This is a genomic window from Ruegeria spongiae (assembly GCF_023502395.1).
In the GTDB taxonomy this organism is placed as follows: domain Bacteria; phylum Pseudomonadota; class Alphaproteobacteria; order Rhodobacterales; family Rhodobacteraceae; genus Ruegeria_C; species Ruegeria_C spongiae.
Genome location: NZ_JAMFMB010000009.1, coordinates 57,373 through 114,287, shown reverse-complemented (window position 1 = coordinate 114,287; position 56,915 = coordinate 57,373). Strand labels below are relative to the sequence as shown.

Annotated in this window: 52 protein-coding genes and 1 other RNA gene (2 of these 53 only partly in view); 13 read left to right on the top strand and 40 right to left on the bottom strand. The window is 61.3% G+C overall.

All coding sequences use genetic code 11. The features are described from left to right. Window positions 1-517: the end of a flavin-containing monooxygenase gene (locus M3P21_RS09240; protein ID WP_308445937.1), read on the top strand. The gene continues 707 nt to the left of window position 1, outside the view; 517 of the gene's 1,224 nt are visible here — the last part of the coding sequence; its start codon lies beyond the left edge, outside the window; the stop codon is at window positions 515-517. A gap of 219 nt (window positions 518-736) precedes the next feature. Here M3P21_RS09240 and M3P21_RS09235 read toward each other — a convergent pair whose 3' ends face one another. The 7 genes from M3P21_RS09235 to M3P21_RS09205 form a co-directional block, all read right to left on the bottom strand. Further along, window positions 737-1,099 (bottom strand): diacylglycerol kinase, encoded by a 363-nt coding sequence (locus tag M3P21_RS09235; RefSeq protein ID WP_249709257.1) that lies wholly within the window; start codon window positions 1,097-1,099, stop codon window positions 737-739. A 154-nt stretch (window positions 1,100-1,253) separates the two neighbouring features. Continuing rightward, a complete protein-coding gene (gene rpoC / locus M3P21_RS09230; protein ID WP_249709255.1) occupies window positions 1,254-5,495 on the bottom strand; it encodes a DNA-directed RNA polymerase subunit beta' in 4,242 nt (1,413 codons plus the stop codon). Between the two features lie 49 nt (window positions 5,496-5,544). Next, entirely contained in the window at window positions 5,545-9,678 is a 4,134-nt protein-coding gene (gene rpoB / locus M3P21_RS09225; RefSeq protein WP_249709253.1) for a DNA-directed RNA polymerase subunit beta, read from the bottom strand. Between the two features lie 249 nt (window positions 9,679-9,927). Beyond that, on the bottom strand, window positions 9,928-10,302 hold the full coding sequence (gene rplL, locus M3P21_RS09220) for a 50S ribosomal protein L7/L12 (protein ID WP_249709250.1): 375 nt from the start codon (window positions 10,300-10,302) through the stop codon (window positions 9,928-9,930). Window positions 10,303-10,382: 80 nt separating this feature from the next. Further along, on the bottom strand, window positions 10,383-10,901 hold the full coding sequence (gene rplJ / locus M3P21_RS09215) for a 50S ribosomal protein L10 (protein WP_249709248.1): 519 nt from the start codon (window positions 10,899-10,901) through the stop codon (window positions 10,383-10,385). A 312-nt stretch (window positions 10,902-11,213) separates the two neighbouring features. Continuing rightward, complete coding sequence (locus M3P21_RS09210; protein WP_249709238.1) at window positions 11,214-12,911, bottom strand: AMP-binding protein; 1,698 nt, start codon at window positions 12,909-12,911, stop codon at window positions 11,214-11,216. A 148-nt stretch (window positions 12,912-13,059) separates the two neighbouring features. Further along, entirely contained in the window at window positions 13,060-13,902 is an 843-nt protein-coding gene (locus tag M3P21_RS09205; RefSeq protein ID WP_249709236.1) for a class I SAM-dependent methyltransferase, read from the bottom strand. Window positions 13,903-14,113: 211 nt separating this feature from the next. Here M3P21_RS09205 and M3P21_RS09200 point away from each other — a divergent pair, with 211 nt between their 5' ends. Beyond that, on the top strand, window positions 14,114-15,091 hold the full coding sequence (locus M3P21_RS09200) for a phosphotransferase (protein WP_249709226.1): 978 nt from the start codon (window positions 14,114-14,116) through the stop codon (window positions 15,089-15,091). Window positions 15,092-15,185: 94 nt separating this feature from the next. On the opposite strand, the gene rplA is transcribed toward M3P21_RS09200, so the two are convergent. The 10 genes from rplA to M3P21_RS09150 all read right to left on the bottom strand — a co-directional run bounded on the left by rplA (window position 15,186) and on the right by M3P21_RS09150 (window position 23,267). Next, entirely contained in the window at window positions 15,186-15,884 is a 699-nt protein-coding gene (gene rplA / locus M3P21_RS09195; RefSeq protein ID WP_249709224.1) for a 50S ribosomal protein L1, read from the bottom strand. Window position 15,885: 1 nt separating this feature from the next. Beyond that, window positions 15,886-16,311 (bottom strand): 50S ribosomal protein L11, encoded by a 426-nt coding sequence (gene rplK / locus M3P21_RS09190; protein WP_249709222.1) that lies wholly within the window; start codon window positions 16,309-16,311, stop codon window positions 15,886-15,888. Window positions 16,312-16,536: 225 nt separating this feature from the next. Next, window positions 16,537-16,830: a hypothetical protein gene (locus tag M3P21_RS09185; RefSeq protein ID WP_249709220.1), complete on the bottom strand. Its 294-nt coding sequence runs from the start codon at window positions 16,828-16,830 to the stop codon at window positions 16,537-16,539. Between the two features lie 194 nt (window positions 16,831-17,024). Then, entirely contained in the window at window positions 17,025-17,558 is a 534-nt protein-coding gene (gene nusG / locus M3P21_RS09180; RefSeq protein ID WP_249709209.1) for a transcription termination/antitermination protein NusG, read from the bottom strand. A 206-nt stretch (window positions 17,559-17,764) separates the two neighbouring features. After that, window positions 17,765-17,962, bottom strand: coding sequence for a preprotein translocase subunit SecE (secE, locus tag M3P21_RS09175; RefSeq protein WP_249709207.1), 198 nt, complete (start codon window positions 17,960-17,962; stop codon window positions 17,765-17,767). Window positions 17,963-18,054: 92 nt separating this feature from the next. Then, the gene (gene ccoS, locus M3P21_RS09170; RefSeq protein ID WP_249709205.1) at window positions 18,055-18,213 is read right to left on the bottom strand and encodes a cbb3-type cytochrome oxidase assembly protein CcoS; all 159 of its coding nucleotides are present in this window, start codon (window positions 18,211-18,213) and stop codon (window positions 18,055-18,057) included. Window positions 18,214-18,216: 3 nt separating this feature from the next. Further along, window positions 18,217-20,394: a heavy metal translocating P-type ATPase gene (locus tag M3P21_RS09165; RefSeq protein WP_249709153.1), complete on the bottom strand. Its 2,178-nt coding sequence runs from the start codon at window positions 20,392-20,394 to the stop codon at window positions 18,217-18,219. 3 nt (window positions 20,395-20,397) lie between these two features. Then, the gene (locus M3P21_RS09160; RefSeq protein WP_249709151.1) at window positions 20,398-20,856 is read right to left on the bottom strand and encodes a FixH family protein; all 459 of its coding nucleotides are present in this window, start codon (window positions 20,854-20,856) and stop codon (window positions 20,398-20,400) included. A 2-nt stretch (window positions 20,857-20,858) separates the two neighbouring features. After that, complete coding sequence (gene ccoG / locus M3P21_RS09155) at window positions 20,859-22,286, bottom strand: cytochrome c oxidase accessory protein CcoG (protein ID WP_249709149.1); 1,428 nt, start codon at window positions 22,284-22,286, stop codon at window positions 20,859-20,861. 105 nt (window positions 22,287-22,391) lie between these two features. Then, on the bottom strand, window positions 22,392-23,267 hold the full coding sequence (locus M3P21_RS09150; protein ID WP_249709140.1) for a LysR family transcriptional regulator: 876 nt from the start codon (window positions 23,265-23,267) through the stop codon (window positions 22,392-22,394). A gap of 100 nt (window positions 23,268-23,367) precedes the next feature. Between M3P21_RS09150 and M3P21_RS09145 the strand changes: the two genes are divergently transcribed. Next, window positions 23,368-23,529: a hypothetical protein gene (locus M3P21_RS09145; RefSeq protein ID WP_249709137.1), complete on the top strand. Its 162-nt coding sequence runs from the start codon at window positions 23,368-23,370 to the stop codon at window positions 23,527-23,529. A gap of 142 nt (window positions 23,530-23,671) precedes the next feature. Here M3P21_RS09145 and ccoP read toward each other — a convergent pair whose 3' ends face one another. Genes ccoP through ccoN form a run of 4 tightly spaced genes read right to left on the bottom strand, consistent with a single transcriptional unit; the run spans window position 23,672 to window position 27,144 of the window. After that, window positions 23,672-24,559 (bottom strand): cytochrome-c oxidase, cbb3-type subunit III, encoded by an 888-nt coding sequence (gene ccoP, locus M3P21_RS09140; RefSeq protein ID WP_249709135.1) that lies wholly within the window; start codon window positions 24,557-24,559, stop codon window positions 23,672-23,674. Beyond that, window positions 24,556-24,783 carry a cbb3-type cytochrome c oxidase subunit 3 gene (locus M3P21_RS09135; RefSeq protein ID WP_249709116.1) on the bottom strand — a complete coding sequence of 76 codons (228 nt, stop codon included), beginning with the start codon at window positions 24,781-24,783 and terminating at the stop codon, window positions 24,556-24,558. Before M3P21_RS09135 ends, ccoP begins: the two co-directional genes overlap by 4 nt. Window positions 24,784-24,793: 10 nt before the next feature. Further along, window positions 24,794-25,522, bottom strand: coding sequence for a cytochrome-c oxidase, cbb3-type subunit II (gene ccoO / locus M3P21_RS09130; RefSeq protein ID WP_249709107.1), 729 nt, complete (start codon window positions 25,520-25,522; stop codon window positions 24,794-24,796). A gap of 14 nt (window positions 25,523-25,536) precedes the next feature. Continuing rightward, window positions 25,537-27,144 carry a cytochrome-c oxidase, cbb3-type subunit I gene (gene ccoN, locus M3P21_RS09125; RefSeq protein ID WP_249709097.1) on the bottom strand — a complete coding sequence of 536 codons (1,608 nt, stop codon included), beginning with the start codon at window positions 27,142-27,144 and terminating at the stop codon, window positions 25,537-25,539. A 195-nt stretch (window positions 27,145-27,339) separates the two neighbouring features. Here ccoN and M3P21_RS09120 point away from each other — a divergent pair, with 195 nt between their 5' ends. Beyond that, a complete protein-coding gene (locus M3P21_RS09120; RefSeq protein WP_249709095.1) occupies window positions 27,340-28,179 on the top strand; it encodes a universal stress protein in 840 nt (279 codons plus the stop codon). Window positions 28,180-28,235: 56 nt separating this feature from the next. Here the strand turns inward: M3P21_RS09120 and M3P21_RS09115 are convergent, their stop codons facing one another. After that, window positions 28,236-28,490 carry a GlsB/YeaQ/YmgE family stress response membrane protein gene (locus tag M3P21_RS09115; protein WP_249709093.1) on the bottom strand — a complete coding sequence of 85 codons (255 nt, stop codon included), beginning with the start codon at window positions 28,488-28,490 and terminating at the stop codon, window positions 28,236-28,238. A 97-nt stretch (window positions 28,491-28,587) separates the two neighbouring features. Then, window positions 28,588-29,331, bottom strand: a complete 744-nt coding sequence (gene fnrL / locus M3P21_RS09110) for a transcriptional regulator FnrL (RefSeq protein WP_249709091.1) — start codon at window positions 29,329-29,331, stop codon at window positions 28,588-28,590. Window positions 29,332-29,392: 61 nt separating this feature from the next. Between fnrL and hemN the strand changes: the two genes are divergently transcribed. Both hemN and M3P21_RS09100 read left to right on the top strand, forming a co-directional pair. Beyond that, window positions 29,393-30,748 (top strand): oxygen-independent coproporphyrinogen III oxidase, encoded by a 1,356-nt coding sequence (hemN, locus tag M3P21_RS09105; RefSeq protein ID WP_249709089.1) that lies wholly within the window; start codon window positions 29,393-29,395, stop codon window positions 30,746-30,748. Between the two features lie 226 nt (window positions 30,749-30,974). Next, window positions 30,975-32,903, top strand: a complete 1,929-nt coding sequence (locus M3P21_RS09100; protein WP_249709086.1) for an elongation factor G — start codon at window positions 30,975-30,977, stop codon at window positions 32,901-32,903. A 47-nt stretch (window positions 32,904-32,950) separates the two neighbouring features. On the opposite strand, the gene M3P21_RS09095 is transcribed toward M3P21_RS09100, so the two are convergent. The 5 genes from M3P21_RS09095 to M3P21_RS09075 all read right to left on the bottom strand — a co-directional run bounded on the left by M3P21_RS09095 (window position 32,951) and on the right by M3P21_RS09075 (window position 39,313). After that, complete coding sequence (locus M3P21_RS09095; RefSeq protein ID WP_249709084.1) at window positions 32,951-34,528, bottom strand: ABC transporter ATP-binding protein; 1,578 nt, start codon at window positions 34,526-34,528, stop codon at window positions 32,951-32,953. Continuing rightward, window positions 34,525-35,631 (bottom strand): ABC transporter permease, encoded by a 1,107-nt coding sequence (locus tag M3P21_RS09090; protein WP_249709082.1) that lies wholly within the window; start codon window positions 35,629-35,631, stop codon window positions 34,525-34,527. Before M3P21_RS09090 ends, M3P21_RS09095 begins: the two co-directional genes overlap by 4 nt. Beyond that, complete coding sequence (locus M3P21_RS09085; RefSeq protein ID WP_249709080.1) at window positions 35,632-36,714, bottom strand: microcin C ABC transporter permease YejB; 1,083 nt, start codon at window positions 36,712-36,714, stop codon at window positions 35,632-35,634. Between the two features lies 1 nt (window position 36,715). After that, window positions 36,716-38,632: an extracellular solute-binding protein gene (locus tag M3P21_RS09080; RefSeq protein WP_249709078.1), complete on the bottom strand. Its 1,917-nt coding sequence runs from the start codon at window positions 38,630-38,632 to the stop codon at window positions 36,716-36,718. Window positions 38,633-38,806: 174 nt separating this feature from the next. Then, window positions 38,807-39,313, bottom strand: a complete 507-nt coding sequence (locus M3P21_RS09075; RefSeq protein ID WP_249709069.1) for a c-type cytochrome — start codon at window positions 39,311-39,313, stop codon at window positions 38,807-38,809. Window positions 39,314-39,434: 121 nt separating this feature from the next. Between M3P21_RS09075 and M3P21_RS09070 the strand changes: the two genes are divergently transcribed. Then, window positions 39,435-40,268, top strand: a complete 834-nt coding sequence (locus M3P21_RS09070) for a prephenate dehydratase (RefSeq protein WP_249709062.1) — start codon at window positions 39,435-39,437, stop codon at window positions 40,266-40,268. Window positions 40,269-40,276: 8 nt separating this feature from the next. On the opposite strand, the gene M3P21_RS09065 is transcribed toward M3P21_RS09070, so the two are convergent. Both M3P21_RS09065 and nudC read right to left on the bottom strand, forming a co-directional pair. Next, window positions 40,277-40,744, bottom strand: coding sequence for an SRPBCC family protein (locus tag M3P21_RS09065; protein ID WP_249709061.1), 468 nt, complete (start codon window positions 40,742-40,744; stop codon window positions 40,277-40,279). Between the two features lie 39 nt (window positions 40,745-40,783). Beyond that, the gene (gene nudC, locus M3P21_RS09060; RefSeq protein WP_249709060.1) at window positions 40,784-41,755 is read right to left on the bottom strand and encodes an NAD(+) diphosphatase; all 972 of its coding nucleotides are present in this window, start codon (window positions 41,753-41,755) and stop codon (window positions 40,784-40,786) included. Window positions 41,756-41,904: 149 nt separating this feature from the next. Between nudC and ffs the strand changes: the two genes are divergently transcribed. The 4 genes from ffs (at window position 41,905) to M3P21_RS09040 (ending at window position 44,477) form a co-directional block, all read left to right on the top strand. Next, window positions 41,905-42,003: signal recognition particle sRNA small type (gene ffs, locus M3P21_RS09055), an RNA gene on the top strand. A 129-nt stretch (window positions 42,004-42,132) separates the two neighbouring features. After that, complete coding sequence (locus M3P21_RS09050; protein WP_249709059.1) at window positions 42,133-42,783, top strand: histidine phosphatase family protein; 651 nt, start codon at window positions 42,133-42,135, stop codon at window positions 42,781-42,783. A 12-nt stretch (window positions 42,784-42,795) separates the two neighbouring features. Then, entirely contained in the window at window positions 42,796-43,410 is a 615-nt protein-coding gene (locus tag M3P21_RS09045) for a glutathione S-transferase family protein (RefSeq protein WP_249709058.1), read from the top strand. A gap of 11 nt (window positions 43,411-43,421) precedes the next feature. Further along, entirely contained in the window at window positions 43,422-44,477 is a 1,056-nt protein-coding gene (locus tag M3P21_RS09040; RefSeq protein ID WP_249709057.1) for a saccharopine dehydrogenase, read from the top strand. Between the two features lie 15 nt (window positions 44,478-44,492). Here the strand turns inward: M3P21_RS09040 and M3P21_RS09035 are convergent, their stop codons facing one another. From M3P21_RS09035 to M3P21_RS09010, 6 genes are all read right to left on the bottom strand, one after another. Then, the gene (locus tag M3P21_RS09035) at window positions 44,493-44,810 is read right to left on the bottom strand and encodes a DUF3775 domain-containing protein (protein ID WP_249709056.1); all 318 of its coding nucleotides are present in this window, start codon (window positions 44,808-44,810) and stop codon (window positions 44,493-44,495) included. A 68-nt stretch (window positions 44,811-44,878) separates the two neighbouring features. Further along, window positions 44,879-45,610, bottom strand: coding sequence for an SDR family NAD(P)-dependent oxidoreductase (locus M3P21_RS09030; RefSeq protein WP_249709055.1), 732 nt, complete (start codon window positions 45,608-45,610; stop codon window positions 44,879-44,881). After that, window positions 45,607-46,191 carry a DUF3833 domain-containing protein gene (locus M3P21_RS09025; RefSeq protein WP_249709054.1) on the bottom strand — a complete coding sequence of 195 codons (585 nt, stop codon included), beginning with the start codon at window positions 46,189-46,191 and terminating at the stop codon, window positions 45,607-45,609. Before M3P21_RS09025 ends, M3P21_RS09030 begins: the two co-directional genes overlap by 4 nt. Before the next feature lie 2 nt (window positions 46,192-46,193). Then, the gene (locus M3P21_RS09020) at window positions 46,194-47,435 is read right to left on the bottom strand and encodes an MFS transporter (protein ID WP_249709053.1); all 1,242 of its coding nucleotides are present in this window, start codon (window positions 47,433-47,435) and stop codon (window positions 46,194-46,196) included. Between the two features lie 2 nt (window positions 47,436-47,437). After that, on the bottom strand, window positions 47,438-48,199 hold the full coding sequence (locus tag M3P21_RS09015) for a DUF1365 domain-containing protein (protein ID WP_249709052.1): 762 nt from the start codon (window positions 48,197-48,199) through the stop codon (window positions 47,438-47,440). After that, on the bottom strand, window positions 48,196-49,494 hold the full coding sequence (locus M3P21_RS09010) for an NAD(P)/FAD-dependent oxidoreductase (protein ID WP_249709051.1): 1,299 nt from the start codon (window positions 49,492-49,494) through the stop codon (window positions 48,196-48,198). The genes M3P21_RS09015 and M3P21_RS09010 overlap by 4 nt, the downstream gene beginning before the upstream one ends. 128 nt (window positions 49,495-49,622) lie before the next feature. Between M3P21_RS09010 and M3P21_RS09005 the strand changes: the two genes are divergently transcribed. Together M3P21_RS09005 and M3P21_RS09000 are read left to right on the top strand one after the other, a co-directional pair. Beyond that, window positions 49,623-50,282: a sigma-70 family RNA polymerase sigma factor gene (locus M3P21_RS09005; protein ID WP_249709050.1), complete on the top strand. Its 660-nt coding sequence runs from the start codon at window positions 49,623-49,625 to the stop codon at window positions 50,280-50,282. A 6-nt stretch (window positions 50,283-50,288) separates the two neighbouring features. Continuing rightward, window positions 50,289-50,939 (top strand): ChrR family anti-sigma-E factor, encoded by a 651-nt coding sequence (locus tag M3P21_RS09000; RefSeq protein WP_249709049.1) that lies wholly within the window; start codon window positions 50,289-50,291, stop codon window positions 50,937-50,939. A gap of 30 nt (window positions 50,940-50,969) precedes the next feature. On the opposite strand, the gene M3P21_RS08995 is transcribed toward M3P21_RS09000, so the two are convergent. The 4 genes from M3P21_RS08995 to M3P21_RS08980 all read right to left on the bottom strand — a co-directional run. After that, window positions 50,970-52,208, bottom strand: coding sequence for a DNA recombination protein RmuC (locus M3P21_RS08995; protein ID WP_249709048.1), 1,239 nt, complete (start codon window positions 52,206-52,208; stop codon window positions 50,970-50,972). Beyond that, window positions 52,205-54,064: a DNA mismatch repair endonuclease MutL gene (gene mutL / locus M3P21_RS08990; RefSeq protein ID WP_249709047.1), complete on the bottom strand. Its 1,860-nt coding sequence runs from the start codon at window positions 54,062-54,064 to the stop codon at window positions 52,205-52,207. The genes M3P21_RS08995 and mutL overlap by 4 nt, the downstream gene beginning before the upstream one ends. A gap of 387 nt (window positions 54,065-54,451) precedes the next feature. Further along, window positions 54,452-55,756 (bottom strand): M16 family metallopeptidase, encoded by a 1,305-nt coding sequence (locus M3P21_RS08985; protein WP_249709046.1) that lies wholly within the window; start codon window positions 55,754-55,756, stop codon window positions 54,452-54,454. Then, window positions 55,753-56,915, bottom strand: partial view of a M16 family metallopeptidase gene (locus M3P21_RS08980; RefSeq protein ID WP_373319987.1) — the 3' portion only. 148 nt of this gene lie beyond the right edge of the window; the window shows 1,163 of its 1,311 coding nt (coding positions 149-1,311); the start codon falls outside the window, past its right edge; it ends in the stop codon at window positions 55,753-55,755. The genes M3P21_RS08985 and M3P21_RS08980 overlap by 4 nt, the downstream gene beginning before the upstream one ends.

Sequence of the window (56,915 nt, the reverse complement as noted above, 5' to 3'; positions counted from 1 at the left end):
GATGGCCTTGCCCGCCATACGTGAGGCTGACAAGACTTTGCATGCCGACCTTTCCCGGGCAGGGCTGATGTTGGACGACGGCGTCGACGGTACAGGCGTCTTCGGCCAGTATCATCTTAGCGGCACAGGATTCGTCATCGATCAGGGTGCAGGAGACTGGATCGCTGACGGGCGCATTGCGGTCAGAACCGGAGCGGTCCAGTCGTTTGAATCTGGTGGCCTGCGACTTGAAAATGGCGCGATGATCCCCGCCGACGCAGTGATCTGCGCCACCGGGTTCCAGCCTTTCAACTCGGTACTGCAGGAACTTCTGGGCACTGATGTCACGGAGCAGATCGGTCCGGTCTGGGGCATCGGCCACGGCAGCGCCGGTGATCCAGGCCCGTGGACGGGCGAACAGCGCAACGTCTGGGCACCCACCAACTTGCCGGGCCTGTGGTTTCACGGCGGGTCGCTGGGGCCCAGCCGCTTTTACTCGCATTTGCTGGCCCTGCAGATTGCGGTTGGACCGCGCTGAACGGCCATCACGGGAAGTGTGCTACTCCGATCATTCGAACTTGATATTTTCAGGTGACCTTTGTGGGCAGTGGTCAAGGTTACGAACCCGCAAGACGCTTCGAAAATATGCCTGCCATACAATTCCACTCACATGACGGCTCGTAGTTTCTTTGGGTATCGGCCACAATTTGCATCAGAACGTGATACACACGCCGCTGCCACAATGGCGCAGGTTGCGTCACCTTCCGATCAGCCCCAGCAGAACCACCAGCCAGACCACCCCGGCCGCCAACGCGGTCAGGGCGACGGCGGCGCTGGCGGCGTCCTTGGCTTGACCTGCCAGTTCGTGCCGCTCGGTTGAAGTGAAATCCACCGCCCGCTCGATTGCAGTGTTGAAAAGCTCGGCCACCAGCACCAACAGACCAAGCGCCAGGATCAGGGCGCGTTCCCCGGCACTCAGCGGTAGCCAGAGAGCCAGCGCCACCGAGGCAAGGTTGGCCCAGACCCAGCAGCGGAACGAGTATTCCTCACGCCAGGTTGCAGCCAGCCCGGCCCAACTCCAGATCGTTCTGTCTTTCAGGCGAGCAAAGAAGTTGCGCATGGGTCCTCCGCAGCGGTTTTCCGGGCGTCATCACAAGGATGCAACCGGGCCGGGACGCGAAAATCAAGCGCCCATCCCGGTGCCGCACCAGATTTGACAAAAGAAAAGGGCCCCGCCTTGCGGCGGAGCCCCCTATCTGTCAGACGCGCACGTCTTATTCGCGGCTTTCCGGAGTGTCGACCAGCGTGTCAAAATCATCGCTGATAAAATCGTCCTCCATCACCGGCGCAGCAAGTGCTGCAGCGGCTTCGGCCTCTTCCCGGCGCGCTTCGATCACGACATTGTCGCGGTCCTGCGCCACGCGGCGCACGCGCTGGGTGGCCCCACCGGTCCCGGCCGGGATCAGGCGGCCAACGATGACGTTTTCCTTCAGACCGACCAGCTTGTCCTTCTTGCCCTGCACCGAAGCCTCGGTCAGCACGCGGGTGGTCTCCTGGAAGGAGGCCGCCGAGATGAAGGAGCGGGTCTGCAGCGAGGCCTTGGTGATGCCCAGCAGGATCGGTTCGCCCTGTGCCGGACGGCCGCCTTTGGCGATCGCCTTCTCACAGGCCGCATCAAACTCCTGCTTGTCGACATGTTCGCCCTTGAGAAGCGTGGTATCCCCGGATTCCTGGATCTCCCACTTCTGCAGCATCTGGCGCACGATGACTTCGATGTGCTTGTCGTTGATCTTCACACCTTGCAGGCGATAGACGTCCTGAACCTCGTCGATCATATAATCGGCCAGCGCCTCGACACCCATGATGGACAGGATGTCATGCGGGGCCGGGTTGCCGTCCATCAGGTATTCGCCCTTCTGGATGAAGTCGCCTTCGGCAACCGGGATGTGCTTGCCCTTGGGCACCATGTATTCGACGGCTTCCATCGACTCGTCTGCCGGTTCGATCGAGATGCGGCGCTTGTTCTTGTAGTCGCGGCCAAAGCGCACGTAACCATCGATTTCGGCGATGATTGCGTGATCCTTGGGACGACGCGCTTCGAACAGTTCCGCAACCCGCGGCAGACCACCGGTGATGTCCTTGGTCTTGGCGCCTTCACGCGGGATACGCGCAACAACGTCACCGGCATTGATCTTGTCACCGTCTTCGATCGACAGAACAGCGTCCACCGACATCGGATAGTGAACCGGGTTACCAGCGTCGTTGCGCACCGGTTCGCCATCTTCGCCCACGAGAATGATCTCGGGTTTCAGATCGTTGCCTTTCGGTGCCGCGCGCCAGTCGATCACGATCTTCTGGGTCATACCGGTCGCATCATCGGTCTCGTCGCGGACAGCAATGCCCGAAACCAGATCGACATATTTCACGGTACCGGCCTTTTCGGCGATGATCGGCAGGGTATAGGGATCCCATTCGAACAGCTTGTCGCCGCGCCCGATCTTGTCACCATCCTTGACGAACAGCTTGGAGCCGTAGCCCAGCTTGAAGCTGGCACGCTCTTCGCCATGCTCGTCGTTGATGATCAGCTTCATGTTCCGGCCCATCACCAGGTTCTCACCTGCTGAGTTTTTCAAAATCTGCGGGTTTTCGAAGACGATGACACCGTCCTGACCTGCCTCCTGGAAGGATTGCTGGCCACCCTGGGCAACGCCGCCGATGTGGAAGGTCCGCATCGTCAGCTGAGTGCCGGGTTCACCGATCGACTGCGCCGCGATGATGCCGACGGCCTCACCGGTGTTGACCATGGTACCGCGCGCAAGGTCGCGGCCATAGCACATGGCGCAGACGCCCTCTTCGGCCTCACAGGTCAGCGGCGAGCGGATGCGCGCGCTGACAACACCGGCCTCATCAACCGAATCCGCCATGCGTTCGTCGATCAACTGACCCGCAGCGATCAGCACCTCAGTGGTGCCGGGCTTGAGGATGTCATCGGCAGCCACACGGCCCAGAATACGGTCCGCCAGCGAGGACACAACTTCACCGTCATTGACCGCAGCTTCGGCCGTGATGGCACGGTCGGTGCCGCATTCATGCGCCCGCACGATGCAGTCCTGCGCCACGTCCACCAGACGACGGGTCAGATAGCCCGAGTTCGCCGTCTTCAGAGCGGTATCGGACAGACCTTTCCGCGCACCGTGGGTCGAGTTGAAGTATTCAAGAACGGTCAGACCTTCCTTGAAGTTCGAGATGATCGGCGTTTCGATGATGTCGCCATTCGGCTTCGCCATCAGCCCGCGCATCCCGCCCAGCTGCTTCATCTGCGTGACCGAGCCACGGGCACCGGAGTGGGCCATCATGTAGACCGAGTTCGGTTCCTGCTCGGCGCCGTTCTCGTCACGATCCGAGGACGAGATCGTGCCCATCATCGCATCGGTGACACGGTCGTTACACTTGGACCAGGCATCGACAACCTTGTTGTACTTTTCGCCCTGAGTGATCAGGCCGTCCATGTACTGTTGTTCGAAGTCCTTCACCTGGGTGCGGGTGTCTTCGACAATAGGCCATTTGTCATCGGGGATCACCATGTCGTCCTTGCCGAACGAGATGCCCGCCTTGAACGCCTCACGGAAGCCCATAGTCATGATCTGGTCGCAGAAGATGACCGACTCCTTCTGACCGCAATAGCGGTAGACGGTGTCGATGACCTGCTGCACTTCTTTCTTGCGCAGCAAACGGTTGACCAGCTCAAAGGGTGCCTTGGCGTTCAGCGGCAGCAGCGCGCCCAGACGGACCCGGCCCGGCGTGGTTTCAAAGCGCTGTTGCACTTCCAGGCCATTTTCGTCGATCTGGGTGATCCGCGCGGTGATCTTGGTGTGCAGATGCACTTCACCTGCGTCCAGCGCGTGCTGAACCTCGTCGATCGAGCCGAACACCTTGCCTTCGCCCGGCATGCCTTCGCGTTCCAGGGTCACATAATAAAGGCCCAGAATCATGTCCTGCGACGGAACGATGATCGGCGCGCCGTTTGCAGGCGACAGAACGTTGTTGGTCGACATCATCAGAACGCGCGCTTCCAGCTGGGCCTCAAGGCTCAGCGGGACGTGCACGGCCATCTGGTCACCGTCGAAGTCGGCGTTGAAAGCGGAACAAACCAGCGGGTGCAGCTGGATCGCCTTGCCTTCGATCAGAACCGGCTCAAATGCCTGAATGCCAAGACGGTGCAGCGTCGGCGCACGGTTCAGCATCACGGGGTGTTCGCGGATCACCTCGTCGAGGATATCCCACACTTCGGGACGCTCTTTCTCGACCAGTTTCTTCGCCTGTTTCACGGTCGAAGACAGCCCCTTGGCCTCGAGCCGCGAGTAGATGAACGGCTTGAACAGTTCCAGCGCCATCTTCTTGGGCAGGCCACATTGATGCAGCCTCAGTTCTGGACCGGTCACAATGACCGAACGACCCGAGAAGTCGACCCGCTTACCCAGAAGGTTCTGACGGAAGCGACCCTGCTTGCCTTTCAGCATGTCGCTGAGCGATTTCAGCGGACGCTTGTTGGCGCCGGTGATCACGCGGCCACGGCGGCCGTTGTCGAACAGAGCATCCACCGATTCCTGCAGCATCCGCTTTTCGTTGCGGACGATGATGTCCGGTGCGCGCAGTTCGATCAGACGCTTCAGACGGTTGTTCCGGTTGATCACACGACGATAGAGATCGTTCAGATCGGACGTCGCAAAGCGGCCCCCATCCAGCGGCACCAGCGGGCGCAGTTCCGGCGGAATGACCGGGATCACGGTCAAAACCATCCACTCCGGGCGGTTGCCCGATTCAAGGAAGCTTTCGACCACTTTCAGACGCTTGATGATCTTCTTGGGCTTCAGCTCACCGGTGGCTTCGGCCAGATCAGCGCGCAGCTGCTCGGCTTCGGCTTCCAGATCGATCTGAGCCAGCATCTCGCGGATGGCTTCGGCGCCGATATTGGCTGTGAACGCGTCCATGCCAAAGGCATCCTGCGCGTCCATAAACTCTTCTTCGGTCAGCATCTGGCCGTAGGACAGGTCGGTCAGACCAGGTTCGATCACAACGTAGTTCTCGAAGTACAGAACCCGCTCCAGATCGCGCAGCGTCATGTCCAGCATCAGACCGATGCGCGAGGGCAGCGACTTCAGGAACCAGATATGCGCAACAGGTGCGGCCAGTTCGATATGGCCCATCCGCTCGCGGCGGACCTTTTGCAGGGTGACTTCCACACCGCATTTCTCGCAGACAACGCCGCGATATTTCATGCGCTTATATTTGCCGCAGAGGCATTCGTAGTCTTTGATCGGGCCAAAGATACGCGCGCAGAACAGACCGTCACGCTCGGGCTTGAACGTACGGTAGTTGATGGTTTCGGGTTTCTTGATCTCACCGAAAGACCAAGAGAGGACCCGCTCGGGGCTGGCCAGAGAGACTTTGATTTCATCAAAGACCTTTTGCGGCGTCAGCGGGTTGAACGGGTTGTTCGTCAGTTCCTGGTTCATTTTGCGTCCTTACAAATTGGGATGGGATGAGTGTGGGGCGATGCCGCCCCTACTCTTCCTCCGCATCCAGGAGTTCCATGTTCAGGCCGAGGCCACGGACTTCTTTCACCAGAACGTTAAAGCTCTCGGGAACGCCCGCTTCGAAGTTGTCCTCGCCCTTGACGATCGACTCATAGACCTTGGTCCGGCCTGCCACGTCGTCCGACTTGACTGTCAGCATCTCCTGCAGGGTATAGGCGGCGCCGTAAGCTTCCAGAGCCCAGACCTCCATTTCCCCGAAACGCTGACCACCGAACTGCGCCTTACCGCCCAGCGGCTGCTGGGTGACGAGGCTGTAGGGCCCGGTCGAGCGCGCGTGGATCTTGTCATCCACCAGGTGGTGCAGTTTCAGCAGGTACTTGATGCCGACGGTCACCGGGCGTGCGAATTGCTCGCCTGTGCGACCATCAAACAGAACCGACTGACCGGATGTGTCAAAGCCTGAACGCGTCAGCGCGTCGTTGACGTCTGCCTCTTTGGCGCCGTCAAAGACCGGCGTTGCAATCGGCACACCGTTGGTGACATTGCCTGCCGCCTCGATCAGATCAACCTCGTCCATGACGGTGATGCCTTCTTCGTAGACATCCTCGCCATAGGCCAGCTTCATCGCCTCGCGCACCGGGGTCAGATCGCCAGAGCGGCGGTACTCGCCCAGAGCCTCGTCAATGTTCACACCCAGACCGCGCGCGGCCCAACCCATGTGGGTTTCAAGGATCTGACCAACGTTCATCCGCGACGGAACCCCCAGCGGGTTCAGACAGAAGTCAACCGGCGTACCATCCGCGAGGAACGGCATGTCTTCCATCGGAACAACCTTGGAGATCACACCCTTGTTCCCGTGACGACCGGCCATCTTGTCGCCCGGCTGCAGCTTGCGCTTCACGGCGATGAAGACCTTGACCATCTTCATCACACCCGGTGGCAGGTCGTCGCCACGGCGGACTTTCTCGACCTTGTCCTCGAACCGGGCGTCCAGAGCGCGCTTTTGCACTTCGTACTGCTCGTTCAGAGCCTCGACGACCTGCGCGTCCTTCTCGTCTTCCAGCGCCAGCTGCCACCACTGACCACGGGTCAGAGTATCCAGCAGGTCCTCGTTGATCTCGGAGCCTGCCTTGACGCCTTTCGGGCCTTTGACGGCTTTCTTGCCAAGGATCATCGACTTCAGACGCGCATAGATGTTGCGGTCGAGGATGGCGAGTTCGTCGTCCCGGTCACGGGCCAGACGTTCGACTTCCTCACGCTCGATCTGCAGCGCGCGTTCGTCTTTTTCGACGCCGTGACGGTTGAAGACACGCACTTCGACCACGGTTCCGAAATCGCCCGGCTTCACGCGCAAGCTTGTGTCGCGCACGTCAGATGCCTTTTCGCCGAAGATGGCGCGCAGCAGCTTTTCTTCCGGGGTCATCGGGCTTTCGCCCTTGGGGGTGATCTTGCCGACCAGAATATCGCCCGGTTCCACATCCGCGCCGATGTACACGATGCCCGCCTCGTCGAGGTTGCGCAGCGCTTCTTCGCCCACGTTGGGGATGTCGCGAGTGATCTCTTCCGGGCCCAGCTTGGTGTCGCGGGCGGCAACTTCGAATTCCTCGATATGGACCGAGGTAAAGACGTCATCACGCGCGATACGCTCGGAAATCAGGATCGAGTCTTCGTAGTTGTAGCCATTCCACGGCATGAAGGCGACGACGACGTTCTTGCCGAGCGCCAGTTCCCCCATATCGGTGGACGGGCCATCGGCCAGCACTTCGCCCTTCTGAACCGTCTGACCGACCTTCACCAGCGGACGCTGGTTGATGCAGGTGTTCTGGTTGGAACGCTGGAACTTGCGCATGCGGTAGATATCCACGCCCGCGTCGCCCAGTTCCAGATCCTCGGTGGCCCGGATCACGATCCGCTGGGCGTCGACCTGGTCGATGATGCCCGCGCGTTTCGCCATGATCGCAGCGCCGGAATCGCGGGCCACAACCTCTTCGATGCCGGTGCCGACCAGCGGCGCCTCGGCCCGCAAAAGCGGAACCGCCTGACGCTGCATGTTCGAGCCCATCAGAGCGCGGTTGGCGTCGTCGTTTTCAAGGAACGGGATCAGCGAGGCCGCGACCGAGACCAGCTGTTTCGGGCTGACGTCGATCAGATCAACCGCATCGACCGGGGCCAGCGTATAGTCGCCAGCCTGGCGGGTGTTGACCATCTCGTTGATGAACCGGCCCTCGCCATCCAGCGTCGCGTTGGCCTGGGCTACGGTGTGACGCATTTCCTCGGTCGCCGACAAATAGTGAACCTCGTCGGTCACCTTGCCTTCGTTCACGACGCGATAGGGCGTTTCGATGAAGCCGTATTTGTTCACGCGGGCAAAGGTGGCCAGCGAGTTGATCAGACCAATGTTCGGCCCTTCCGGCGTTTCAATCGGGCACATCCGGCCATAGTGGGTCGGGTGCACGTCGCGCACCTCAAAGCCCGCACGCTCGCGGGTCAGACCGCCCGGCCCAAGCGCCGAGAGTCGGCGTTTGTGGGTCACTTCCGACAACGGGTTGGTCTGGTCCATGAATTGGCTCAGCTGCGAGGAGCCGAAGAATTCGCGCACTGCAGCAGCAGCCGGTTTGGCATTGATCAGATCCTGCGGCATGACCGTGTCGATCTCGACGCTGGACATGCGTTCCTTGATGGCGCGCTCCATGCGCAGCAGACCAACGCGGTACTGGTTCTCCATCAGTTCGCCGACCGAACGCACCCGACGGTTGCCGAGGTGGTCGATGTCGTCCACGTCGCCCTTGCCATCGCGCAGTTCCACCAGCGCCTTGATACAGGCAACGATGTCTTCCTTGCGCAGGGTCCGCTGGGTGTCTTCGGCGTCAAGTGCCAGACGCATGTTCATCTTGACCCGGCCAACAGCCGACAGGTCATAGCGCTCGCTGTCGAAGAACAGCGTGTCGAACAGCGCCGAGGCGGCCTCGACGGTGGGCGGCTCGCCCGGGCGCATGACGCGGTAGATGTCCATGAGTGCGGTGTCGCGGCCCATGTTCTTGTCCGCTGCCATGGTGTTGCGCATGTAGGGACCGACATTGATGTTGTCGATGTCCAGCACCGGAATCTCGGTGATATCCGCGTCGATCAGGTCTTTGACGGTGCCGCCGATCAGCTCGCCATCCTTGTCGTATTCCAGCGTCAGCTCATCCCCGGCCTCGACATAGATCGCGCCGGTTTCTTCGTTGATGATGTCCTTGGCGACAAACTTGCCGACGATATGTTCGAAAGGCACCAGCAGGTTGGTGACCTCGCCCTCTTCGATCAGCTTCTTGACCGCACGCGGGGTGACTTTCTTGCCCGCTTCGGCAATCACCTCACCGGATTTTGCGTCGACCAGATCATAGGTCGGACGAGTGCCGCGCACACGCTCGGGGAAGAACGGCGTGGCCCAGCCCTTCTTCTTCTCCAGCTTGAACGGAACGGTGTTGTAATAGGCATCCATGATGCCTTCCTGATCGAGACCCAGCGCATAGAGCAGGGTTGTCACCGGCAATTTGCGGCGACGGTCGATCCGGGCGAACACGATGTCCTTGGCGTCGAACTCGAAGTCCAGCCAGCTGCCGCGATACGGGATGATGCGGCAGGCAAACAGCAGCTTGCCCGAGGAATGGGTCTTGCCCTTGTCATGGTCAAAGAACACACCGGGCGAGCGGTGCATCTGGGACACGATCACGCGTTCGGTGCCATTCACGATGAAGGTACCGTTCGGGGTCATCAGGGGCATGTCGCCCATGAAGACATCCTGTTCCTTGATGTCCTTGACCGATTTGGCGCCGGTATCCTCGTCGACATCAAACACGATCAGACGCAGGGTGACCTTGAGCGGGGCGCTGTAGGTCATGTCGCGCTGCATGCACTCTTCGACGTCGTACTTGGGACGTTCCAGATCGTATTTCACGAATTCCAGAACGGAGGTTTCGTTGAAATCCTTGATCGGGAAGACCGACTGGAACACGCCCTTGATACCCTCGCCGTCAAGCGGCACATCGCTATCGCCGGAGCGCAGGAAAAGATCATAAGAAGATTTCTGGACCTCGATGAGGTTCGGCATATCCAGAACTTCGCGGATTTTGCCGTAATATTTACGAAGACGTTTCTGGCCAAGGAACGTTTGAGCCATGTCAGATGTCACCTTTCAGGTTCTCAGCGGTCAAGACTGCCGTCGGGCCCCGGCAGCTTGCCCCTACGAGACAGCAGGTCCGGATCAATTCATGGCCACCGTCCCGAGTGGCGGCCTCCCGATCCGAAACCCTGCCTTAGAAAACGCTTTGGCGGCCAAAGCCCTTTCTAAGACAGGTTCGGCTGGACCCGGATTTCTCCGGGCCCAGCCAAATTTTGCGGCACATCAGCGATGTACCTGCCGAGGGGCTTAGGCCACTTCGACTTCGGCGCCAGCTGCTTCCAACTTGCCTTTGACTTCTTCCGCTTCGTCTTTCGACACAGCTTCTTTGATCTTGCCACCGGCTTCGACCAGTTCCTTGGCTTCTTTCAGGCCAAGACCGGTCAGGGCGCGGACTTCTTTGATCACGTTGATTTTCGAAGCGCCGGCGTTCTTCAGAACGACGTCGAATTCGGTCTTCTCTTCCTCGGCTGCGCCACCGGCGTCAGCAGGGCCAGCCATGACAACTGCGCCGCCTGCTGCGGGCTCGATGCCGTACTCGTCCTTGAGGATGGTTTTCAGTTCTTGTGCTTCCAGCAGGGTCAGGCCCACGATGCTTTCTGCGAGTGCTTTCAGATCAGCCATTGTATCAGCTCTTTCCGTTTTACAGTGTGTGTTCCAACGTCAGGGTGTTCACCCTACGCGGGTCATTCAGTGCCAACCGCTTACGCAGCTTCCGCCTTCTCTTCGATGGTCGAAAGGATGCTTGCGATGTTGCTTGCAGGTGCGCCAATTGCGCCAGCGATGTTCGAAGCAGGTGCGCCGATCATGCCCGCGATGGTAGCAATAAGCTCCTCGCGCGAAGGCATTTTCGACACGGCTTCGACGCCGGCACGGTCCAGAGCATTCTCACCCATCGAACCGCCAAGGATTGCGAACTTCTTGTTCTCCTTGGCGAAGTCCTCGGCCACCTTGGCTGCTGCCACGGGGTCCTCGGAATAGGTCAGAACGGTCATCCCTGTCAGCAGGTCAGCGATGCTTTCACACGGCTTACCCTCAAGGGCGATTTTGGCGAGCCTGTTTTTGGCAACACGCACAGATCCACCCGCTTCGCGTGCACGCGCGCGCAGATCCTGCATTTCAGCAACTGTCAGACCGACGTAGTGGGCAACCACAACGACGCCAGAGCTTTCGAAGATCTGGCCGAGTTCCTCGACCACTTTCTCTTTCTGGGCTCTATCCACAGTTCTCTCCAAGTTAGGGATGTCAGACATCCCGGCTCATATTTGCCGCGGCCAAGACCCCGGCGTTCAGGTCCGTTGTTACGGGGTTGAGCCAAAATTCGCCCGAAGGTCACGCCCTCGATCTCATTTGTCTTTACCCGTCTCAGGCAGGAAATTAAGACCCCATGCGGGGCCACCCACCGTCTTGGACGAAACAAAATAAAGCGCACGACGAATCGCACGCTTTATTCCGCAGCTCTACTTAGCCCCCAGCGACGGGGTTTCCAAGAGGTAAAGTGACCGATCCGCGGGTTTTGGCGCAGGGTGCGCGGGCTAGTTCAGATAGTCCTCTCGCAGTTGCCGTCGCAGCACCTTGCCGGTCAGCGTGACCGGAACCGCATCGACAAAACGAACCTGTCTGGGGATCTTGTAATTGGTCAGTACCTCGCGGCAGGCCCCCAGTATCGCATCCTCGGTCGGGCCCTCATCCACACATACGACAAAAGCGACCGGTGTTTCGCCGGTTTTGTCGTCCGGGATGCCGATCACACCCACCTGAATTACGCCGGGCACCGTCGAGATCACATCTTCGATCTCACCGGGTGACACGTTGAACCCGGATACAAGGATCATGTCCTTTTTGCGGTCAACAATTTCAAGGAACCCATCTGCGTCCATCACGCCGATGTCACCGGTATAGAGCCACCCGTCACGGAGTGCCTCCTCGGTTGCGTCAGGCCGGTTCACATAGCCTTTCATCAAGGTCGGACTGCGCGCAATGACCTCGCCGGGCGCGCCAAGCGGAACTTCATAGCCATCATCATCCACAATGCGGATTTCGGCCCCAGGCACCGGAATACCGACCTTGCCAAAGCGATTGTCCGAGGGCGGGTTCAGCGTAAGCACCCCTGAGATCTCGGTCATTCCATACCCCTGATTGATTCCGATGCCGGTCCTTTCCTGCCACTTGAGTGCCACGCCGGTTTGCTGCGCCGCCCCGCCAGAGCCACAGAACCGGAGATTTTCAAACATTCTCCGGTCAAACCACGGTTCCGCCAGCAATGCAGCAAACAGCGTGTTGACGCCGGTGAACCAGGTTATGGTGTATTTCTCAAACGCGGCTTTCAGGTTCGAGGGCGGGCGCGGGCTGGGTGCCAGAACGGCATGACTTCCAAGCTTCATTCCCAGGATGAAGATCAGCACATAAGCTGTGATGTGGTAAAGCGGCAATGCGATCAATGCGGTTTCGGCACCGTCTTTCACTTCGTCTTCAACCATCAGATAACCCTGATGCGCATTCAGCAATACGCCGCTATGCGACAACTCGGCCCCCTTGCTGCGCCCGGTTGTTCCGCTGGTGTATTGCAGCAGGGCCGTATCGCTCGGCTTGACCTGCTTCGCATAGGCCGCGACATCCTTGCCCGCGATGGATTTCCGGCCCCGGGCCAGCGCATCGGACATCCTGACATGCGGCGTCGAAATGTCCGGGACCACCTTGCGCACCCGCTTGAGGACAAAGCCCAGAAACGCCTTTTTGAGCATCGGAAAGAAATCGACCAGCGACAGCGTGACGACATGTTTGACATTGGTGTGGCCAACCACCTGATCAACCTTGTCGCCGAACAGATCAACGATCACCAGCGCCTTGGCATTGCCGTCGGTCAACTGGTGCTCAAGCTCCTGCGCGGTATAGAGCGGATTGACATTGGTGTTGATGCAGCCGGCTTTTGCGATACCCATCGAGGCCACGCAAAAGCCGATGCAGTTGGGGGACATGAGCGCAACGGTTTCACCAGCCGCAAGACCAATGTCTTCGCGCAGATACCCGGCGAACTGATCCGAAAGCGCGTCCAATTCGGCATAGGTGATTGTCGTCTGCGCTCCGGTCGGAAGCATCGTCGTCAACGCCGGGCGATCGCCATAGGTTCGGCTGGCCTCCCTGCACATCTGCGCAAGGGTCTGGTTGCCAATATTGGTCTTATCGAAGGTCAGCGCCTCTGGTGAATGGTATTTTTCCCAAGGTTTCTGCATCTGTAACCCCTCTCAAAAAATCACTAAAAAAAACGTTTGGGTTTCACTCTACAGACAATGCGCCATCACACCAAGCACCCGGCAGGGCGTCGGCCCTACGCGCCCATAAGACAGGCGAGCCGAAAGCCACCGGCAGAAATCCTGGTGATCAGAGCCGTTCGGCCAGCAGCCGCACGCCGCTCAAACCGCCGGTTTCGTACTGTCCGACAAAGAAAGCATAGGCGCTGTCCCAGCTTTCAAAATGCGCCAGACCGAAACGCTCTACCGTCTGGTCCTTAAGGCTGCGGTACATCGCAAGGCGCTCGATCAGGATATCGCGCCAGATTTCACCCAGATAATCCGCCTGCCGCACCGTGAAACCGGCCCGTTCAAGCCGCTGGCGATAATCGGGGATCGTGCATAGACCCGAAAAGGCCAATTCCCTTTCCAACCGCCTGCGACCCTCGCCTGTGGTCGTGTCGGTGGCGACGATATCGGTGAATGCCAGCCTGCCGCCTGATTTGAGCACACGCGCACTCTCGCGCAGGACCTGATCCTTGTCGGGGATATGGCAGAATGCTTCCTGACTGATGGCCACATCGAATTCGTCATCCGCAAAAGGTGTATTCATCGCGTCGGCGCAATGGAATGCCACGCGATCCGCCTGCCCTGTCATCTGTGTCAGCCGTTTCGCGCCCTCGATCCGGCTGGCGGTCAGATCGACTCCGCTCACCCGGCAGCCATAATTCTGGGCAAGATACCGCGCCGGCCCGCCCAACCCGCAGCAGATATCCAGCACATGATCGCTGTCCGTGATGCCCGCCAGCTCGGCCAGAGCATCATTTGCCGCTACTCCCCCATAGTGGTCCTGATCATAGGCCTGAAGCGTATCTTCGGTCAGCGCGTCCAAATCCGCGCCGTCCCGCTTCAGTTTTTCAAGGATTTGCGGCAGGCTGATCGGGTGGCTGTCGTAAAAGGAACGCACCTCTGCCAGATGGGTATCTTTGCTCATGTGGTCCTCCGATGGTCGGCTCGCGATGCATGTCTGCGCTCACCCTGCACCGCTTCGGAAGTGACCGAAACCCGTCAGGCGCAATTTAGGCAACAACCGCCCCTTGGGATGGCGTTGACATGATGCATGCCGTCCTGTCCATTTGCCCGTGCGCTGGCGGCTCGGTCAGCGGCCCGCCCTTCCTGACCCGCAGCGGCACCACGGATCACAAATGCTGACCCTGTCCCACCATGAAACGCAACTTGCATCGGCCTATGTGGACGAATTCGCACAGGCTTGCCTTGGTGGCGCCGCCCCGGCCTTTGACTGCATCTATCGCTCAAGCAATTTTCCCCAGACGCGTCTCGTCTTGCGGATCAGCACTGCAGAGGGATCCTACGCCCTGAAAGTCGACACCGAGTCACCCCTGACCGGGCGGCTGAAAGCGGAATTTGGTGTCCTGCAGGAACTGCACACATTTTTTCAGGACAATAAGACCTCGCAGGTCGTGCGCCCGGTGTATTACTCGCCAGGGAACGCCTTTTTCGTCACCGTGTTCATCGACCGGCCCACGGCGGTCGATCTGATTTATGACTCCCCCGATGACGGCAAGGTCGCGCAGGTCTATCGCCGGGCCGGTTCCTGGCTGCATGACCTGCACGGGTTTCGCGCCCCCACGCAGATGCCCTTCTGGCCGCAATGGATGATGGAAAGCATCCGGGAACTGGCTAAAACCGCCCGGCCCGAAATCGCGGAGGACTACCGGGTGATGATGAACATCATGCGTGCCGATGCCGGGCGGTTGCGCGGCAAGCCCGTTCTACGCACCTTTTCGCATGGCGATTTTCACGGGTTGAACCTGATCCTTGGTCAGGGCGCGGCCCTGGGTCTGGATTTCACCGAAGTGATCGAGAAACCGGCAATCTATGACATCGTCGATTTCCTGAAGGCGGATGTGTTCCGAGACGATACCGGGCAGGATCTGGACCGCAGCGGTATCCTTAGAAAAAACAAGGAAATGTTCTTTCGCCGATACCGGCATCCGATCGACATGGACATACTGGATTTCTGCATCCGGGGGAGATTGCTGAAAGATTGGCTGGAGGTTTCCGGCGAAGAGTACACTCCGACCGAATTCGAGGTGCAAAAGTCCAGGCATCTCCGGCACAGGCTGCGACGGGCCCTTATCGAGCCCGTCACCCTGGACTGACCCGGACGGGCAAGCGCGCCACGCTGGCGCACAAAAAAATCCCCGGAGCGCGTGCGGCGCTCCGGGGACTGTTTCTTGACCTGAGGGTCTGGGCTTATTCGCCCGAGGCGCTGGCCACGTCGAGGGTCACGCCGGGGCCCATGGTCGAGCTCAGCGCAATCTTCTTCATGTATGTGCCCTTGGCGCCCGCCGGCTTGGCCTTGGCCACAGCCGAGATGAACGCGCGGACGTTTTCGACCAGCTTGCCTTCGTCGAAGGACGCCTTGCCGACACCGGCATGCACAACGCCGCCTTTTTCCGCCTTGAACTGAACTTCACCGCCCTTGGCTGCTTCCACGGCCGCTTTCACGTCCATGGTCACGGTGCCGACCTTGGGGTTCGGCATCAGGTTGCGGGGGCCCAGAACCTTGCCCAGACGACCCACGACGGGCATCATGTCCGGGGTTGCAATGCAGCGATCGAATTCGATGGTGCCGCCCTGGATGGTTTCCATCAGGTCCTCTGCGCCAACGATATCCGCGCCTGCGGCCTGTGCCTCTTCGGCCTTGGGGCCACGGGCGAACACGGCAACGCGCATGGCTTTGCCGGTGCCGTTGGGCAGGCCGACAACGCCGCGCACCATCTGGTCCGCGTGGCGGGTGTCAACGCCCAGGTTCAGAGCGATCTCGACGGTTTCGTCGAACTTCGAGGTTGCGTTGGCCTTGACCAGAGCAACGGCTTCTTCGACCGACAGGTTGGCCTTGCCAGCGACTGCTTCGCGCGCGGCGCGGGTGCGTTTTCCGAGCTTTGCCATCTTACTTCACCTCGATGCCCATGGAGCGGGCGGAGCCCAGGATGATCTGCATTGCGCCTTCGATGTCGTTGGCGTTCAGATCCTTCATTTTCGCTTCGGCAATCTCGCGCACCTGCTTGGAGGTGACAGAGCCCACGATCTCGCGGCTCGGGTTGTTGGCACCCGATTTCAGCTTGGCGGCCTTCTTCAGGTAGTAAGACGCGGGCGGCGTCTTGATGTCCATGGTAAAGGACTTGTCCTGATAGTAGCTGATCACGGTCGGGCACGGCGCACCGGGCTCCATGTCTGCTGTCTTGGCGTTGAACGCCTTGCAGAATTCCATGATGTTGATGCCGCGCTGACCCAGCGCCGGACCAACCGGCGGCGAGGGGTTCGCTTGACCTGCAGGAACCTGCAGCTTCATTGTACCAGCAAGCTTCTTGGCCATTTGGATTTCCTTTCAACTAAGGTGAAACGCGTTTCACCCAGATTATGTTGCGTGGTCCGATCCGGGATCGCGATCCCTGCAATCTCCCACGAGAGAATCTCGCCCGAAGACGATAGAGGCGGCATGTATAGCGGAATGGAAGGGTTGGCAAGTGGCTGGTCCAACCATCTTGGATGAATGCTTCGAGCCCAAAGTTCCAAATGCTGCAGCGCGCGCCAATGGCCGTTATTGCGGAATGAACTCTAGCCAGCCTGCCGATCCAGCTATTAATAAAAACCCTAGAAACAGCGTTAGCGCGATGACCCAATGGATAAATGTTTTCATGCGCTTCCCCTCTTTGGGGAACCAGTTGAACTTACGCAACCAACTCAGAATTAAGTCCACGAACATGAGCACAAACATGAAGTGGCGGAAAAACAGATAGATGAACAATACGCCGAGGATAATTCCTGCTACCGTGTTGGCCGGAACAATTTCCCAACTGTTCCCGTTGGCTGAAGTAGTAACTGTGCTTTCCATCAACTCTCTGCCTACATGTTCATGTTGACGAATAGTTGAAAATAACATGACAGCAAGAACTAATCTCGCTGAATTTTTGAATTGCAGTCATTGGCGCAGCCGCAGCGAAAGGCAGCTTCGTCCCGCTCTGCGGACACAAAAAACGCCGCGTTGCCCGTGGCATCGCGGCGTTGAAAAATTCGACGGAAAGCGTCTCAGCCCTGCTTGGTGACCTGCGTGAAGTCCAGCTCGACCGGGGTTTCGCGGCCAAAGATCGAGACGGTGACCTTGAGCTTCTGGTTGTCGTCGTCGACGCCTTCAACCATGCCGTCGAAATCCTCGAACGGGCCGTCGTTGACCTTGACCTTCTCGCCGATCTCGAAGGAGATCAACAGCTTGGGCGCGTCTTCGCCCTCCTGAACGCGGTTCAGGATCTGGTTGACCTCGGCGTCGCGCATCGGCATCGGGCGGCCCTGCGGCCCTAGAAAGCCGGTAACGCGGTTGATCGAGTTGACCAGGTGATAGCCCTGATCGGACATCTCCATATGCACCAGAACGTAACCGGGCATGAAGCGGCGCTCGGTGGTAACCTTCTTGCCCCGGCGCACTTCGATCACCTCTTCGGTGGGCACCAGAACCTCGTCGATCTCGTCCTCAAGCCCAAGCTCTGCGACCGAGGTGCGGATCTGCTCTGCGATCTTCTTCTCGAAATTCGAGAGAACGCTGACCGAGTACCACCGTTTCGCCATGAACTTGCCGTCCTTGTCTTGCTTGCGATGGGCCCGTCTGCCGAACCGCATCTGTCATTGAAATCTCTTGTGCGGCAATGCCGCTTCCACCGGAACAAAAAGCGGCGCGCAACTCGAATCGCCGCACGCCCATCCCGAAGGGTGGCGCTGACCTAGCCCGAGCGCCCCCGATACGCAAGAGGGATCGGGAAGAAACCGGGGGTGGTTTAGTTGAACGCGCCCAGAACGGCCTGCAGCCCGCTGCGGATGCCAAGATCAACCAGCGCAAAGAAAACTGCCGTCAGGGCCGCCATGATGAACACCATCACCGTGGTCAGCAGAACCTCGCGGCGGGTCGGCCAGACGACCTTGGAAACCTCGGCGCGGACCTGCTGGATGAACTGGATCGGGTTGGTGATAGCCATGTGGCACACGTCTCTCTGCTAGCGGATGGGCGGGACATAGCCGGGCATTGCGGCGATTTCAAGGGCTGCCTGCAGGGGATCACGCAGCGAGGTCACGGTTTCGGCTGATCGTCCCATTCATCGCTCAGAATGCGGCGCGCGTCGCCCTCGGGATCGTCATATTGATTGCTGCGCACCGTATAGATGAACCCCAGCAGCCCGGCACCGCCCAGAAGCAGCGAGATCGGGATCAGATAGGTCAGGATATTCATCACTTACCTCAGGCGCAGCGCGTTGAGAGATACTGTAATCGAAGAGGCCGACATCGCCAATGCGGCAATAAGAGGCGTCGCAAACCCGGCCACCGCCAGCGGCACGGCAATCACGTTATACACCGTCGCGATGCGAAAGTTCTCGCGGATGCGTCGTGTGGCCTTTTGCGCCGTGGCACAGGCATCGGCCAGTGGTGACAGGTCATGACCCAACAGCACGATGTCCGACGCCACCCGCGCCGCATCCAGCGCCGAGGCGGGTGAGATCGACACATGCGCCGCCGCCAAAGCCGCCGTGTCGTTCAACCCGTCGCCCACCATCAGAACCTTGTGGCCCTGATCGGTCAGGTCGCGGACCCGTTGCGCCTTGTCCTCGGGCAGCGCTTCGGCCTGCCATATCTTGATGCCCAGACGGTCGGCCAGCGCCTCAACAGCAGGGCGTGTGTCGCCGGAGATCAGCCGCACATCCTTGCCCGCCCGCTGCAGCGCCGTCACCGCCTCGGCCGCGCCGGGCCGAAGAGCGTCATGGAACAGGAACGCGCGGGGCGTCTCTGACCCGATGGCCAGCCAGGCGGCCGTCTGCGTGCCGGGTTCCGCTCCGACCCAAGCCCCCCGGCCCAGCCGGACTCGCTGCCCCTCAAAAACCCCTTGCGTGCCAAAGCCCGGCACCTCTTCGATGTCGGTGATTTCGACGGGCACGATCCCCGCCTTGGTCGCCGCAGAGGCGATCGACACCGAAAGCGGATGCGACGACGCCTGCGCCAGAGCCAGCGCGATTTGCGCCACACGCAGGGGAATATCGACCAGGTTCACAAGCTCGGGTGTGCCTGCAGTCAACGTGCCTGTCTTGTCGAACACCACCGTGTCGACCTCGGCCAACCGTTCCAGCGCCGTGGCGTGTTTGATCAACATCCCTTTGCGGAACAATCGCCCCGAGGCCGCAGTGGTCACCGCAGGCACGGCAAGACCCAGCGCGCAGGGGCAGGTAATGATCAGGACAGCGGCGGCAATGTTGAGCGCAACACGCAGATCGCCGGAATAGAGGTACCAGCCCAGAAAACTGAGCGCTGACAGGATATGCACGCCGGGCGCGTAAAGCTTGGCGGCGCTATCGGCCAGCGAAGTGTAACGCGAACGCCCCGACTCGGCGATCGCCACCAGATCGGCCATGCGGTGCAGCGAAGTCTCTTGCCCCACGGCGGTCGCACGCACGGTCAGCGGGCCGGTCAGATTGACCTCGCCCGCGCTGACCGAGAGCCCCGGTTCGGCGTAGACCGGCAGGGTTTCCCCGGTCAGCAGCGAGCGGTCCAGTTCCGAGCGCCCTTCGGTGATCTCACCATCCACCGGCATCCGCCCGCCAGGCCGCACCAGCACCAGATCGCCGGGCGCAAGGTCGGCGACGGCAACCTGTTCTTCACCCGCCTCGGTCAGCCGGACCGCGCGATGGACTTCCAGCGCGGCCAGTTCCTCGGCAGCAGAGCGGGCCACAGCCCGGGTCCGATGATCGAGGTATCGGCCCGCCAGCAAAAAGAAGGTCAGCGTCAGCGCAGCGTCGAAATAGGCGTGCTCGCCGCTCAGCGAGGTTTCCCAAAGCGACGTGACCAGCGCCAGCCCGATCGCCAGCACGATGGGCACATCCATGTTCAGCCGCCGCACGCGCAGCGCGCTCCAGGCGTTCACAAAGAAAGGCCGCGCCGAAAAGGCGATCGCGGGCAGCGCAATCGCCGCCGATATCCAGTGGAACATGTCCCGCGTGGCGTCACTGGCCCCGGACCAGACCGAGACCGACAGCAACATCACATTCATCGAGGCGAACCCGGCCACTGCCAGCCGCATCAGCAGATCGCGACCCGCCTTGTCCGTTTGCGTCGCGGACAGCGCGCCGGGGTCAAGCTCATGCGCCTCGTATCCGGCCTGTTCCAGAACCCCGATCAATTGGTCGGCCTGCATGTCCGGTACGGCCTCGATCTGCGCGCGTTTCAGCGTCAGGTTCACCCGCGCGCTATCAACGCCGGGCACCGCGTTCAGCGCGCGTTCGACATTGGCAATACAGGCCTGACAGTGGATGCCGGGCAAAGACAGCGCGATCCGGGCATCCTGCACCGCGGGCTCGGCCACCTGCGCCGGAGCGGCGACACAAGCCGGGCAGGCAGCGGCTGTCTGTCGCAGTTGAGCGGTCACGGGTTACCCTTTCACCCGCAGCACGACGCGCTGGCTGAATGGGGTGCCATCGGCGGATTTGGCCATCATGCGGATGTTCCAGTTGCCTTTGCCCAGCTCAGCTTTCGCGACATAGGCGGACCCGTCAAAACGGAATTCGGGCGCCATATCCTCTTTCACATGGGTGGCACGGCCCAGCACCGCGCTCAGGTCCGACACCTCGACCGGATGGCCGTTGCTGTCGGTGATCGACAGTACAACCATCCCATCCTGCGCCTCAGCGGCGACGGTCCAGCCCAGCGCCTCTTGCGCATCGCGCTTGTCGTCGAATTGCTGCGACTCCACATAGGAGTTTTTGACCTCGAGGCCCGGAAACGTCCGCACCGCGCTGAAGGCCAGCACCAGATTCACCGCGATGATGACGCCAAATGCACCAACAAAGATCGCGGCGACATGTTTGCCGGTGAGTTTGCGCTCCGCCATGCTCAGTTCCCCCGTCCGTTGAACGTGGTGTCCTTGTGAGCGCGCTCGCCATTGGTCAGATCCTCGACCCAGATCCGCGCCGGGGTATTGGCCCGGTCCGACGGAGCCGCACCTTTGGGCGTCACGATATAGACCCGTTGCAGATAGGCGGTATTGGCCGGGACAGTGACCGAATCATAGGGCGTGCCCTCAAGCTGGATGCGCATCGCCGGATCACCCCTGACCGACAGCAGGAACGGACGGTCTTCGCCATGTTTGTTGCGCAGCCGCACGTCATAGGTGTTTCGGATCGACCCATCGGACAGGGTCACGAAAGTCGGATTGCGCACCGGCGCGACCGTCAACTCGATATCCGAGCGAATAAACAGCGCAAAGAGCAGCCCGACCCCGACCAACGACCACATCGAGGTATACATGATCGTACGCGGCCGCAGGATATGCTTCCAGATGTTCCGGGGCGGTTTACCGGCGCGCTCACTGGCCTCGTCCGACAGCGCCATGTAGTCGATCAGCCCGCGCGGCTTGCCGATCTTGGCCATCATGTCGTCACAGGCGTCGATACAGAGCGCGCAGGTGATGCACTCCATCTGCTGGCCATCCCGAATGTCGATGCCCACCGGGCAGACATTCACGCAGGCCATGCAGTCGATGCAATCGCCCAGCTCGCTGTCTGCTGTTCGCTTGCCCTTGCCGCGCGGCTCGCCGCGCCAGTCGCGATACCCGACGACCAGTGTATCCTCATCCATCATCGCGGCCTGGATACGGGGCCAGGGGCAGGCATAGATGCAGATTTGCTCGCGTGCGAAACCGCCAAAAAAGAAAGTGGTGGCGGTCAGGATCGCCATGGTGGTGTAGGCGATGGGATGGGCCTGACCGGTGACCAGATCACGCGCCAATGTCGGCGCGTCGGCAAAATAGAACACCCAGGCCCCGCCGGTCGCCAGACCGATCAGCAGCCAGACCCCCCATTTGGTAAGCCGCAACCGGACCTTTCGCAGATCCATCTTCTTCTGGCGGTGCAGACGCAGCCGCGCGTTCCGGTCGCCTTCAATCCAGCGCTCGACCAGGATGAACAGGTCGGTCCAGACGGTTTGCGGGCAGGCATAGCCGCACCAGACCCTGCCCAGCGCCGAGGTGAACAGGAACAGGCCCAGCCCTGCCATGATCAGCAAACCGGCGACAAAGTAGAACTCATGCGGCCAAATCTCGATCCAGAAGAAATAGAACCGGCGATTGGCCATATCCAGCAGCACCGCCTGATCCGGCAGGCTTGGCCCCCGGTCCCAGCGGATCCAGGGCGTCAGGTAGTAGATGCCCAGCGTCACCGCCAGGATGATCCATTTCAGATTGCGGAACGGGCCGGAGACACGGCGGGGGAAAATCGGCTCCCTGGCAGCGTAGAGGCTGGGGGCGGGCTGGGGGTCGTTCACGCAAATGCTCCGGTTAAGAGAGGATGGGATTCAGCACCTTCTCACAAATCATAACAGATCAGACTTTGATATGGGTCAAAACGCGCATCGTATAATCACCTTTTGTCACAACGCGCCCGCCTGCCGCTTCAGCCACGCAATGAAGGTCTTGACGGTTGGTCGCAGCGGTACCTGCCTTGAAACGATGTAATATCCGCGGGTATCGGGTTCGACATAAAGCTCGACAAGGCGGCCCGACTGGATGTCCTGCCTGACGAAATGCCGCACCGTGATGGTGACACCCTGCCCGGCGCGCACCCCGTCCAGCATCAGGTTCCCAGGGAGGGTGATGCGCCCTGCCGCCGGGTCCAGCGCGGCCCCGCGCCCGGCCAGCCAGGTCGAAGCCTCGGTGGTTCCGATCTCTTCCAGCCAGGGCAGATGCGCCAGTTCCGCAGGCGTCCAGTCACTCTTGCCCCCCAACAGCTCTGGCGCGGCGACGAGAACGATCGGGGTTTGCAGCAGCATCTGCGCCTGAACCCCGGCCCATCCACCCGATCCGTAGCGGATCGCCACATCGACGCCGCCGGGGCGCAGGTCGACCAGCTCCGGCGTGGGCTCCAGGATCAGGCTGACCTCGGGATGATCAAGACGGAAGGCAGGCAGACGGGGCATCAGCCAGGACGCCGCGAAGGTTGATGTGAGCGAGACATGCACCGGGCGATCCGCGCCGGATTTTGTCACATCCGCGATGGCGGTCCCGATGGCCCCGAAGCCAAGCTGCAAGGCTCGCGCCAGATGCTCGCCATCCGGCGTCAGGGTCAGGGATTTTCCGCTGCGATCCAGCAAGGCGACGCCAAGGTGGCTTTCCAACGCGCGCAATTGCTGGCTTATGGCGGCATGGCTTACATTCAGCGCTTCCCCGGCCCGAGTGACATTTCGCCTTTCAGCAAAGGCTGAAAAGGCTCTCAATGACGCAAGCGGCGGAAGTTCCTTCCAATCCATATGTAACTCTTGCTTACAGATACGAATGGTAATTGAGTCGCATTTTTTGCGCCAGATGGCAATCTTGAATCCAGTCAATACGCTCTACAGGAGACAGACCATGCTTACAGTGTTTGCCCGGTCGTTCATGACCGCCACCCGCACAAACGCCCCGCATATTCGGGATATGCCTGGATCCAAGGCCAAGAAACGGCGGCGCTGGCTGCCCGAGGGTCATTGGTGGTTGAAAAATCCGCGCGATGTGGACCTGAACGACCTTTAGGCCGCCCCAAACGGGTGCTGGACCGGCGCGGATCTAAAGTCTATTTTCGCGAAAGGAGGTGTCGGCTACTCAGGAAACGCGCGAACAGATCGAGCAGCCGACACCGGACCTTCGGGCGTTTCACCGCCCGAAGGTATTCTGTTTATTCACCGCCGCCCAGCTGGTGGACATAGGTGGCAACCGCACGGATCTGCGCCTCGGTCAGACGGCTCTGCCAGGACGGCATGACGCCGAAGCGGCTGTTGGTGACAGTCTCTTTCACGGTGTCGTAGTCACCGCCATAGAGCCAGATCGCATCTGCCAGGTTCGGCGCACCCTGCTCGGGATCACCGGTGGCGTCCTCCATATGGCAGGCGGCGCAATTGTCGGCGAATATCACCGATCCGGCCTCGACCTGAGCCGCGTCCTGCGGTGTGCCTGAAAGCGACATCACATAATTTACAGCCTGATCGATCTCTTCTGGCGTCAGCAATTCGTCACGGCCAAAGGCGGGCATCTCGGAGTAGCGGGCATCCGGGTCGTCCTCGTTGCGGATGCCGTGGCTGATGGTCAGGTGGATATTCTCGATATCCCCACCCCAGAGCCAGGCGTCGTCCAGCAGGTTCGGATAGCCCACCGCCCCTGCCGCACCCGACCCATGGCACTGCGCGCACCGGGTCCGGAACACCGCAGCACCCGAGGACACCGCATAGCCATGCAGATCAGCGTCTTCGGCAATGTCTTCCATCTTGATCGCGGCCAGCCGACCGTTGATCTCGGCATTGGCTTCCTCGACCGACACGATCTCCGAGGCGACATCGGCGCGAGTCGACCAACCCAGCACACCGGCGGTCGCCGAATTGACCAGAGGCCATGCCGGATATGCGATCGTATAGATCAAGCCCCAGAGGATGGTGGCATAGAAGGTCCAGAGCCACCAGCGTGGCATCGGGTTATCGAACTCTTCGATCCCGTCCCATTTATGGCCGGTGGTGTTGGGGTCGCCCGGCTGGTGATTGGCCGCCTTGTTCTGTTCCTCGTGCTGGCTCATGTTCTCGCCTCCTCGTCTGTGGCGGCATTGGCTTTGTGCGCATTGGGTCCGGTATCACCGTCATTGGGCGAATCGACATGCCGGAACGGGATGTTCGCGGTGTCCTCGTGGGTCTTGGAACTGCCCGGGCGGAAGGCCCAGATTATGATTCCGACAAACACCACGAAAAGCAGCAACAGCATCCAGCTATCGGCGAACTGCCTGAGCAGGGTGTATTCTTCCATCTCACCCTCCTCAGCGGTTCGCATCAGGCGTGAAGGTCGAGAAATCGACCAACGTGCCCAGCATCTGCAAATAAGCCACCAGCGCGTCGGTTTCCGAAATCCCCGGCTGACCGTCGAAATTGCGCACATTGACCTTGTCGCCATAGCGTTCGAGCAGCCCGTCATAGTCACTGTCGGGATCGGCCTGCGCCTGGAAATCCGCCTGCGCGGCCTCCAGCATCTCGTCGCTATAGGGCACGCCGGTCATCGCATTGGCGGCCATCACGTCTTCGATGTATTTGCCGTCAACCATCCGGTTTTCGAGAAAGGCGTATTTCGGCATCACCGATTCCGGCACCACCGCTTCGGGATTGCGCAGGTGGTCCACATGCCAGTCATCCGAATAGCGCCCGCCGACACGGGCCAGGTCCGGCCCGGTCCGCTTGGAGCCCCACTGGAACGGATGGTCATACATCGATTCCGCCGCCAGCGAGTAGTGGCCATAGCGTTCGACCTCGTCCCGCATGGGCCGGATCATCTGGCTGTGACACACATAACAGCCCTCGCGGACATAGATGTCGCGCCCGGCCAGTTCGAGAGGCGTGTAGGGGCGCATGCCCTCGACCTTCTCGATGGTGTTTTCCAGATAGAACAACGGGGCGATCTGCACGATACCGCCGATGGTCACCACCAGAAAGCTCAGCACCAGCAGGAGGGTCGCGTTGGTCTCGATGATCTTATGTTTGTCGAGAATTGCCATTGCTCCGGCCCTCCTTATTCAGCCGGGACCGCGACGGTCAGGCTGGCCTCTTTGGCCGGTGCCCGACGGACGGTCATCCACAGGTTATAGCACATGATGATTGCACCGCTCAGGAACAGGACCCCGCCCAGCGCGCGCACCACATACATCGGGAACTTGGCGGCGACAGTATCGGCGAAAGAATTCACCAGGAAACCGTTCGCATCCACTTCGCGCCACATCAGGCCTTCCATGATGCCGGTCACCCACATCGACGCGGCGTACAGGATGATCCCGATCGTCGCGAGCCAGAAGTGCCAGCTGACAAGGCTGAGCGAGTAGAGACGCTCGCGCTTCCACAGCACCGGCACCAGATAATAGAGCGCGCCGAAAGTGATCATGCCGTTCCAGCCCAGCGCGCCGGAATGCACGTGGCCGATTGTCCAGTCGGTGTAATGGCTGAGGCTGTTGACCGCGCGGATCGACATCATCGGCCCCTCAAAGGTGGACATGCCGTAAAAGCCCAGTGAGATCACCATCATCCGGATCACCGGATCGGTGCGCAGCTTGTCCCAGGCACCGCTCAGCGTCATCAAACCGTTGATCATGCCACCCCAGGACGGCATCCACAGGATCACCGAGAACACCATGCCAAGCGTCGTCGCCCAGTCGGGCAGCGCGGTATAATGCAGATGGTGCGGACCGGCCCAGATATACAGGAAGATCAGCGCCCAGAAGTGGATGATCGACAGCTTGTAGGAATAGACCGGACGCCCGGCCTGCTTCGGGATGAAATAATACATCATGCCCAGGAACCCGGCGGTCAGGAAGAAGCCCACGGCGTTATGGCCGTACCACCACTGTACCATCGCGTCCTGAACCCCGGACCACAGGATCACCGATTTCGACCCCCAGATGCTGACCGGGACGGTCATGTTATTGACCAGGTGCAGCATCGCCACGGTCACGATGAAGGCCAGATAGAACCAGTTGGCCACATAGATATGCGGCTCTTTCCGTTTGATGATCGTGCCGAGATAGACCACAAGGTACGCCACCCAGACCACGGTCAGCCAGATATCGACATACCATTCCGGCTCGGCATATTCCTTGGATTGGGTGCCGCCCAGCAGATAGCCGGTCGCCGCCAGAACGATGAACAACTGATAGCCCCAGAACACGAACCACGCCAGATTGCCGCCCCAAAGCCGCGCCGCCGAGGTGCGCTGCACCACGTAGAAGGACGTCGCGATCAACGCGTTGCCGCCAAAGGCGAAAATCACCGCGGAGGTGTGCAGCGGACGCAGTCGCCCGAAATTGGCATATCCCTGCGCCCATTCAAAGTTGAGCGCCGGAAAGGCCAGCTGAAACGCGATGAACACACCGGCCAGAAAGCCAACAACGCCCCAGAAGGCGGTGGCGATCACACCATAGCGGATGACCCCGTCCATATACTCGCCTGAATAGTCGATAGGCGTGTCCGGCTCATCGGTCCTGCGCAATATCCACAAGAACATTCCGCCGGACACCAGCAAAATGATGATGGCATGAACAAAATATGCCTCATCACGTGCGTAGTTGATTGCCATCATTGAAAACAAGGCAATCAGACCAAGCACCATGAGCTTGATATAATTCAGCATTTCGCGTCCCTTTATTGAACCCGGTGCGAATCCAATACGCGCCGGGTCTTTCTGTCTGGGCGCCTAAATGCATCTCGCACAGGTTCGTTTCCTTGATCTGTGTCAAGACGATAACCTGAAATCCGTGGCAGTCATATCCTCATCGAAACGCAATCTGCGGTATTGCCAGTGACCTGACGTCACCAAGAGGAGCACATGTCCTACAAATCCCTTTTGACCGTATTGACCGATACCGGGCAGGCGCGCGGTGTCCTGTCACATCTCACCGCACTTGCCCAGGAGTTGGACGCCCATGTCGAGGTGCTGTGCCTGGGCGTCGACCGCACCCAGACCGGCTATTATTATGCTGGCGCCAATGCGCTGATCCTGCAGGAAACGCTGACCCGCGCCACCGCCGAAGCGGCCGAGATCCGGGAATTGGCCGAGGCCGTCCTCGCCCCGTCGGGAATTCGCTGGTCGACCGAGGAGGGCGTCGCGCAGATGGCCGATATCGGGCGCCATGTGGCCCATCGCGCCCGGTTTGCCGATCTGGTCGTGCTGCCGCGCCCCTATGGGCCCGACCACGGGACAGAGGCCGAACCGATTGTCGAGGCCGCCATGTTCGAGGGTCACGCCCCGGTGATCGTGCTGCCCGACGACAATGCCTCACCCGCGCTGCCGAAGCGGGTCCTGATCGGCTGGAATGAAAGCGTCGAGGCGATGCGTGCCATCCGCATGGCCCTGCCCTTTCTGAAAACCGCCGACCTTGCGCGGATCGTGGCGATCGCACCGCCGACCCACGGCCCGGACCGGTCCGATCCGGGCGGGCTGCTGTCGCAGATGCTGGCGCGACATGGGATCAGATGCGAGATTGATGTGCTGAACAAATCCATGACGCGGGTGTCCGATATCCTGAACCGGCACGCGCTGGACAAGAATGCCGACATGATCGTGATGGGGGCCTATGGGCATTCGCGATTCCGCGAGGCTATTCTGGGCGGCGCCACCCGCAACATGCTTGAGGTTGCGAAGGTGCCGATCTTTCTGGCCCATTGATCCACGCGCCAGTGACAACGGAACCCAAGCCGCCCATCAGCGCGGCTTGCCACCTGTCAGCCGCGTCTGATCAGCCCGATCAGGAACAACAGGATCACCGCCCCCACGGTCGCAAAGAAAATCGACGAGAACAGCCCTCCGCCCAAAGAAAACCCGAGGGCAGGAAAAATCGTTCCGGCCAGAAAGGCCCCGACGACGCCAACGATGATGTTGCCGATCAGGCCGAATCCGCGCCCTTCCATGATTTTCCCTGACAGCCAACCCGCGATTGCGCCGATCAACAGCATTGCCAAAAGGCCACTGAATTCCATCCCGAACTCCAAACAAACGTTTCCAAGGTCTGAATAAAACACGGAAACCGCCCGTGGTCACGCCCGAAAGGATGTGCCCTGCGACTTGGCCCAGAAGTCAGATCAGCATCCCGCCATCATTGTCGTCGCCAGCCTCGTCCATCAGCCGGTCCATATCCGGCACGGTCACATGGCGCTTGCCGTCCAGAACAATGACGCCGTCTTTGCGCAGGGCCGAGATCTGGCGGCTCACGGTCTCAAGCGTCAGGCCCAGATAGTCCGCCATCGCCTCGCGGGTCAGCGGCAGATCGAACACCACCCGCCCTGTGGCGACGCCCAGACCCAGCGACGCATCGCGGCGGGCGATGATCGACAGCAGGCTGGCGATTTTTTCACGTGCGGTCTTGCGGCCCAGAACCAGCATCCACTCGCGCGCCGCGTCCAACTCGTCCAGGGTCATCTGCAACAGGCGGTGCGCGATATGCGGCGTTCTGGCCATCATGTCCTCGAACGGGGATTTGCGGAAACAGCACATCACCACGTCGCTGGTCGCAACAACGTTATAGGCCGCCGAATCACGGCCCGGCCGCCCGACGAAATCCGATGGCAGCAGCAGCCCGACCATCTGGGTCCGGCCATCCTCCATCGTCTGGGTCAGCGTCGCAACGCCCGAGACCATCGAGCCGACGAATCCCATCTGGTCGCCCGCCCACAAGATCGTCTGCCCGGCCTCGTAGCTGCGATAATACTTGATGGCTTCAAGCTCGGTCAGCTCATCCGCATCGCATTTAGAGCACACGGCGCGATGCCGGATCGGGCATTCGCCGCAGGCCGACGGCGCCAACTTTGCGTGCTTGGTCATATTTCGTCCTATTTGATCTGGGTCAAGGCCTCGAACTGAGACTTGATAATACAGACGTGGCATGAATACGAAACCGAATTTGGCAGGGCTAGGCCTATTTGACGCAAGGGTGCCTCGATACACGAGCTACCCGACTGCGCCGCATTTCAGCAACGATGTTGGGGCCGACCTGTTCGGCAACTGGATTTCGGAAATCGCGCCCGGAAGCGCGATCTCGCTCTATATCCATGTCCCGTTCTGCCGCCGCCTGTGCTGGTTCTGCGCCTGCCGGACGCAAGGAACAAAGACCGCATCCCCCGTGGCCGCCTATCTGGAAACGCTGAAAGCCGAACTGCGGCTGTTGCAGCAACACCTGCCATCGGGCGTGACTCTGTCGCGGCTGCATTGGGGCGGTGGCACGCCCACATTGCTGGCCCCCGACATGATGCGCGATCTGTCCCGCGCCATCGCCGATGTCGCGCCCTTTGCCGAAGATGCCGAATTCTCGGTCGAGATCGACCCCAACGAGATCGACGCCGCGCGCCTGGACGCGCTGGCCGAGGCGGGCATGAACCGCGCCTCGATCGGAGTGCAGGATTTTGACGAGAACATCCAGAAAACCATCGGCCGGTTGCAAAGCTATGAGATCACCCGCGACGCCGCCGAGATGCTGCGCGCCCGCGGCATCCACAGTCTGAACGCCGATATCCTCTATGGCTTGCCGCACCAGACCACGGCGCGGATCACCGAAAGCGTCCAGAAACTGCTGTCGCTGAGGCCCGACCGCGTGGCGCTTTATGGGTACGCACATGTGCCCTGGATGGCAAAACGCCAGCAAATGATCCCCTCGGATGCGCTGCCCACTCCTGAACAACGGCTGGGCCTGTTCGAGACCGCGCGGCAGCTGTTCCTGTGGGATAATTACAACGAAATCGGGATCGACCATTTCGCCACGCCGGAAGACGGGTTGAGCCACGCCCTGCAAAACGGGCGCCTGCGCCGCAACTTCCAGGGCTATACCGATGACCGGTCTGAAGTACTGATCGGCGTCGGAGCATCCTCGATCTCGCGCTTCCCGCAAGGCTATGCGCAAAACGCCTCGGCCACGGCAAAACATACCACCGCGATCCGCGAGGGGCGGTTTTCCGTCGCGCGCGGGCATGTTTTTGGCGGCGAGGACAATCTGCGCGCTCGGTTGATCGAGGCGTTGATGTGCGATTTCCGAATCGACCGCGACGAGATCGAACGCCGCTATGACCTGCCGCGCGATGCTCTGGAAGATATGTTCCAACGGGCCAACGCTGCCTTTGACGGGCTTTTGCAGATTACCGATGAGGGGCTTTTCATTCCGCAGCCAGCCCGGCCCCTGACCCGCATGATCGCCCGCCATTTCGATGCCTATGACCTGAGCAAGGCGGGCCACAGCTCTGCCGTCTGATCTGCACCTCAACGCCCGGCAATCCGCCCAAGGCGCTGGCCCGGCACGCAAAGGGCTTGACGTCGGACCCCCTGATTTCTCACACTCAGGGCAGAGCGCGCCGGGCTATTGGCCCGCGCACCGAGGCAGAGGCCAGACATACAGCGCAAGCGAACGGACCCGCATTCGTTCGGCCCTTACCGTGCAGCGAACATAAACACTGCAGCACTTTAAGAGGGAACCCACCATGCGCGTTTTTACGGTCCTAGGACCTACCCAATCCGGCAAATCTACGCTCGTCGAGGCGATCAGCCGCCTCGACGACCGGCCCACAAAATTCGATGTATCCGGAACCGTGCACCTGCACGGTTTTTCTTACTTGGGCGAGCCGTGGTGCGCGGTGGACGTGGACGGCGGCGGCGACGCGCTGGCTTATGTCGGCCCGGCGATGGCGCTGTCCGACGCAGCGGTGGTGGTGGTGCCACCCGATCCAGACGCGGCGGTGCTGTGCGCGCCCTACCTGCGGCTGGTGGAAGAGGCTGGCATTCCCTGCTTCCTGTTCATCAACAAGATGGACAACCCCAATGGCCGCATCCGCGACATCGTCGCCGAGTTGCAGACCTATTGCACCCATCACATCGCCCTGCGTCAGGTTCCCATCCGCGACGGCGATCAGATCGTGGGCGCGGTGGACCTGATTTCCGAGCGCGCTTGGAAATATCAGGAGGGGCAGCCCTCGGCCCTGATCGAATTGCCGCAATCCACCGAGGATCGCGAGCAGGAGGCGCGCACGGAGTTGCTGGAAACCCTCTCGGACTTCGACGACGCGCTGTTGGAGCAGTTGATCGAGGATAAGCAGCCCGCAACCGCCGAGGTGTTCGAAATCGCTGCCAAGGTGCTACAGAACCATCAGTTGATCCCGGCCTATCTGGGGGCCGCCGAGCATGGCAACGGATTGACGCGGATGATGAAGGCGCTGCGGCACGAAGCGCCCGAGTTCGACATCGCTGCCGACCGCGACGAGGCGGGCGAGAAAGCGCGCGCGATCGCCGGCTTTGCCGATGTGAAGAAACATATCGGCAAGATCACGGTGCTGCGCGGATTGGGCGATGGCGTCAAGGCGCACGAGCCGCTGGGCGGTGAATCCGTGGGCAGCCTGACCGCGCTGGACGCCAAGACCCAGATCGTCACGCTGGAGGCGGGCCAGATCGGTCTGGCAGTGAAATCGGATCACCTGAGCCCCGGCCTGCTCTATGACAGCTCAGCCAGCAGCCCGTTGCCGGAATGGGCGCAATGCCATGCGCCTGGCCACCGTCAGATGGTCACCCCGACCCATGAGCGCGACGATGTGCGCCTGTCGAACGCGCTGTCGCGGCTGGCCGAAATCGACCCGGGGCTCAGCCTGCAACCGGACCCGACCTCGGGCCACCCGGTTCTGGGTACCCAAGGGCCGCAGCACATGCGCCGCGTCACCGAGAAGCTGGCCGAGGATTTTGGGATCGAGATCACCACCGATCAGGTCGAGACCGCCTATCGCGAGACGATCCAAAAACCGGTCGAACACCGCTATCGCCACCGCAAGCAATCAGGTGGTGCGGGGCAATTTGCCGATGTGGTGATCTCGCTCACACCGCTCCCGCGCGGGTCGGGGTTTGTGTTCGACGAGGTGGTAAAAGGCGGTACTGTGCCGCGCAACCACATCCCCTCCGTCGAACACGGGGCCGAGGACGCGCTGGCCGAAGGGCCGCAGGGCCATCCGGTGGTCGATGTGAAAGTGACGCTGAAAGACGGCAAGCACCATTCGGTGGACAGCTCGGACTATGCCTTCCGGATGGCTGGCAAATCCGCCGTGCGCGAGGCCCTGCCAATGGCGAAACCGGTTGTGTTGCAACCCATCCTGCGGGCCGAGATTCACCTGCCGTCGCAATTCGTCGGCGATCTGGTGCCCACGATCAGTTCGCTTCAGGGGCAGGTGCTGGGCTTTGAGGGCAATCCCAACGCCTCGGGTTGGGAGATTTTCAACGCGCTGCTGCCCGCCGTGGCACAGGACGAACTGCACCGGTCGATCGCCAGCGCCACAAGGGGCACCGGCTGGGCGCAGCTGGATTTCGATCACTACGAGGAATTGCGCGGGCCCGCCCCCAAGGGTGCCGCGAAAGAAAAAGCCAGCGCCTGAGCCGTTGCGAAAGGACTGCACCAAGGCGTGTCACGCGCCCTGGTGCCCTACCCTGCGGCCGCGATCAACTCGCGCGTGTAGTCGGTCTGTGCGTTTTCAAACAGCGCCTCGGCAGTGCCCGTTTCAATCACGTCGCCCTGCTTCATCACCACAACCTGATGCGACATTGCCCGCACCACCTTGAGGTCATGGCTGATGAACAGATAAGCCAGCCCGTATTTCTGTTGCAGGTTGCGCAGCAGGTCCACGATCTGCACCTGCACCGTCATGTCCAGCGCCGAGGTCGGCTCGTCCAGCACCAGCAGCTTGGGCCGCAGCACCATCGCTCGCGCGATAGCGATCCTTTGCCGCTGACCGCCCGAGAACTCATGCGGGTAACGGTCCATCGCCGCCGGGTCGAGACCCACCTCCTCCATCACCTCCGCCACCAGTTCACGGGGCTTGCGGTGTGGGTCAACCTGATGGATGGCCAACCCTTCGGAAATGATCTGCATGCAGGTCATGCGCGGGCTGAGCGAGCCAAACGGGTCCTGAAATACAATCTGCATATCCTTGCGCAACCGGCGCAGTTCACGCGTGGACCATTTGCGCACATCCTGGTCGCGGAAGGTGATGCCGCCCTCAGAGGCGATCAGCCGCATGATCGCCAGCGCCAGCGTGGTCTTGCCCGAACCGCTCTCGCCCACGATGCCCAGCGTCTCACCCGCGCGCACCGAGATGGTGGCGTCATTGACCGCTTTCACATGGCCCACCGTGCGCTTGAGAAACCCGCGCTGGATCGGGAACCAGACCTTGAGGTGATCGGTGCGCGCGATCTCTTCGGCGCCTGCATCCACCGGCTGCGGTGAGCCGGAAGGTTCAGCGGCCAGCAGTTTCTGGGTGTAGGGATGTTGCGGGTTGTCGAAGATTTCGACCGTCGCACCGGTTTCGACGATCTCGCCATCCTTCATCACGCAGACCCGGTCGGCGATACGCCGCACGATGCCAAGGTCATGGGTGATAAACAGCATCCCCATATTCTCGGCCTTCTGCAGGTCCGCCAGCAGTTCCAGAATCTGCGCCTGAATGGTCACGTCCAGCGCCGTGGTCGGCTCATCCGCGATCAGGATGTCGGGCTTGTTGGCCAGCGCCATGGCGATCATCACCCGCTGCCGCTGCCCGCCCGAAAGCTGGTGCGGATAGGCATCCAGCCGCTCCTCGGGGTCGCGGATGCCGACCTTGTTCAACAATTCCACGATGCGCGCGCGCGCCGCGTCTCCGGTGACACCCTGATGCAGGGCGAGGCTTTCGGCCATCTGCTTCTGGATCGTATGCAGCGGATTGAGCGAGGTCATCGGCTCCTGAAAGATGAAGCTGATATCGTTGCCGCGCACGTCTTGCAGGCGCTGCTTCGAGGCCCCGATCATCTCTTGCCCGTCATAGCTGACCGAGCCCTCGACGATGGCGCTGTCGCCCAGCAGCGACACGGTGCTGAGCGCGGTGACCGATTTACCCGAGCCGGATTCGCCCACCAGCGCCACGGTCTCGCCGCGATCCACGGTGAAGGACACACCCTTGACCGCCGCCGAGACCCGCCCGTCCTGCTGGAACGAGACCTTGAGATTGTTCACATCCAGCAGGCTCATGAAAAGGTCTTTCTGGGGTCAAACGCGTCACGCACGCCCTCAAAGATGAAGACCAGAAGCGAGAGCATGATGGCAAAAGTGAAAAACGCGGTGAAGCCCAGCCACGGCGCCTGAAGGTTCTGTTTCGCCTGCAGCGTCAACTCGCCCAGCGAAGGGGAGGAAGACGGCAGGCCGAAGCCAAGGAAATCAAGCGAGGCCAGCCCGCCAATGGTGCCGGTCACGATGAAGGGCAGAAAGGTCAGCGTCGCCACCATCGCATTGGGCAACATGTGGCGGAACATGATGGTCATGTTGCTCACCCCCAGCGCCTTGGCCGCGCGCACATATTCCAGGTTCCGCGCCCGCAGGAACTCGGCCCGCACAACGCCCACCAGCCCGGTCCATGAGAACAGGATCATCAGCGCCACGAGCAGCCAGAAACTGCGACCAAGAATGGCGAACATGATAATGATGACGTAAAGCGAGGGGGTCGCGGACCAGATCTCGATGATGCGTTGAAAGACCAGATCGAGCCAGCCGCCAAAGAAGCCCTGGAGGGCCCCGGCGAATATCCCGATAAGGCTGGCCACACCAGTGACCAATAGCGTGAACAGGATCGACAGGCGGAAGCCATAGATCACCCGTGCCAGCACGTCGCGTTTGGTGTCATCGGTGCCCAGCAGGTTCTGCCCGTTGGGCGGCAGCGGGGCCGCGCCGGGGCGATCCACGGAGGTGTTGAAGGAATAGGGGATAGGCGGCCAGATGGCCCAGCCGCGCTCGAAACCCTCGGCCTCAAATGTACCCGCTTTGATTTCGTCGATGATGCCTTCGGGATCGTCGAAACAAACCTCCAGCCCGCCGCTGTCGATCAGGCATTTGACCTCGGGATCGCTATAGATCGCCTCGGTCCGGAAATCACCGCCAAAGGCGGTCTCGGGATAAAATTTGAAGATCGGCGTGTAGTAGTCGCCGCGATAGTTCACCAGGATCGGCTTGTCGTTGGCGATGAACTCGGCAAAGAGCGAAAAACCAAAGATCACCGAAAAGAGGATCAGCGACCAGTAGGCGCGCCCATTGCGGCGAAAGTTGCGCCAGCGGCGCTGATTGAGCGGAGAGAGCGCCATTTACCCCTCCCGCTTTTCGAAATCGATGCGCGGATCGACCAGCACATACATCAGGTCACTGATGATGCCGACAACCAGCCCCATCAGGCCAAAGATGAAGAGCGTACCAAAAATCACCGGATAATCGCGCGCCACGGCGGCCTCAAACCCCAGACGGCCCAGCCCGTCGAGCGAAAAGATCGTCTCGATGATGATTGAGCCACCAAAGAACACGCCGATGAACACCGCAGGAAAGCCTGCGATCACGATCAGCATGGCGTTGCGAAACACATGGCCATAGAGCACCTTGTGCTCGCTCAGCCCTTTGGCGCGGGCGGTCATGACATAGTGCTTCTTGATCTCGTCCAGAAACGAGTTCTTGGTCAGCAGCGTCAGCGTCGCAAAGGCAGCGATCGTCGAGGCCAGCACCGGCAAGGTGATGTGCCAGAAATAGTCCAGAACCTTGCCCGTCAGGCTGAGGCTGTCCCAATTGTCCGATGTCAGACCCCGCAGCGGGAAGATCTGCCAATAGGACCCCCCAGCAAACACCACCAGCAGCAGAATCGCAAACAGGAAGCCGGGGATCGCATAGGCGACGATGATCGCGCCGCTGGTCCAGGTATCGAAACTGCTGCCGTCCCGTACCGCCTTGCGGATACCCAGCGGGATCGAGATCAGATAGGCGATCAGCGTCGACCAGAGCCCCAGCGAGATCGACACCGGCATCTTCTCCAGCACCAGATCGATAACGCTGATCGAGCGGAAATAGCTTTGGCCGAAATCCAGCGTCAGGTAGTTGCCCATCATGCCCAGAAACCGCTCCAGCGGCGGTTTGTCAAAACCGAATTCCTTTTCCAGTTCCGCGATGAATTCCGGCGGCAACCCGCGCGCGCCGATGTACTGCTCATCTCCACCCTGCGGTTCGGGGCTGGACCCCTCCCCGCCTGCAAACCCGGCAAAGACATCGCCCTGCCCTTCGATCTGCGCGATGATCTGTTCGATCGGGCCACCCGGCACAAATTGCACCAGGGTGAAGTTCATGATCATGATGCCCAGCAGGGTCGGGATGACCAGCAGCAGGCGTCTTAGGATATAGGCTCCCATGTTATCGTAGCGCGCCTTCCGACTTCAGTTTCTCGGCCTTTTCCTGATTGACCCACCACAGGTCCAGATGGCCCAGCGAGAAGGGCGGCAACGCCTCGGGGTATTCATACATGTTGTAGTAAGCCACCCAATAGTTCGCCACATAGCCGTCGGGGATCACAAAGAACTCATAGCGCAGCGACCGATCCAGCGCCATCAGGGCGGCGTCCTGCTGGTCTTGATCGGTGGTGTCGAAAGAAGCTTCGATGATCGCATCCACCAGCGGGCTTGCCAGCCCGGCCGGGTTGAACAGGCTGAACTCGGCCTCTTTCGAACCATACATCTGGCTCAGCCCGCCACCCGTAGACAGGAACGCACCGTAGCGGTTCGAATAGACCATGTCATAGTCGCGCTCGCGGCTGCGCAGCGTGTATTGCGCCGGGTCGATCTTGTCGGCCTTGGCATCCACGCCCAGCGCCTGCAGGTTCTGCACATAGGTTTCGATCATCGTCGTGATCGAGGTCGGAAGACTGGAGGGATAGGGGATTTCGACCTTCAGTGTTTGCCCGTCAGCATTGCGGCGCAAGTTGCCTGCGCCCACGTCCCATCCTGCCTCATCCAGCATCCTCGACGCTTCGCGCAGGTTGCGCCGGTCGTTCAGCCGGGCGGGACGGGATTCGTGCTGGACTAGGGCGGGTTCGGAAAACAGCCCCTCGGGCACGACGTCACCCAGCGACTTGAGAAAGTCCAGTTCGGCCCCTTCGGGCGCGCCGGTCGCTTCCAGGTGAGTACCCTGCACAAACGAATTGCGTGGTGAGTTCAGACCAAACATCAGCGATTCATTGGCCCATTCAAAGTTGAATGCCAGCGCCAAGGCTTCGCGCACCGACTTGTCGGCGAATTGCGGCTTGCCCAGATTGAACACAAACCCCGAGGGCGTGGGCGGGCTGCGATCAGGGATCTCGTCCTTCACCACCTGACCGTTCTGAACCTTGGGAAAGTCATAGCTGGTCGCCCAGATTTTGGGGTCGCTTTCGATCCGGTAGGTATAGACCCCGGCCTTGAACGCTTCGAACGCCGCCGTCTGATCGGCGAAATATTCAACCCGGATCGTGTCGAAATTGTTGCGCCCCACATTGAAGGGCAGGTCCTTGCCCCAGTAGTCATCCCGGCGCTTGTAAACGATGCGGCGGTTGATGTCATAGCTGTCCAGCTTGTAGGGGCCGGAGCCAACGGCCACTTCCAATCGCGGCTCATCCAGACGGCGCGTCTCGTCGGCCTCGAACCACGCCTTCGAGAACACGGTGGTCGAACCAACAGTCTCGATCAGGCTGCGACGGCTGACCTCGGGGTGAAAGGTGAATTTAACCGTATGATCGTCCAATGCCTCGGCCCCGGTCACCATATGCCCCACGGCCTGAGCGTAAGACGGCAGGCCCTGAGTGATAAAGAGCTTGTGGCTGTAGACCACGTCATGGGCCGTCACCGGCGTACCGTCCCAGAAGGTCGCCTCGGGCCGCATGTGAAAGATCACGTAATTGCGGTCCTTGTCATATTCGAGGCTCTTGGCCAGCACGCCGTAATATTGCCCGACCGTGTCGCTGCTGCTTTCGATCAGACTGTCGTACTGGATCGATGTCAGCGCCCCGGCGCGGCCTTTGCGCGAATAGGGGTTGAGCGAATCAAAGGTGCCCGACGCGGCAAGCGACATCTCGCCGCCTTTCGGGGCCTCGGGGTTCACGTAGTTCAGATGCGGATAATCCTCGGGGTAGTCCAGATTGCCGAAATAGGAATAGCCGTGGCTGCGCACGACCTCGTCATTGGCCCGCAGCAACGTTGCGCCACCCAGAAATAGCGCGACCGACAGGCCAAGAACACCAACGAACCTTAACCTCGCGTCCAGAACGCCCTCACGGGCTGCTGCTTTGGTGGGTTTCATCGGCTCATCCTCTCGGGTCTGGTTGGCGTTAAGGGCCAATCTTGCTTGTGCTAGAAAATGGTCCAGCGATTCAAGTTGCAAGTTTAGAACATGTGAACGCGCCGTGAAGAAGCGTTAATGGAAGAAAAAAGGCCGCTGCATCGGCAGCGGCCCCAAAAACCCATGCGCTTCGGCTCAGTTGTCGAGACTGTCCAGATAAGCGATCAGATTGACACGGTCCTTTTGCTTCTTGAGGCCCGCGAAGGCCATCGAGGTCCCCGAAACAACGCCCTTGGGGTTGGTCAGGAACGCGTCCAACTCTTCCGGGGTCCAGTCGCCGCCCTTGCCCTGCATAGCTGAGGAGTATCCAAACCCGGCTGCCGATGCGACCGGGCGACCCACGACGCCATAAAGATATGGACCGGTGCCATTGGCGCCGTCTTCCAGCTTGTGGCAGGCTTGGCATTTCTTGAACACGCTCGCGCCCTTGTCCACTTCTGCCGCCATCATCAGCTCGTCGAAATTGACCTCTTCGGCCTCGCTGACGGTGTCATTGCCTTCCAGTGGCTCAACAATATAGGCGGCCTCGCCATGACCATCCACATGGTAGATTTCTTCTGCTGCCCATTTCCCCAGAAGAAACACCAGAAAGGCGCCAAAGAGGCCGGCCGCGGCCTTGGTAACTGTCATCGTGTCGAACATTGATCGCGAGTCCATTTCAGCTGTCTGCGCTGGTGTCTAAGGCTTCCCCTCGCAAGAGGCAAGGTATAGACAGCGCGACCAAACGCCCAATTCGCGGGCTTGTTGCATGGAAGCCTATCAAATGACCAATCGCATCGCATTCCAGGGAGAACCCGGCGCCTATAGCCACGAGGCCTGCCGCGACGCGCGGCCCGGGATGGAGCCGCTGCCCTGCCGCACCTTCGAGGACGTGATCGAAGCCGTGCGCGGTGGCGCGGCCGATCTGGCCATGCTGCCGGTCGAAAACACCACCTACGGGCGCGTGGCCGATATCCACCGGCTGCTGCCCCATAGCGGGTTGCATATCATCGACGAGGCCTTTGTGCGCGTCCATATCAACCTGCTGGCGGTGCCCGGCACGACTCTGGACGCGGTGCGCGAGGCGCATTCCCATCTGGTCCTGCTGCCGCAATGCGCGGGCTTTCTGCGCAAGCACAACATCACCGGCCGCGTCAGCCCCGACAATGCCCGCGCCGCCCGCGAAATCGCCGAGCGCGGCGATCCGGCAGCCGCAGCGCTGGCCAGCGAGTTGGCGGGCGAAATCTATGGGCTGGATGTTCTTGCCCGCCACATCGAGGATCAGGGCAACAACACCACGCGATTCCTGATCATGTCGCGCGAAGCGGACATGACACGCCGGGGCGATCACGGCATGATCACTTCATTCGTGTTTCAGGTCCGCAACATCCCCGCCGCTCTTTACAAGGCGATGGGCGGCTTCGCGACCAACGGCGTCAACATGACCAAGCTGGAAAGCTACATGGTTGACGGGTCCTTCACCGCGACCCAGTTCTACGCCGATATCGAGGGCCACCCCGATGACCCGAATGTGCAACTGGCGCTGGACGAGCTGGCCTATTTCACCGCCGAGCTTGAGATTCTGGGCGTCTACCCCGCCACCCGCCAGCGCACCTGACCGGCGCGTCACCGCACTGCGGTCTGCCGGTTCTCCATGTCCCGGGCAAATTCGCCCAGCCGTTTCTTGAACCGCCGGTTCAGATTGCGTTGGGCCAGTTTCAGCGACTGCACGAACAGCCGCGCGGGTAATGTATTGGGCCGCAGCTTGAGTTTAAGATGCAGACGGGTGCGGCGTGGCGACAGCGGCAGAAGCTCGACCAGCATGGTGCTTTCGATGCCCTTGGTCGACGAATCGACCTGCATCAGATGCGGCCTGTCATAGCGGCACAGCACCAGATGCAGGTTGCGCGGCTTGCCGCGCAACTGGAACGCCGCCTGCCATTCCAGCCCGCGCATCGCACGCGAGTGATCGTTCAGCCGCCGCACATCGATTCCACGCCGGATCGCATTGCGCTCGAAACTGTCAAACTCCGACAGCATATCGAACACGTCGCTGATGGGCGCTGCGATATCCTCGGTTCCTGAAATCTGCATGAAGGGTCCTGACGCGTTCCGGTTGCGCTGAGTGTTGCGTCAATCCAGCGTATCCGCAAGCCAGTTACGGATCAGGAAATGCGCGATTGAGCCTGGACGGGCGGGTTTGATGTCAGGTCTTTCCCCGGCAAAGACCTGCAGCATTTCGGATTTCGTCAGCCAGAACGCATCCTCAATCTCTGTCGGGTCGATCGAGATGTCGCGCGACAGCGCCTCGCCCGCGCAGCCGATCATCAGCGAGGCCGGAAACGGCCAGGGCTGGCTGGCCAGATAAGTCACCTGCCCGACCGGCACCCCGGCCTCTTCGGCCACTTCGCGGCGCACGGCGGCCTCCAGGGTTTCGCCCGGCTCCACAAAACCCGCAAGCAGCGAATACATCCCTTCGGGCCAACCCGGCGAGCGTCCCATGAGGACCGATTCGCCATGGGTGATCAGCATGATCACCACCGGATCGGTGCGCGGAAAGTGTTGCCCGCCACATGCCGGGCAGCTGCGCTGCCAACCGCCCTGCTCCATCTCGCTCTCCGTGCCACAGCGGGCGCAGAAGCGATGCGTCTCATGCCAGCTGAACAGCGCCCGTGCGGTGGCCGCCAGTTCCGCCTCGCGCGGGTTGAGTGCGGTCATCATCCGCCGCAATTCACAAAACACCTGACCTTCGGGCAGATCGGGGTGCTGCTGCTGGCTGGGGTCGTGGAAGGCGCCCACGGTTTCCATCTCTGCCGCGTCAGGTGTCCAGTCCGAGATGTCGCAGGCGAAATGCGGCGTTCCATCCTCGGCGGTGCCCAGAAAGATCGGCGGGGTAGACACCTTTGATATAAGGGAATGATCCGCGCTCACATGCGGCAGAGCCGGTGCTGCGTCGGGCTGCATCAGCACCTTGCCACGCCAGAACAGATGGTAGCGTGCCGCCTCATGCCGCGCCAGATCCGCCAGCGCCGCAGGGTCCGCGCGCTGATGCGCGGAACGATTGAGGCCAGAGCCACCAAAGGTCACCTGTTCGGCATGTTTCATGATCTGCATTCCCGGTCGAGACGTGCCGACAGGGCTGCCACTTCTGCCCGCCAAGAGCAATGGCGTTCGTGGCGGCATCCCAAAAATCCCGCCATTGCGGGTCCGAGACTCATCTTGCCAACCCTGCGCAACGTGCCTATATCGACGCTTGAGAGGTTGGCGCGGGCGAGCGCCTCGCCAACCTGGTCAGGTCCGGAAGGAAGCAGCCACAACGAGCCCCGCTTGGGTCGATGTCCAACCTCTCACTTATCCCCTCTCTGCCGAACCAATCCCGCACAGGGCCCTCTTTGTCCGGGACAGGATATGCGGGATGCAGATCACGTATGGCGCAAATCGCCCCGCTGGCCTAAGACAAGGCCAACCGGAGAGCAGCACCCATGTCCTACATTACCCTTGTCCGCCACGGACAGGCCAATACCGAAGCCCGCGACGAGGCAAGCTATGACAAGCTGAGCCCTTTGGGTCATCAGCAGGCAAGCTGGCTGGGTGCGCATCTGCGTGGCACCGGCACGCACCATCCGCGCGCCTATTGCGGCACGCTGACCCGCCATATCGAAACCGCTGCCGGCATGGGGCTTGTGAACCCCATCCAGGACGCCCGCCTGAACGAGATCGAGTATTTTGCCCTCGCCCAGCTTTTGCAGGACCAGAAGGGCGTTCGAATCCCGGAGGATCGCGAAGGCTTTGTTGAACATCTGCCGCGCACCTTTGCCGCCTGGGAAGCGGGCGAGATCGACAACCCGCCCGAAAGCTTTGACCAGTTCACCACCCGCGTCGGCGATGTTCTCAGCGAGATCGGCGCGGGGAACGGCCCGGCCATCGTCGTGACCTCGGGCGGTCTGATCTCGATGGTGATGCGGCAGGTGCTGGGTCTGGACACGCGGTCCATGGCGCGGGTGGCCCTTGCCATCATGAATACCTCGCTTCATCGTCTGCATCCGATAGGGGCCGAGCTGAGCCCGGTCCTGTTCAACGCGGTCCCGCATCTGGAAGCGCCCGACCGCCAATATGCGCAGACCCACCTCTGAGGAGACGCCCTGATGCAGCTTTATTATGCCCCCCGAACCATCTCGGTCGCCGTTGCCATCGCGCTGGAAGAGGCCGGGCTGCCCTATGAAGCCATCAAGCTGGATTTCACGACCGGCGAGCAAACCAAAGCCGCCTATCGCCAGATCAACCCAAAGGGCCGGGTCCCGGCACTGGCGGTTGAGGGCGGTATTCTGACCGAAACCGGCGCGTTGCTGGATTATGTCGCCGCGCTGGCTCCGCAGGCCGGGCTGGTACCCGACGACCCGGTGCTGGCTGCCCGGATGCGTGAGGTGATGTATTACCTGGCCTCGACCATGCATGTGAACCACGCCCACCGGTTGCGTGGCCATCGCTGGGCCGATCTCGAAAGCAGTTGGACGGACATGAAGGCCAAAGTGCCTCAAACCATGAATGACTGCTGCGCCTATATCGAGGCCAACGGACTGCGCGGGCCTTTTGTGCTGGGCGAGCGCCTCAGCCTTGCCGATTGCTACCTCTACGTGGTGTGCAGCTGGCTGGAGGGTGATGGCGTTGACCCCTCCGCCTATCCGAAGATCATTGCGTTTCGCGATGCCATGGCCGCGCGTCCTTCTGTCAGGGCGGTGACGCAGGCAGGAATGCTGTAGGAGGGGCTGTCATGACACATCTCTGGGTTCGCGCCGAACAGCGCGCAAACGAGGAACGCGCAGGCCTGACCCCGGAAGGTGCCGCGGCGCTGATCGCCGCGGGGATCGCGGTCACGGTCGAAGCAAGCCCCACACGCGCGATTCCCATTGATGGCTATCGGAACGCGGGCTGCACCATCGCCGAAGCCCATAGCTGGCCACAGGCACCCCAAGACGCGATCATCTTCGGCCTCAAGGAACTGCCCGAGGATGGCAGACCCCTGGCCCACCGCCACATCATGTTCGGCCATGCCTTCAAGGGCCAAGGCGCGGGCCGCGCCCTGCTGCAACGCTTCAAGGCAGGCGGCGGCACGCTCTATGATCTGGAATACCTGGTGGACGAGGACGGACGCCGCGTTGCTGCCTTTGGCTACTGGGCGGGCTATGCCGGGGCCGCAGTGACGCTCAAGGCCTGGTCGGCGCAGCAACACGGTGCAATCTGCGGACCGGTCGGCACCTATCACAGCAAGGAGGCCCTGAGCACCGCTCTGTCATCCGAATTGGACGCCACGGGAACACCCCGCCCCTCGGCCATTGTGATCGGCGCGCTTGGCCGGGTCGGCAGCGGAGCCGCCGATCTGTGCGAGGCGATGGGCGTGCAGGTCACCCGCTGGGATATGGCGGAAACCGCCGATGGCGGGCCGTTTCCCGAAATCCTCGACCATGATCTGTTCCTGAACTGCATCTTCGCCCGGCCCGGCACACCGGTCTTTGTGCCGCACACCGCGCTGGAGGCCCCACGCCGCCTGAGCGCCATCGGTGACATCGCCTGCGACCCCGATAGCGACTATAATCCGGTACCGATCTATGACCGCGCCACCAGTTGGGCCCAGCCGGTGCTGCGGGTTGCATCCGATCCGGTATTGGATGTGATGGCGATCGACAACCTGCCCTCGATGCTGCCGGTTGAAAGCTCGCAGGATTACGCCGCGCAGTTGCTGCCGTCGCTGCTGACGCTTGACGATATCAACAAGGGTGTCTGGGGGCGAGCGGAACAGACGTTCCGGCAGCATCTGGGGACACAGTAGCGCACCCGCGACCCGTCACATCAGATCATTTTCCACGTCTTCAGCAGAAATGCCCAGCGCGTCCAGCCCGTTTTCCAGGTGGTCCGACAGATGCGGCGTGCCAATCAGATAGTCGGCGCAGGGGGTCGAGGCCTCGGCCCGCGCGGTGCGGATCGCTTCACCCAGTTCCTGAACGTCGAAACTGTCGCGCCCGATCCACATGATCGCCACCAACTCGGCTTGTTCATCTTCGCCCATCCGGTCGATGAAGGCCCGCATCTCACCTTCGGCGCGTCCCAACTCGCGCGCCATCATCGCCACCTGCGCCACTTTACGCGCTGAAATTTCCAACATCTGCACCGCTCTCCTGTCCGCGTGTTCTGATCGATTCCAATCAGGCACGAGCCTCGCGGTCTTTGATCTTACGCAAATAGCCGGAAATAGAGCCAGTCGGGCAGCAATTGCCCCAACCGGAACAGCCAGGCGAAGGGAACCGGAAAGGCACGCTGGAAATGATCACTGTTCATATGATCGAACATGATCTGGGCGGCGCGCTCGGGCTCCATGATCGCGGGCATGGTGAAATCGTTCTTTTCGGTCAGACGGGTGCGGATGAAACCGGGATTGGCCAGTTGCACATCAATACCCGTCCCGCGCAGATCGGCATAAAGCCCCTCGGCCAGCACCATGGTTCCGGCCTTGGAGGCGGCATAGCCCACCGCCCCCGGCAGGCCACGATAGCCCGAGAGCGAGCCGGTCACCACGATATGGCCCGCATCCCGCGCCACCATCTGCGGCACGGTCACGCCCAGCACTCGCATCAACCCGGTGAAGTTGATATCCGCCATCGCATTGGCCTGAAGATAGTCCCAATTCTGCGCCGCCATCGGCCAATAAACACCAGCCAGAAACACCATGCCGTCGATCTCACCGACCTGCTCTGCCGCTGCTTTCACGCTGGCGTCATCCGAGACATCCACCGGCACAACCTCGGTCGGACCCGGCAGGTCCACCGCCAGCGCCTCGAGCCGGTCGGTTGAGCGCGCCGACAGGATCAGATGCGCGCCGCTGCGGCTCATGATCCCGGCCAGTGCCGCACCCAACCCTTCGCTGGCACCCACCAGCCAATAGCGCTTTCCGGCCCAGTCCCTCACGCGGCGTCACGCTTTTCTAACTGGGCCTCAAGAGGGCGCATCGTGGCGACCAGTTCGGCCACCTGAATGCCGAATTTGCGGAATTGCGAGCGGTTCACGATGGTGCCATTGGGGGCCAGATACATCCAGTCCACCACGTCCAGCACATGCGACCCGGCGCTTTCCGGCAGTTGGATGCGATAGCGCAACTGCACGGCCGATCCGCTCTGTCGGCCCTCGCCCACACCGATCACATCCGGTGCGGTGGCGCGAATCCGGCCCTCGCCGTCCAGTTCCAACGCCCATTCCCGGTCCTGCGTGTTGCCGCTGTCATAGCGGAAATGTTCCCGCATCACGCCGCGATTGCCCTGCCAGCTTGTATCAAAATCTCCGACAAAGCGCGAGGTCACGCGACCCGTCGGCCCATAGATCACGCCTTCGCATTGAATGGGACCGTTGAGATGTCGGCGCAGGTCGAAATCGGGACCTTGCGAGACATAATCATCGGGGCTTTGCGACAGGAAGGACATGAATCGTCGTTTCGCAAACCCGAGCGCCAGCACTAGCGCGCCGCCCAGCAGGATAAAGAGGATCGCCTCCATGGTCAGTTTCCTTTCAGATCGGTGGCCGCCAGCAAAGCCAGCGCGGCCAGTTTGAGGACGCAGGGCAGCCCGGCATAAAACAGCGACAACAGGCGCAGCGCCTGATCACTGTTGTCCACGCCCGTGCGGAACCCGGCATATTCGAGCGCCGGCAGCAACGCGACAGCAGCGATGGCCAGCGAGAATTTCGACACTAAGGCCCACAAACCGAACCCTTCGGCGGCGGTGGGCGAGATTTTTGCCATTCGCGTGGCAAAAAGCGCGGGCAACAGCGTCAGATCCGCACCCAGCGCCGCGCCCGAAAACACGCAGATCACCGCAAAAGCGGCCACATCTCCGGTCCCCAGCGTGATCGCGAAACCGAAAGACAGGATCGACAGGCACATCCCCGCGATCAGCGCATGTTTCGCACCCCAGACCTCGGCTGCCTTGCCCCAGATCGGCGCGGCGCAGGCGGCACAGAGGAAGAAGAGAAGCAGCAGCGGGCCTTCGGCACCCGGCGCGGCCAGACGGCTTTCGACAAAGAACAGAAACAGCGTCGAAGAGACCGCCACCGGGGCCGCGTTCAAAAACGCAATCACCAGCAAGCGGCGCGCAATCCGGTCGCGCAGCACTGGCGCGAAACCCGAGGATTGTTGCAACGTTCCAGCGACCCATTCGGTCCGCATCGCCCATCCGGCGATACAGGCAAGCAAGGCAAAGCCCAGCGCAAACCCGGCAAAGGGTTGATCGGTCACAGCGGCCAGCCCAAATGGCGCGATGGCGGCAACGCAAACACCCAGCAGCGCCCCGGTCTCGCGCCAGCGCGCCAGCCGGATATGCCCCATCCCGTCCATATGGTCTGCCTTGCTGACGCCCTGGGCGTAGAAACAGATGGTCAAAAAGCTGAAGGTGGAAAACACGATCGTCAGCATCAACGCGAACCACAAAAGCGGCGCCACCGGCGGGGTGATCGCAAAAAGTCCCACCATCGCGCCCGCCAGCGCGGTGACCGCCACAGCAGCAGCCATCTGACGACGGTGTCGCAGCCGTTCCGCCAGCCAGCCCAATGCCGGATCCTGCACCACATCCAGCATGCGCAACCCGAACAGGACCGCACCCAGAGCCGTCAGGCTCACGCCGTAGCTGTCGACAAAAAACTTCGGCGCATGGATATAGAGCGGCAGCCCCGCCGCCGAAAGCATCGCCGCAAAGAGCGCATAGGCCCCAAGCCGTTCCGACATCCGGATATCCGCGCGCGCCATTCTCATCCCCGGCTCACATTCGGCTGATGCTGCTCCGGCTCGCGCCGGAATGTCGCACGTTTGAGCCAAAGTTTGACCGCCTGCCAATGGATCAGCGCCATCACTCGCCGCGCCCCGAACGGGCGGCGCAGGGCCGACCATAGGATCGCCCGGTTGGTCAATGGCTGGCACCGACCTGTCAGCGTGGCGATCAACCCGCCCTTTTTGCGGCCATAATCGATCCAGATGCCGATGCGCGCGTCGCTGATGTCGAACCGGAACGTGTAGCTGCCTTCGCGGGGCTGAAACGGCGAGACATGCAGCAGCTTGGTTGCGGTCAGCCGGTCGCTTGGGTCGATCGGCGACAGGTCAGGCTTGTGGCAGAGATAGCTGTGGCGTGTGCCAAACGTGTTGGTCACCTCGGCCACCACCACGGTCAGATCATCCGCGTCGTCATAACAGAGCCAGAAACTGACCGGGTTGAACACATAGCCCAGCACGCGCGGCTGCGTCAGCAGGGCGATGCGCTTGGGTTGTGGCAGTTGGTATTGCTCGAACACGCGGCGTAACCATCTGGCCCCCTCGCCCCGCTTCGGCACACCCCCGTGGTCGCGTGTGCGAAAGCCCATCAGGCTCGGGCGCTTGCGTGAGAATAGCAAGGGTTCTGGCTGATCCCTCTCAGGGTCCAGCAGGATGTAATCCAGCGAGTACCGGAACCCGTTCTGGACTGCACCCTTGCGCCCGTGAAAGCTATGGGCCGGGATATGTTGCACGGCCCCGGTCATTCCGCCGCCATGGGCGTCAGCGCGACACGGTTGATGCCTTCGACAACGCTGACCGCGCTGGCCAGACCGTCCTCATGGAACCCGTTGCGCATCCAGGCACCGCAGAACCAGGTGGCTGCCGTCCCGTTGAACCCGGCGATCTTCTCCTGCGCCGCCAAAGCTGCGGCATCAAAGACCGGATGGCGGAATGTGGCCTCTTCGTAGATCAGCTCTTCGCGGATGCGGCGGCGCGAATTCAGCGTCACAAAAAGCGGGTCGTGTTCGGGGATCGGCTGCAGCGCGTTCATCCAGTAGGTGAGGTCGATCCGGTCGGATTGCGGCTGCGCATCCTCGGTATGGTTCCAGCTGGCCCAGCATTTCCGCCTGCGCGGCATCAGCGACGTGTCAGCATGCAGCACCGCATGGTTGGGTTGATAACGGATCGCGGACAAGGCCGCCTGTTCGCTTGGTGTCGCATCCGAAAGCAGCGCCAGCGTGTCATCGGAATGGGTGGCAAAGACCACTTCGTCATACAGCTCCCACTCGGCTCCGCTTGTCTTGACCAGCGGCCCCAGCGAGGTGCGTCGCACCCCGTCGATAGGTGCGCCCAGACGCAGCGACACACCTTTGCGCTGCATCGCAAGCTGCAGACGTCGCACATATTCGACCGAGCCCCCGCGTACCGTGTACCATTGATGCTGCCCGTCATAGTTCAGCAGTGCGTGGTTCTCGAAGAACCGGATCATCGCCCAGGCCGGGAAATCGAGAATCTTGTCCTTCGGCGTCGACCAGATCGCGCCCGAGAACGGCTCAAGATAGTATTTCCGGAACCAGCTCCCGGTGCCCAGGCGCTGCAACAGTTCGCCCACGGTAATGTCACGATCCTGCGCGTAGGCTGCGGCATTGGCATTGAAACGAAACAGATCACGCACCATCCGCAGAAATCCGGGCCGCGCCATGTTGCGCCGCTGCGCAAACATCGCATCCGCGCCATGCAGGGCATATTCCACCGCCCCGCCCCGCGCCGAGACAGCAAAGCTCATGTTGCTTTCGGCAACCGGCACATCCAGCTTGTCGAACAGGCCAATCAGACGCGGATAGGTGGCGCGGTTGAACACGATAAAGCCGGTATCAACCGGCTGATCCCCGTGTTTCCCTGCAATGACCGTCCGGGCATGGCCGCCCAGCCGTCCCTCGGCCTCATACAGCGTGACATTATGGGTGTCGGCCAGCAGGTTGGCCGCGCCCATCCCCGAGATCCCGCCGCCGATGACGGCGATCTTTCGGGGCGCGCCCGCAGAGTGTTCAAATGGCATATTGCGTGTTTCTCCGACACTATTCCGTTCCTGACATGCATTACGGTTGAGCAACGGCTTCGGATGAAAAGAATATCTTTTTTATCGACCCATGTGATCCGGCTTGGGGTGATGCACGTAAGCTGTATATGTTCGCCGAAGTGGAACCCGTTGAAACCTGTGGCGCGGCTGAGGCCGTCCATCAGATCATGCGGAAAAGGAAAACCAGTGTCCGCAAGGGAAAAACAGCGGTGAACAGGGAAGACGATGGTTGCAAACCACAAGGGGAGTGGGTGGCACATGTTCTGCGCATACGCAGCGCGCAGGATAAGCCCGCCTTTGCTGAGCTGTTTCGGCACTTCGCCCCAAGGGTAAAGGCATTTCTCATCAAGTCCGGCTCAACCCCGAGCCAGGCCGAGGAATGCACCCAGGAGGTGATGGCCACCCTGTGGCACAAGGCGCATCTGTTCGATCCGTCCCGCGCATCGGTGGCCACCTGGGTCTATACTATCGCGCGGAACCGCCGGATCGACCTTTTGCGCAAGGAACGCCGGCCCGAGCCCGAGGAGCTGACCTGGGGCCCCGAGGCCGAGCCGGATCAGGTCGATATCGTCGCCCTGCAACAGGAAACCGCGCATCTGCGCAAGGCACTGAAAGCCTTGCCGCAGGCGCAACGGGACTTGATCGAAAAGGCATATTTCGGTGATCTCAGTCATCGCGAAATAGCCGCCCGGACCGGGCTGCCGCTTGGCACGATCAAGTCGCGCATTAGATTGGCGCTGGATAGGCTGCGCCACGCGATGAAGTGAATTAAGATGAGCAACGAGATCAAACATCATCTGACCGACGAGCTGCTGATGGGCTATTCCGCAGGCACATTGCCAGAGGCCTTCAACCTCATGGTCGCCACCCACCTGTCGCTCTGCGACGCCTGCCGCGCGCAGGCCGAAAGCTATGACACGCTGGGAGGCTGCATGTTGCAGGACGTATCCGAAACGGTGGACATGGCTGACGACGCGCTTGACGCGACGCTGGCGCTGATTGCCGGTGGCGTGGCTGCTGACGCGCCAACGCGCCCCTCGTGCGACGTGCTGCCTGCGCCACTGCGCGATTATGTCGGTGGTAGTGTTTCTGACATCAAATGGAAGCCCGTGGGGATGGGCGTGAAACAGGCGATCCTGCCGACCTCCGCCGCCGCCTCTGCGCGTTTGCTGTTCATCCCCGCCGGGGCCGCCGTACCCGATCACGGCCACAAGGGCATGGAACTGACCATGGTGCTGCAGGGCGCGTTCTCCGACGCTATCGACCGGTTCGCCCGTGGCGATGTGGAAATCGCGGACGAAGATCTCGAGCATATGCCGGTCGCCGATATCTCGGCCGATTGCATTTGCCTTGCGGTCACCGACGCGCCGCTGAAGTTCAACAGCCTGATCCCGCGGCTGCTGCAACCCTTCCTGCGCATCTGAGGCACCTCACGGCGCCCTGCCTGCTGGCCGTTATGCCTCGGGCTTGCTCAAAGGCACAACATTTGAGGCATCGTCGGGCGCCAGTTCCTCGAAATCGAAATTGTCCAGGCGCTGCGCCCTGCGACCCGCTTTCTCGGCACTGATCTTGATTTCCGAAATATCCTTGGCCGCCTGACCGAAATGGCGGTCCAGATTGCCGACCCGGTCGCCCAGCCGGTCTACATCCTTGTGCAGCAGACCCAACTCCTTGCGGATCGCACCGGCCTGTTCGCGCATCCGCGCGTCCTTGAGGATGGCGCGCATCGTGTTCAGCGTCGCCATGCAGGTGGTGGGCGAGACGATCCAGACCCGTTTGTCGAAACCCTCGCGCACCACATCCGGGAAATTGGCGTGCAATTCGGCATAAACCGCCTCGGATGGCAGGAACATCAGTGCGCCATCGGCGGTTTCGCCGTCGAGGATGTATTTCTCGGAAATCGCCTTGATATGGGCCCGCAGCGTGGTCTTCATCATCCGCGCCGCTTCCTGCAATTGCGCCTGTGTCTCGGCCGCACGCAGCGCCTCATAGGCCTCCAGCGGGAATTTGCTGTCGATCACGATCGGGCCGGGCGGGTTCGGCAGGCGGATCAGACAATCGGCCCGCTTGCCGTTCGACAGTGTGTGCTGCAATGCATAGCTGTCGGCGGGCAACGCCTTGGACACGATATCGTTGAGTTGGATTTCCCCGAACGCCCCGCGCGTCTGTTTATTCGACAGGATGTCCTGCAGGCTCAGAACATCGCCCGACAGTTTGGTGATATTGTCCTGCGCCTTGTCTATAGTTGCCAGCCGTTCCTGCAATTGCGTGAGCGAGGTGGCGGTCTGCTTTGAGGACCCGTGCAGGGTTTCCTTCATCCGCTCCTGCATCTCGCTCAGCGCCCGTTGTGCCCGCATGGCGTTGTCTGCCAAGCGGTCATTCATCTGCTGCTGCACATCCGAGAGCCGCGCCTCGACCGTCTGGATCACCTGTACCTGCGCATTGGCCTGCGCGTCCGAGACATGGCTCAGCCCGCCGCGAAGCTGTTCCTGGCCCTGACCCAATTGCTGCACGTGCTGCCCCAGCACCGCCATCTGCTGCGACAGTGGGGCAGCCATCCGGGCCGAGCGGTTGGCGGCGCGCAGGGCGAGAGTCAGCATCAGCAGAACCAGCAAGGCCAGCGCAACCCCGCCTCCCGCAGCCAGCACAGCGGGATCGTTCAGAGCGTATTGAGAACCGTTGATTTCGATCATGTGCGTCCGAACAGCCGCTCGATATCGGCCAGTTTGAGTTCGACATAGGTGGGGCGGCCATGGTTGCACTGGCCGGAATGGGGCGTTGCCTCCATCTCGCGCAGCAGCGCGTTCATCTCTTCACCCCGCATCCGGCGACCCGACCGGATCGAGCCATGGCAGGCCACCCGGCTCAGGATCGACTCGATCTTTGCCTGCACCATCTGGCTTTCACCCTGATCGGCCAGCTCGTCGAGAATGTCACGCAGCATGGCCCCGGCATTGACCTCGCCCAGAATGGCCGGGGTCTCTCGCACTGCAACGGCGGATCCGCCAAAGGCCTCGATAGTCAGACCCATCGCCGCCAGTTGATCGGCCACCTCCAGCAAGCGGGCGCGGTCGCCGGCGCTCAGCTCGACGATTTCGGGGATCAGCAGGGCCTGCGCGACGATGCCGGTCTCGGCCATCTGGTGTTTCAGCTTTTCATAAACCAGCCGCTCATGCGCGGCGTGCTGATCGACGATCACGATGCCATCCTCGGTCTGGGCGATGATGTAATTCTCATGCACCTGACCACGCGCCGCGCCCAGCGGCAGATGCTCTGCCACCGGTTCATCCTGTTCCGGCACAGGAGAGGCAATTGGGGCGGGTTCAGCAATCTGACCGCTAAAGGCGGATGAGAGATCGGCAAAACCCGGCGCCTGCGCCTCATGCGCCGCACGGCGCGCCGACAGAGAGGGACGATCCATCTGATAGACCCGCGCGGGGCCCGCTGCCTCGGGCCGCATCGCCCCCAATGTCGCGCCGGCCACCGTGGTCGAGGCACGATGCCCGGCCTCGGCCAGGCCCGCGCGCAGGGCCGAGACGATCAACCCGCGCGCAATGCCTGGATCGCGAAACCGCACCTCGGATTTGGCGGGATGCACGTTCACGTCAACAAGCGTCGGATCGCAATCGATGAACAGCGCTGCCGCCGGGTGCCGGTCGCGGCTGAGAAAGTCGAAATAGGCCGCCCGCAGCGCGCCGGTCAGCATCTTGTCGCGCACCGGGCGGCCGTTCACGAACAGGTACTGCGCCACCGCCGCGCCGCGCGAATAGGTCGGCAGGGCGGCATAGCCGAACAGCCGGATACCGTCGCGGGTGGCGTCGATCTTCAGCGCGTTCTCGGCAAATTCACGGCCCAGGATACGGGCCAGCCGTGCATGCAAGGCATCAAACAGATCGCCATTCTCGCTATCCGCGCGGAAGGTGATCCGCCCTTCGCCGCCGCCCGAGACATCGCGCAGGGTGAACCCGACGCCGGGCTCGGCCATGGCCAGCCGTTTGACCGTGTCACTGATCGCCTGCATCTCGGCCCGATCCGAGCGCATGAATTTCAGCCGTGCAGGGGTGGCAAAGAACAGGTCCCGCAGCTCGGCCACGGTGCCGCTGCGCAGGGCGGCGGGTTTTACCGGATCGGTGCGCCCGCCGGTCACGGCGATCTCCGCCGCTTCATGTCCGGCAGCGCGGCTGGTCAGCGACAGGCGACCCACAGCGCCGAGCGAAGGCAGCGCCTCACCGCGGAACCCAAACGTATGGATGTTCAGCAGATCGCTGCCATCGATCTTCGAGGTGGCGTGCCGCAACAGCGCCAGAGCAAGATCACCCGGCGCGATACCGCAACCGTCATCGGTAACCCGGATCAGGGTCTTGCCACCATCGGCAATGTCGATCGCGATCCGATGCGCCCCGGCGTCGATGGCATTCTCGACCAGTTCCTTGACCGCCGAGGCGGGACGTTCGACCACCTCTCCGGCGGCGATACGATTGATTGCACCTTCATCCAACTGCCGGATGACGGGCTGTTCTTCGCTGATATTGGGGTTCGGGTGCGCCATACCGCTAAACCTAGCATAGGCCCACACGATTCTGCCATAGGGTTGGCCAAGACGAAGAACGCCCGGTTCCGTGTTCCGGTCAGCCGGATCGGGGGGGATCGGGCGACGCGGTTGCGAACACGGGAACCGGGCTCATCGTGAGTGGTGGATAGGAGCGCAACAGCACCCCTGCCCTGTTCTTGAATGTAGGGCGACATGTCGGGCCGCGAAACCCTCATTTGGGTCCAGCAGCGATTTATGGCCGGAATGATGTGGGTTTTTTGCCGAAAATGCGCGCGATCGCCGGTTCGGTCAGGACACATATCCGTTACCTACAGGCGCGCGGACGGAATTCGCATCATATCGAGAGGTTCGGGGCGCCCGCAAAGACGCCCCGCCGGAACATCCCTATCCGTCCAGCCCAACCGGTTTGCCGACAACCGTGAAATGCAGCCCCTCGGGGTCCAGCAATTCGCCAGCCACGCGGTTCACATCCTCCAGCGTCACCGCGTTGACCTTGTCGTTGCGGGTGGCGATGTAATCGATCGGCAGATCATCCATCTGCATCCCCGCCAGAATCGAGGCGATCCGCGAATTGCCGTCAAACCGCAACGGATAAGCCCCAGTCAGATAGGTCTTGGCATCGTCCAGTTCTTTCTGGGTGACGCCGTTTTCGGCGATATCGGCCCATTGGTCGCGCACCACGGTGATCGCCTCGGCGATGCGGTCATTGCCCGAGGCCACCGACCCCATATAGACCGAGGCCAGATCCTTGGGCACCAGATAGGAATAGACCCCGTAGGTCAGGCCGCGCTCCTCGCGCACTTCGCGCATCAGACGGCTTTCCAGCGACCCGCCGCCCATGATCTGGTTCAGGATATAGGCGGCAAAGAAATCCGGGTCGTGCCGGTCGATACCCTTCTGACCGAACAGAGCCACCGATTGCGGTGTGTCGAACTCGACCACGCTGACGCCACCGTCGATGGTCACGTCTGCCTTGCCAGGGATCGGCGCGCCGGTCTCGGGGAAATCGGCCAGCAGCTTGTCCAGTAACACACCCAGTTCCTCGGCCGTGATGTCGCCCACCGCACCGACATAGAGACGATCGCGCGCGAACACGCCCTCATAGGCGGCAACGATGTCATCGCGGGTCAGGGCGCTGACGCTGTCCAGCGTGCCCTTGCCATCCGCCCCATAGGGGTGGTCGCCATAGGCCATCTGCGAAAAGGCCCGGCCAGCAATGTCATTGGGGTTTTTGGCATCCGAACGCAGGCCCGACAGAACCTGCGCGCGCACCCGTTCGACCGCATCCGATTCGAAGCGCGGCTGATGCAGGGTGGTGCGCAGCAGATCGGCCACCTCATCGCGGTTCTCAGACAGAAACCGCGCCGAGATCGACACGGTATCGTCGCTGGCATCATAGTCAAACGAAGCTGCCAGCGCCTCCAGTTCCCGCGCATAGGCCCGCGCATCCAGATCACCGGCCCCCTCTTCGATCAGCCCGGTCATCAGATAAACCGCGCCGCGCTTGTCGGGCGCATCCAGCGAAGTGCCACCCCGGAAACGGAATTCCAGCGCGGTGAAGGGGATCGAGTGATCCTCCACCAGCCAGGCCTTGATGCCCTTGGGTGAGGTCACTTCCTTGATCTCGACCTCTGCCCAGACGGGCAGCGCCAGAAACAGAAACAGACAGGTTGTCAGAAACGCTCTCATTGGGTGACCTCCTCATCGCGCATCAGCCAGCCGGTGACCGAGGTTTCGGGTTGCAGAACCTCGCGCGCTGCCGCGATAATCTCTTCGCCGGTCACCGCCTGCAACACGTCCGGCCAGTCCTGCACATCCTGAACCGTCAGCCCGCTGGCCAGCGCCCGGCCATAGCGGTTGCCGATCCCGTCCACATTGTCGCGGGCATAGACCTGCGCCGCGCGCAACTGCATCTTGATCCGGTCCAGATCCGCCTGGTTGACGCCTGCGGCGATGAAATCGGCAACCGCCTGATCCATCGCGTCCTCTGCCTGCTGCAGCGAGACGCCTTCGGACGGCACCACGAACAGGTTGAAGCTGGTGTCATCCAAGGACACGCCACCATAGGAGGCGCCCGCGTAAACGGCCTTTTTCTGGTCGAATTGCAGCGTCTCATTCAAATAGGAGGTTGTGCCGCCGCCCAGCAACTCGGACAGCAGATACAGCGCGGCTGCGGTTTTCTGGTCGCCGGGATTGCGCTCGGGTGCGAGGTAGCTGCGCTGCACATAAGGTTGCGCCACGCGCGGGTCCTTGTAGGTCAATCGCCGCGCGGCGGTCTGCGGCGGTTCCTGCGAACGCAGGCGTTCGGGCAGGTCGGGATTGGCCGGGATCGCGCCATAATGCTCCTCGGCCAGCGCGCGGACCTCTTCGGGATCGACATCGCCGGTCACCACGAGGATGGCGTTATTCGGTGCATAATAGGTTTGATAGAAGGACAGCGCGTCGTCCATATCCAGCTCTTCCATCTCATGCCGCCAGCCGATGATCGGCACGCCGTAGCGATGGTTGAGGTATTGCGCCGCGCGCAACTGCTCGCCAAACAGCGCGCGGGGGTTGTTCTCGGTGCGCTGGTTGCGCTCTTCGAGGATCACGTCGCGTTCGGTCTCGATGTCACGCTCGGTCAGGCGGATGTTGCGCATCCGGTCCGCCTCCATCCGCATCATCAGATCCAGCCTGTCAGCGGCGACGCGCTGGTAATAGGCGGTGTAATCATATGAGGTGAAGGCATTGTCCTGCCCGCCATTGGCGGCCACGGTTGCCGAAAGCTCGCCCGATTCAAGCGTGTCGGTCGCCTTGAACAGCAGATGTTCCAGATAATGCGCCACGCCGGACGATCCAACGGGCTCGT

What these genes read in the sequence shown, in the direction of transcription:
- M3P21_RS09035 (WP_249709056.1), bottom strand. Translation starts at nt 44,810, where the DNA reads ATGTTGGAAATTTCAGCGCGTAAAGTGGCGCAGGTGGCGATGATGGCG.
- M3P21_RS09070 (WP_249709062.1), top strand. Translation starts at nt 39,435, where the DNA reads ATGACCAATCGCATCGCATTCCAGGGAGAACCCGGCGCCTATAGCCAC.
- M3P21_RS09015 (WP_249709052.1), bottom strand. Translation starts at nt 48,199, where the DNA reads ATGACCGGGGCCGTGCAACATATCCCGGCCCATAGCTTTCACGGGCGC.
- M3P21_RS09135 (WP_249709116.1), bottom strand. Translation starts at nt 24,783, where the DNA reads ATGGAAGAATACACCCTGCTCAGGCAGTTCGCCGATAGCTGGATGCTG.
- fnrL (WP_249709091.1), bottom strand. Translation starts at nt 29,331, where the DNA reads ATGACCAAGCACGCAAAGTTGGCGCCGTCGGCCTGCGGCGAATGCCCG.
- M3P21_RS09160 (WP_249709151.1), bottom strand. Translation starts at nt 20,856, where the DNA reads ATGGCGGAGCGCAAACTCACCGGCAAACATGTCGCCGCGATCTTTGTT.
- M3P21_RS09115 (WP_249709093.1), bottom strand. Translation starts at nt 28,490, where the DNA reads ATGGAATTCAGTGGCCTTTTGGCAATGCTGTTGATCGGCGCAATCGCG.
- M3P21_RS09120 (WP_249709095.1), top strand. Translation starts at nt 27,340, where the DNA reads ATGTCCTACAAATCCCTTTTGACCGTATTGACCGATACCGGGCAGGCG.
- rpoC (WP_249709255.1), bottom strand. Translation starts at nt 5,495, where the DNA reads ATGAACCAGGAACTGACGAACAACCCGTTCAACCCGCTGACGCCGCAA.
- rplK (WP_249709222.1), bottom strand. Translation starts at nt 16,311, where the DNA reads ATGGCCAAGAAGCTTGCTGGTACAATGAAGCTGCAGGTTCCTGCAGGT.
- nusG (WP_249709209.1), bottom strand. Translation starts at nt 17,558, where the DNA reads ATGGCGAAACGGTGGTACTCGGTCAGCGTTCTCTCGAATTTCGAGAAG.
- M3P21_RS09040 (WP_249709057.1), top strand. Translation starts at nt 43,422, where the DNA reads ATGACACATCTCTGGGTTCGCGCCGAACAGCGCGCAAACGAGGAACGC.
- M3P21_RS09075 (WP_249709069.1), bottom strand. Translation starts at nt 39,313, where the DNA reads ATGTTCGACACGATGACAGTTACCAAGGCCGCGGCCGGCCTCTTTGGC.
- M3P21_RS09025 (WP_249709054.1), bottom strand. Translation starts at nt 46,191, where the DNA reads ATGGAGGCGATCCTCTTTATCCTGCTGGGCGGCGCGCTAGTGCTGGCG.
- M3P21_RS09045 (WP_249709058.1), top strand. Translation starts at nt 42,796, where the DNA reads ATGCAGCTTTATTATGCCCCCCGAACCATCTCGGTCGCCGTTGCCATC.
- M3P21_RS09145 (WP_249709137.1), top strand. Translation starts at nt 23,368, where the DNA reads ATGCTTACAGTGTTTGCCCGGTCGTTCATGACCGCCACCCGCACAAAC.
- M3P21_RS09210 (WP_249709238.1), bottom strand. Translation starts at nt 12,911, where the DNA reads ATGCAGAAACCTTGGGAAAAATACCATTCACCAGAGGCGCTGACCTTC.
- M3P21_RS09065 (WP_249709061.1), bottom strand. Translation starts at nt 40,744, where the DNA reads ATGCAGATTTCAGGAACCGAGGATATCGCAGCGCCCATCAGCGACGTG.
- M3P21_RS09020 (WP_249709053.1), bottom strand. Translation starts at nt 47,435, where the DNA reads ATGGCGCGCGCGGATATCCGGATGTCGGAACGGCTTGGGGCCTATGCG.
- M3P21_RS09200 (WP_249709226.1), top strand. Translation starts at nt 14,114, where the DNA reads ATGCTGACCCTGTCCCACCATGAAACGCAACTTGCATCGGCCTATGTG.
- M3P21_RS09205 (WP_249709236.1), bottom strand. Translation starts at nt 13,902, where the DNA reads ATGAGCAAAGATACCCATCTGGCAGAGGTGCGTTCCTTTTACGACAGC.
- ccoO (WP_249709107.1), bottom strand. Translation starts at nt 25,522, where the DNA reads ATGGCAATTCTCGACAAACATAAGATCATCGAGACCAACGCGACCCTC.
- M3P21_RS09235 (WP_249709257.1), bottom strand. Translation starts at nt 1,099, where the DNA reads ATGCGCAACTTCTTTGCTCGCCTGAAAGACAGAACGATCTGGAGTTGG.
- secE (WP_249709207.1), bottom strand. Translation starts at nt 17,962, where the DNA reads ATGGCTATCACCAACCCGATCCAGTTCATCCAGCAGGTCCGCGCCGAG.
- M3P21_RS09185 (WP_249709220.1), bottom strand. Translation starts at nt 16,830, where the DNA reads ATGGAAAGCACAGTTACTACTTCAGCCAACGGGAACAGTTGGGAAATT.
- M3P21_RS08985 (WP_249709046.1), bottom strand. Translation starts at nt 55,756, where the DNA reads ATGAGAGCGTTTCTGACAACCTGTCTGTTTCTGTTTCTGGCGCTGCCC.
- M3P21_RS08995 (WP_249709048.1), bottom strand. Translation starts at nt 52,208, where the DNA reads ATGATCGAAATCAACGGTTCTCAATACGCTCTGAACGATCCCGCTGTG.
- rpoB (WP_249709253.1), bottom strand. Translation starts at nt 9,678, where the DNA reads ATGGCTCAAACGTTCCTTGGCCAGAAACGTCTTCGTAAATATTACGGC.
- M3P21_RS09100 (WP_249709086.1), top strand. Translation starts at nt 30,975, where the DNA reads ATGCGCGTTTTTACGGTCCTAGGACCTACCCAATCCGGCAAATCTACG.
- M3P21_RS09080 (WP_249709078.1), bottom strand. Translation starts at nt 38,632, where the DNA reads ATGAAACCCACCAAAGCAGCAGCCCGTGAGGGCGTTCTGGACGCGAGG.
- ccoP (WP_249709135.1), bottom strand. Translation starts at nt 24,559, where the DNA reads ATGAGCCAGCACGAGGAACAGAACAAGGCGGCCAATCACCAGCCGGGC.
- M3P21_RS09005 (WP_249709050.1), top strand. Translation starts at nt 49,623, where the DNA reads ATGTTCGCCGAAGTGGAACCCGTTGAAACCTGTGGCGCGGCTGAGGCC.
- nudC (WP_249709060.1), bottom strand. Translation starts at nt 41,755, where the DNA reads ATGAAACATGCCGAACAGGTGACCTTTGGTGGCTCTGGCCTCAATCGT.
- ccoN (WP_249709097.1), bottom strand. Translation starts at nt 27,144, where the DNA reads ATGCTGAATTATATCAAGCTCATGGTGCTTGGTCTGATTGCCTTGTTT.
- rplA (WP_249709224.1), bottom strand. Translation starts at nt 15,884, where the DNA reads ATGGCAAAGCTCGGAAAACGCACCCGCGCCGCGCGCGAAGCAGTCGCT.
- hemN (WP_249709089.1), top strand. Translation starts at nt 29,393, where the DNA reads ATGAATACGAAACCGAATTTGGCAGGGCTAGGCCTATTTGACGCAAGG.
- M3P21_RS09085 (WP_249709080.1), bottom strand. Translation starts at nt 36,714, where the DNA reads ATGGGAGCCTATATCCTAAGACGCCTGCTGCTGGTCATCCCGACCCTG.
- M3P21_RS09090 (WP_249709082.1), bottom strand. Translation starts at nt 35,631, where the DNA reads ATGGCGCTCTCTCCGCTCAATCAGCGCCGCTGGCGCAACTTTCGCCGC.
- M3P21_RS09095 (WP_249709084.1), bottom strand. Translation starts at nt 34,528, where the DNA reads ATGAGCCTGCTGGATGTGAACAATCTCAAGGTCTCGTTCCAGCAGGAC.
- M3P21_RS09150 (WP_249709140.1), bottom strand. Translation starts at nt 23,267, where the DNA reads ATGGATTGGAAGGAACTTCCGCCGCTTGCGTCATTGAGAGCCTTTTCA.
- M3P21_RS09000 (WP_249709049.1), top strand. Translation starts at nt 50,289, where the DNA reads ATGAGCAACGAGATCAAACATCATCTGACCGACGAGCTGCTGATGGGC.
- M3P21_RS09050 (WP_249709059.1), top strand. Translation starts at nt 42,133, where the DNA reads ATGTCCTACATTACCCTTGTCCGCCACGGACAGGCCAATACCGAAGCC.
- M3P21_RS09010 (WP_249709051.1), bottom strand. Translation starts at nt 49,494, where the DNA reads ATGCCATTTGAACACTCTGCGGGCGCGCCCCGAAAGATCGCCGTCATC.
- ccoS (WP_249709205.1), bottom strand. Translation starts at nt 18,213, where the DNA reads ATGAATATCCTGACCTATCTGATCCCGATCTCGCTGCTTCTGGGCGGT.
- rplL (WP_249709250.1), bottom strand. Translation starts at nt 10,302, where the DNA reads ATGGCTGATCTGAAAGCACTCGCAGAAAGCATCGTGGGCCTGACCCTG.
- mutL (WP_249709047.1), bottom strand. Translation starts at nt 54,064, where the DNA reads ATGGCGCACCCGAACCCCAATATCAGCGAAGAACAGCCCGTCATCCGG.